This window comes from Aeromonas sp. 602658, assembly GCF_049173005.1.
Classification (GTDB): domain Bacteria; phylum Pseudomonadota; class Gammaproteobacteria; order Enterobacterales; family Aeromonadaceae; genus Aeromonas; species Aeromonas veronii_A.
Genome location: NZ_JAAKRF010000006.1, coordinates 115,040 through 159,545, shown reverse-complemented (window position 1 = coordinate 159,545; position 44,506 = coordinate 115,040). Strand labels below are relative to the sequence as shown.

Below are 44,506 nucleotides of genomic sequence, written 5' to 3'. Positions count from 1 at the left end.
CGTGAAGCTGTGGATATTTACAACGAGGAGCGGCCGCATCATGCGTTGAAATACAGAACCCCCGATGCGGTACATAGGGGGTTCTGAGTAGAGAAATGCTAGTTGAAAATGTGTAAACCTATTTCAGGACTAGACATGCGGTTTGCCTTAAAGCTTAGAAATGGTGAGCGTGACGTCGAACGGCGCACAAGACAGATGAAAAACAAAAAGCCCACTCGCAGGAGTGGGCTTTTTGTTTTGAAGCTGGAGCGGGCAGCGGGAATCGAACCCGCATCATCAGCTTGGAAGGCTGAGGTAATAGCCATTATACGATGCCCGCCTGGCATCTGAAATTTGGAGCGGGTGATGGGAATCGAACCCACGTATGCAGCTTGGGAAGCTACCGTTCTACCATTGAACTACACCCGCGTCAGGGCTCCTACTATATGCATTTTGCCGCCGAGCGCAATGGCGCCTTTGCCACTTTTTTCAATAAATCAATCTGTTCGGACAAGGATTGAACAGACGGTTGCTTTTTCAATCAAACATTTTCAACACAGATAATTTACAAGGTTGCCAAGGCCAAACGGCAAGGATAGTCTTGCGCCACTCGACGCGAGGATGGTGGTAATGGATAAAAAAACGCAAAAACGTCTCTATGGCTGGTTGCGCAAGCAATCGAGTCACGGTCGCCGCTGGATCACGATATCCATCGCTTTTGGCCTTGGCCAGGGCATTCTGATGGTGGCGCAAGCCTGGCTGCTGGCGACCCTGTTGCACGGCTTTATCATCGAAGGCTCCACGCCTGAGCAATCCATCACACTCTTTATTACCCTGCTGCTGGTGACACTTGGCAAAGCTGCGCTGGCCTATGGCCGCGAAGTGGCCAGTTTCAAGGCGGGCAGCGCGGTGCGCCAGACCATCCGCCAGCTTGTGCTCACTCGCTTAAGTCGCCTCGGCCCTGCCTATATCCAGCGCCGTCCGGCCGGTAGCTGGGCCAGCCTGTTGCTGGAACAGATTGAAAATATGCAGGATTTCTTCTCCCGCTATCTGCCGCAGATGGCCATCGCCGTCTTTATTCCGGTGGTCATTCTGGTGGCTGTATTCCCGGTCAACTGGGCGGCGGGCCTGATCCTGCTGGGCACTGCCCCCCTCATCCCCATCTTTATGATCCTAGTGGGTGTGGGCGCCGCCGATGCCAACCGCCGCAACTTTCAGGCGCTGGCCCGTCTCTCCGGCCACTTCCTCGATCGCCTGAAGGGGCTGCGTACCCTGCAACTCTTTATGCGTACCCAGGCAGAAGGTGACGCCATTCGCGACGCCTCGGAAGATTTTCGCGAGCGCACCATGGAGGTGCTGCGCCTGGCGTTTTTGAGCACCGCCGTGCTGGAGTTCTTCGCAGCCATTTCTGTGGCGCTGGTTGCCGTCTACTTTGGCTTCTCTTATATCGACCATCTGAACTTTGGTAGCTATGGGGTAAAGGTCACCCTCTTTACCGGCCTGTTCGTGCTGTTTCTCGCCCCCGAGTTCTACGCCCCGCTGCGGGAACTGGGTGCCCACTACCACGCCAAGGCGCAGGCCATTGGCGCTGCCGAGCAGCTGCTGGAATTCCTCGAAGCCGAGGTGAGCGAACCGGCCGCAGGCACGGCGCCGTTCCATGCCGACAGCCCGGTCAAGGTAGAAGCCAAAGGACTTGAAGTGCTGAGCGCCGAAGGCAAGGTGCTGGTCGGCCCCATCGACTTCACCCTGGAAGCCGGTTCACGCACCGCCCTCATCGGCGTCAGCGGTGCAGGCAAGAGCTCGCTGGTCAACGCCCTGCTCGGCTTTGCCCCCTATCGCGGTGAGCTCAAGGTCAACGGACAGGAACTCGCCACCCTCGACATGAGCCAATGGCGCCTGCAACTGGGCTGGCTCTCGCAAAACCCGCAGCTGTTCCACGCCTCCTTGCGTGACAACCTGCTGCTGGCCAAGCCAACGGCCAGCGATGCCGAGCTGGAAGATGCCCTGAAACGGGCACAGGCGTGGGAATTTGCCATGGAGAAGGGGCTCGACTATCCGGTCGGCGATCAGGCAGGCGGCCTCTCGGTTGGTCAGGCCCAACGCCTTGCCTTGGCGCGGACCCTGCTCAAATCAACCCAGCTGATGGTGCTCGATGAACCAACCGCCAGTCTGGATCGCCACTCCGAACGCGCCATCATGACCACCCTCGAGCAGGCGATGGCTGGCCAGACCCTGCTGATGATCACCCACCGCCTCGACCAGCTTACCAAGATGGACAAGATAATGGTGCTGGCCCATGGCCAGCTGGTGGAGCAAGGCAGCTTCCAACAATTGAGTCAGGCGGATGGGCCTTTTGCCCGCCTGCTCTCCCAACGTTCCGGAGGTTCTCTCGATGAGTGATCTGTTGCCGTTTCTGCGCCTCTATCGCCAACACTGGCTCAGCCTCACCATTGGTTTGCTGCTGGCGCTGGTGACCCTGGCCGCCGGCATGGGGCTGCTCTCCCTCTCCGGCTGGTTCCTCTCCGCCGCCGCCGTGGCGGGGATGACAGTTGCGACGACCCATGCCTTTAACTACATGACCCCTGCAGGCGGAGTGCGCTTCTTCTCCATCGTCCGCACAGCCGGTCGCTGGGGTGAGCGGGTCGTGAGCCACGATGCCACCTTCCGGGTACTAACCCGACTGCGGGTCTGGTTCTGGCAGAAACTCTCGCCGCTCTCCACAGGTACCCTGGCAGGTTTCCGTCAGGCGGATCTGCTCAACCGACTGGTAGCCGACATCGATGCGATGGACCACGTCTATCTGCGGCTGATCACCCCCATAGGCGCGGCCCTGCTCAGCACCGCCGGACTGGTCTTCTTCCTGTCGTTTTTCGACAGCCGTCTCGCCCTCACCCTGGGTGCCATTCTGCTGTTTGGCATGATTGCCCTGCCGCTGGTGTTCTACTTCCTCGGCCGTCGCCCCGGTCAGGCGCTGATTGCCGAAAAATCGACCTTGCGCACCCGGATGGTGGACTATCTGGATGGTCAGGCCGAGCTGCAGATGTTTGCCGCCGCCCCCAAGGCGCTGGTTGAGCTGCAACAAGCCGAACAGGCACTGCTCGTCGCGCAGGCCCGGATGGCCAAGGTGAGCGGGCTGGCCAACTTCTCGGTGCAACTGCTGAGCGGCTGGACCCTGACCCTGATGCTCTGGCTGGCCGGTCATGGGGTAGCGGGCGCTGCGCCCGACCCCATCACCGCATTGATGGTCTTTGCCACCCTGGCAAGCTTCGAGGCACTGATGCCGCTGGCGGGGGCTTTCCAGCACCTCTCCACCAGCCTCACCTCGGCACGCCGCCTGAACGAGATCCTGCAAGAGGCCAAAGCCCCCGTGTGGGGCGACGAGCAGACCCATGCCACCGTTGGTGCACTGCAGATCAATGACCTCTATTTTGGCTACCCCGGCAACCCCCAGCCGGTGCTGCGTGGCTGCACCCTGCAACTGCACGCCGGTGAGAAGCTGGCCCTGCTGGGCCAGACCGGCTGCGGCAAATCGACCCTGATGGGGCTGCTGACCCGGGAGTGGAGCCCGCAGGCTGGCAAGATCCTGCTGGGTGGCAAGCCGCTCACCGACTACAGCGAAGGTGCGCTGCGCGCCTCCATCTCGGTGGTGAGCCAGCGGGTACATCTGTTTGCCGATACCTTGCGGGGCAACCTCAAACTGGCCGCCCCGACCGCCACTGACGAGCAGCTGATTGCGGGGCTGACCCAGGTCGGGCTGGCCAATCTGCTGGAAGATGAGGCGGGCCTCGACGCCTGGCTCGGTGACGGCGGCCGCCCCCTCTCCGGTGGTGAGCGTCGCCGTATCGGCATCGCCCGCGCCCTGCTGCACGATGCGCCGCTCTGGCTGCTGGACGAACCGACAGAAGGGCTAGACAGCCAGACCGAGCGGGAGATCATGGATCTGCTGTTCAAGCTTGGGGCAGATCGCACCTTGCTGCTCATCTCCCACCGCCTGCTGGGGATGGAGCAGATGGACCGGATTGCCCTGATGGAAGAGGGACAGATCCGCCTCTGCGCCCCGCACAACGAGCTGCTGGCGGATGATTACTACCGCAGCCTCTATCAGCGACTGGCTCCGGTTTGATATCAGGCTGATGGGGGTCACACCCTGACAACAGGGCGCAAAACGGGGCTGGTCGCCGCAGGCGGCTGGCCCCTATAATGTCCCCCTCATAATTCAACAAGATGCCGACATGGAGCGCCTGCGCATTTCTACTGTCCTCATCACCGACACAAGATACGAGACGATGAAACGCCTGATCCTGATGATGCCCCTGATTGCCTCCGGCTGTGCCAACTACGCCTTCAACAGCAATCTGGATAAAGAGAACTTCGACGAATACTTCAAACCCGGTAGCGTGCGCATCTATGAACAGGATGAGCTGGCTGACCTCAACTACCTCTACCTCGGCACCATCGAGGGTGAATCCTGCCAGGCCAATGCCAACCAGCCGGTGCCCAACGCCGGTGAAGCGCGCACCCTGGCCCGCCGCCGTGCTGCCGACATGGGTGGCAACGGCGTCACCATCGACAAGTGCGCCGAGTTCAGCGACACCCCGGGCTGCCTGAAACAGGTGATCTGCTACGGGCAGGCGCTGAAAGTGGCCGAAGAGAAGTAACCCGCTGTCATGGCCCTCGCTATCGTTCGCCTTGGCAGCCCGCGCCTGCCCGATGAGGGGCTGCGGATCGGCACGGTACGCCGCCCGCCCCGCGGCGTACCCAAGAGCGAATTTGCCAGCCAGCATTGGTACGATGTCTGGTTCCCCAATCTGGCCCCCAGCAGCGAGACCATGAAGCTGGGGCAGGCAGCCGAGACACCCGCCCAATGGGCGGCGTTTGGCAAACAGTACAAGGCCGAGATGGCGCAACCTGCCGCCAGGCACGATCTGGCGCTGCTGGCCGCCCTCTCCCACACCACCAACCTGTCGGTGGGCTGTTACTGCGAGCAGGAGTCCCGCTGCCATCGCACCATTTTGAAAGAGCTGCTGGTAGCCGCGGGGGCCGCCATTCGCTAACTCGGTGAGCGACAGCGATGTGATGGGGAATCGCGTCAGCCTGTATTCGGCAACCATCAGGCATGGATAGACAGAGAGGGCATCCCGCGGGATGCCCTCTCTCGTTGTATTCACACCTGCCGCGCCACGCTCGGTAGCAGCGGCTCGATGCCCCCTCTCCTATTGCAGACTGGGTTCCAGCAACTGCTGCCGCAGCGAAGTCTCCTCGGCCTGAGTCATGGCATGTTCCGCCACCCCGGCGGCAGGCTCGATGGCCAGCCAGTGGGCAAGGTCGGCGGCGGTCTCCTCCAGCGGCCGAAAGTTCAATCCCTTAACGATGGCCGCCTCGGCGCTTATAGAGCCGTAACCGGCAAACTCCGCCTGCGCGCAGGGCAAGAGGGTGGGATAGCTCTGCCAGGGCTCGATACCGGCCGCCATCAGGGTCGACCAGGGCAACCACTCGGGCTGGATGGGGCGGGCGGGCTGCAACCGGGCGCTCAGCCGCTCCAGCCAGTCACTCAAGGTAATACCGGGTTTGAGCAGGTTGAAGATGCCCCCCAACTGCTGCTCGGCCGCACGCAACACAAACTCGGCGCAGTCGCGCACATCGAGATACTGCAAGCGATCCTCGCCACTGCCCGGCAGCAACCAGGGCCCGCCCTGCTGCACCCGCTTAATCCACCAGGCCATGCGCCCGGTAGGATCATGGGGGCCGCACAGCACGCCCGGGCGCAGGATGCAAAGCCGCTCGCCCCAGCGGGCGCGATACTCCTGCTCGCACAACACCTTGAGGGGGCCATAGTCAGTGGGCATTTCCCCTTCGGGGATAGGGTGCAACGGCGCCGACTCGTCCATTCCGGGCATTGAGAAATCGCGATAGACGCTGATGGTGGAGATAAAGATCAGCCGCGCGCAGCACCCGAGCAAAGCTGCCGAGAGGCTCGCCGCCTGCTCGGGGCGATAGCAGCAGGTATCGATGACGAGATCCCACTGCAACCCGGCCCCTTGCAGGGCGCTCAGGCTCTTGTCCCTGTCGCCGGTGAGCTGCACCAGATCGCGCCAGTCCGGATGCTGGTGCAGGCCGCGATTGAACAGAGTCACTTCATGGCCCCAATCCAGCGCCAGCGCGGTGAGGTGGCGCCCCAAAAAGCCGGTGCCACCGATAATCAGCAGTTTCATCCCTCTCCCTCCCCCTTCGGCGCATGTGCGCACATTTCATCCTGACACGCCAGTTGCCTTCACCCTACGCAACTTGGCGCGCGGGCACAGCTCCCGACTGGCCGGGATGGGACAGGGATCACGGCAGCGCCGCAGAAAAGGGCGTAGTGAGGCCGAACCTGCGTTTTGGGACCGCTTGTGCTAAATTGCCGGGGTTTTCAGTCAGGATCCGCCATGAAGTTCGAAATCGACACCCTCGGGATCATCCGCTCTCCCTACAAGGAGAAGTTCGCCATCCCCCGCCAGCCCGGTCTGGTCAAATCGGCCCGCGCCCGCCTCGAGCTGCTCCCCCCTTACGATCAGCCAGATGTGCTGCGCGGCATCGAGCAGTTCTCCCATCTGTGGCTCAGCTTCGTCTTTCACCAGACCATGGCGCAGGGCTGGCACCCGACTGTGCGCCCGCCACGCCTTGGCGGCAACGAGCGGGTCGGCGTCTTTGCCACTCGCTCCACCTTCCGCCCCAATCCGCTTGGGCTCTCGGTGGTCGAGCTGCACGGGGTCGGTCGCGAGCGTGGCAAGCTGTGGCTGGAGCTGGGAGCGGTGGATCTGCTCGATGGCACCCCCATCGTCGATATCAAACCCTACATTCCCTATGCCGACAGCCTGCCGGATGCCCGTGGTGGCTTTGCCCCCGACGCACCCACCCCGCCGCTGGCGGTGAGCTTCACTGCCGAGGCAGAACAGCAGTTGCAACCCTGGCTCAAGGCCCATCCCGAGCTGCACCAGCTGGTGAGCGAAGTGCTGGCACAAGATCCGCGCCCCGCCTACAAGAAGGGCAAGCCCGATGAGAAGGAGTACGGGGTGCGGCTGTTTGACTGCAACGTCCGTTTTCGCATCAGCGAGCCGGATTGCGTGGTGCTGGCCATCGAGCCCGCCTGAACCTTGGCGGGCCGACATCACTGATGCTATTTCACGCCTTCTTCACGTCACAAGGGGCTTAATGAGCCTGTAAATTGTGTGGCATTGATCAGACTATCCACCCGGTTGCCAGTGATACCATGCAGACAGCAGAGGGTATCTCCTCTCTGACTGAGGCCAGCCGCAGGCTGCCGGTTGATGGCAAGCATGGCAGCCTGTTGCCGCCAAAGGATCAGGCCTCGCCCCGACACGTTTGAGTGCGGGGATGCCACACGGATGTGACAGCACTTCGAAGGAACAAACCTATGCTGATGAACAGTGAACAACGTTATGGCACCCTGAATATCGGGCTGCACTGGCTGACCCTGTGGGCCATGATCGCCGTCTACGCCCTGATCGAATTTCGCGATATTTTCCCCAAAGGGGACCCTGGCCGGGATCTGATGAAGGAGTGGCACTTTATGCTGGGGCTGCTTATCTTCGCCCTGGTGTTTGTCAGACTGGCCCTGCGCTGGATGAGCCCGACGCCGCGTATCGTGCCCGAGCTCTCCCCAGTCATGCACAAGCTGGCAAAACTGGCCCACCTCGCCCTCTACGGTTTTCTTATTCTGACCCCGCTGTTTGGCTGGCTGCTGCTGAGCGCCGCGGGCAAACCCATCCCCTTCTTCGGGCTTGAGCTGCCTGCCCTGCTCTCCCCAAGTCCGGATCTCAAGGGACTGATCAAGGAAGTGCACGAGACCCTAGGCAATATCGGTTACGCCCTGATCGGCCTGCACACGGTGGCGGCCCTCTATCACCACCATATTCTCAAAGACAACACCCTCATCAATATGCTGCCGCCGCGCCGCAGCTAACAAGCAGCAGAACAAAAACAGAAGGGGCACACATTGCCCCTTCTGTTTTTTGAACGCGACAAGACCGGTGTCTCTGAAGCGGCCCACTGCTCAGGCCTCTGACAGGTCTCTACAAGCAGAACGCCTTATGATTCAGTCCCGATACAGGAGCTGCACGATAGGATTCGAATTGACTCAAAGCGACATACACTTTCTAATTGACAGTCTGGACCCCTATGACCGTTCACATCATGAAAATTCTGTTGGTCGAAGACGACAAGCTGCTCAATCACCACCTCTCCTCTCTGCTGACCGAAGCCAACAATCAGGTATACAGCACCGATCAGGCCGGAATTGCGTTGCACTATGCCGCCGACTACCCCATTGATGTGGCGATCATCGATCTCGGTCTGCCCGATATGGATGGCTTGCAGTTGATCCGCCAACTGCGCGAACGGCAGATCCCCTTCCCCATCATTGTGCTGACCGCCCGTGGCAACTGGCAGGACAAGGTCGAAGGACTGGAGGCGGGGGCTGATGACTATCTGGTCAAACCGTTCCAGAAAGATGAGTTGCTGGCCCGCCTCAATGCCTTGATGCGCCGCAGCGCCGGCTTTATCTCCCCCAGAGTGAAGGCCGGTGATTACGAGCTGGATCTCTCCCGCAAGGAGCTGACCATCGACGGTGAAGTGGCAGTGCTCACCAGCTTTGAATACCTGATTCTGGAGTACCTGATGCGCAACGCCCGTCAGGTGGTCTCCAAGCAGCAGTTACTCGACCAGCTCTACGGCGATGGAGAGGGGGATCCCAACACCATAGAGGTGATGGTGAGCCGCCTGCGCAAAAAGCTGGATCCGGAAGGGACGATTCAACCCATCTCGACCATCCGTCGTCAGGGCTACATCTTCAACCTCTCCTGTAGCTGATGCAGTTTCATCTGCCACGTCCCATCAGGATGCTCCGCAGCTCTCTGCACATCAAACTGCTGCTCAGTTCGCTGCTGGTCATCGCACTGAGCATGGGGTTCGCCGTCTATGCCCTCTACCTCGGCCATATGGAGGAGCAGAGCCAGAAGGCGAGCGCCGGCATGCAGGAGAACCTTGCCAAGATGTTCTCCTCTACCAAGCCAGTCAACAGCGAAGCCACCGAGATCGGACGCATTTCCCGCCAGGTCAGTAACAGCAATCTCGATACGCTGATCTGTCGTGCCGATGGCGAGCTGATTTGGTCGAGCCTCCATATGCCGGAGGTGATCAAGGCCAAACAGACCATCTGTCGGGACCTGATGAAGTATCTGGGGGGAATGGATCTCGACTACTTCTTCAAGAAGCACACCATCAAGAACGGCGAGAGCTACTTCGTCTACAGCCTGCGTTTTACCCGCAATCCCGGCAGCGGCACCACAGCCTACTACGTGGTGATGATTGACTCGGCCAAACGCTATCACGAAGAGTCCCGCGCCTACCTCTACCAGACGGCCAAACAGGCGTTGCTCGCCTATCTGCTGCTGGCCGGGCTGCTGCTGCTCACCACCTTCTGGAGCCTTCGCTCCCTGCGCACTATCGCCAATCAGCTCGACGATATCCGGGCAGGCAAGCGGGATGCTATCGCCCATGATTTTGAACGGGAGTTGGCCCCGCTGACCGATTCCATCAACCAGTTACTGGAGAACGAACGCCAGCAGACCCAGCGCTACCAGCATGCCCTCAACGATCTCGCTCACAGCCTGAAAACACGGCTGGCGCTGATCCAGATCACCACCCGCGAAATGAAGCTGGGGCGGGAGATCCACGACAACATCAATGAACAGATCCTCACCATGGATCAGATGATCCAGTACCAACTCAGACGAGCCGTCACCGGTCGCCAGCGCCTCGCCAGCAAGGGCACCGAGCCGGTACCGCTCATCGAGAAGCTGCTGGCCAGTCTGGCCAAGGTCTATCGCCACAAGAAGCTGCAGACCCACTTCCAGTTCGATGATGATGCCCTCTTCCACGGCGAACAGGGCGATCTGATGGAACTGATGGGCAACCTGCTCGACAACGCCTGCAAATTTGCCATCAGCGAAGTGAAGGTGACGGTACGCCGCCATCTCGATCGGTTACGCATCGAGGTAGAAGATGATGGCCCGGGCATCGATCCGGCCAAATCGGAGCAGATCTTTCAGCGTGGCGTGCGCGCTGACAGCTCGCCCGGCCAGGGCATCGGTCTGGCTGTCGTGACCGAGATCGTTCACAGCTACGGCGGCCAGATCCGGGTCGATGAATCTCCCCTCGGCGGTGCCCGCTTTACCCTGGATCTTCCCTGACACCGGATGGGCAAGGCCACGAGCCCTGCCAACCGCTCCATCGCCCTCCCCGGGGTTAAAAAATCCTGCCTGGCACCACCCAATTCAGCAATATGCTATCGAGATACTTGAGATGTGATGCATCTCGGTTAAGCTATGGCCGACTCGTTTGTTAACCATTTGATGGATCTTTAATCGCACTATGGAAAACATGTTTGAAAGATTGATGTACGCATCCCGCTGGATCATGGCCCCCATCTATCTTGGGCTCAGCCTCATACTGCTGGCACTGGGGGTGAAATTCTTTCAGGAGATCCTCCATATCCTGCCCAACATACTGGAGATGAAAGAGGTAGATCTGGTGCTGGTCACACTGTCGCTGATCGATATCACCCTGGTAGGGGGACTTATCGTGATGGTGATGTTTTCCGGCTATGAGAACTTCGTCTCGCGTCTCGATGTAGGGGATGAGAACGACAAACTGGTGTGGCTCGGCAAGCTCGATGCCGGCTCCCTGAAAAACAAGGTCGCCGCCTCCATTGTCGCCATCTCCTCCATTCACCTGCTCAAGGTGTTTATGAATGCCGAGAACCTCCCCAATGACAAGATCAAGTGGTACCTGCTGATCCACATCACCTTTGTCCTCTCGGCCTTCGCCATGGGCTACCTCGACAAGCTGACCCGCAAATAGAAGTCAGCCTGCGATAGACGCTATGCCCGATAACACGACATGGACCGGGCATAGCGGTCGCCCCGAGCAGGGGATGGATTGGCAACGGGGATAATCAAGTCACCAACATAGATGGCCGCCCGCCTTGGCCGGTATTGTGGTCGCCTTGAATGCCATGGCGGCATTCTCTACAATGACCCACTTTTTATTCATTTCGGGTTATATCGATGAGCGATACCAGTACCAAACCGGCTCTGCCGGATCACCTCTCCTGCAATCCCCGCAGCCCTCACTATGTGGCAGCCTGCTTCGAGCACCCGATCGGTATTCGCCTGAACGGCAAAGAGCGCACCGATGTCGAGGAGTACTGCATCAGTGAAGGCTGGGTGAAGATCCCCTCCCCCAAGGCGCTGGATCGCCGTGGTCAGCCCATTCTGATCAAGCTCAAGGGCACCGTCGAAGCCTATTACAGCTAATCGCAGCCACCCGCTTCGGGTAAAACAGAAGGCCACCCTCGCGGTGGCCTTCTGTTTTTCGGCATTTGTGCTGGCATCGTCGCCAGCACCAGACCATATTTCTCGCTGGGCAGCCCTTATACCCCCAGCCGATCGCGCAAGGTATACCAGGCGGCACCCGCGGCGGTGAAGGGAATACGGAACAGCCGACCGCCCGGGAAGTGGTAGTGCGGCAGCTTGGCAAAGGCATCGAAACGCTCCGCCTGACCGCTCAGCACCTCGGAGAGCAGCTTGCCCGCCAGATGGGTGCAGGTGACACCGTGGCCGCTGTAGCCCTGCATGTAGTAGATATTGGGGCCGATGCGACCAAACTGTGGCAGCCTCGACAGGGTGAGCAGGAAGTTGCCAGTCCAGGTGTACTCCACCTTGACGTCTTTAAGCTGGGGGAAGGTCTTGAGCATCTTGGGGATGATCAGCCGCTCGATATCTGCCGGATCCCGTGCGCCATAGACCACGCCGCCGCCATAGATCAGCCGGTGATCGGCGCTGGTGCGGTAGTAGTCGAGCAGGTAGTTGCAATCCTCCAGGCAGTAATTCTGCGGCAGCAGCTCGCGGGCCCGCTCCTCCCCCAGCACCTCGGTGGCGATCACCTGGGTGCCGCAAGGCATGCTCTTGCCGGCGAGCTCGGGCACCAGATTGCCGAGGTAGGCGTTACCGGCCACCACTATGTAGCGCGCCTTCACCGCTCCTTTGGCGGTCTTGACCAGAGCAGGCTGGCCCGGGGTGATGCTGGTAACGGCAGACTGCTCGAAGATCTGCCCACCCTGCATGCGGATCGCTTCAGCCTCGCCGAGAGCCAGATTGAGGGGGTGAATATGGCCGCCGCTCTTGTCGAGCAGGGCGCCGACGTAGCGATCGCTCGCCACCACTTCGCGCACGCCTCTGGCATCGAGCAGCTCCAGCTTGTCGTTGCCCCACTTCTGCCAGCGCGCCTGCTGCGCCTTGAGCTCGTGGAACTGTTTCTCGGTCTCGGCGGCAAAGACGCCCCCCTCCTGCAGATCGCACTGGATGTTGTAGCGTTTGATCCGCTCGCGGATGATCTGCCCCCCCTCAAACAGCATGGAACCGAGCAGCCTGGCCTGATCCGGCGGGCAGTTCGCTTCTATGGTGTCAATGTCGCGGCTGTAGGAGTTGACTATTTGGCCGCCGTTGCGGCCGCTGGCGCCAAAACCGACCCGGGCCGCCTCCAGTACTACCACCTTGTAGCCCTTCTCCACCAGATGCAGGGCACTGGAGAGGCCGGTATACCCCGCCCCGATGACGCAGACATCGCACTCCAGCTGCTCGGTCAGTGTCGGGTAGGGCGCGTGTTTATTGGCGCTGGCTGCGTAGTAACTGTTTACATGTTCGGTCATGATCCTGTTTCCTTACCGGTTTGGTTGGCAAACCCTATTCCAAGATTAAAAACTGGCCGGGGTATGGGCACTGACGATGCGACAGGTCTCCCCCGACGGATTGCTGAAGCTGTGGGGTTCGCCAGTGTCGATCACATAGCTGTCACCCGCCTCCAGCTGATAACTCTCTCCTGCCACGGTCAGGATCACCGACCCCTCCAGCACAGTGCCCACCTCTTCTCCCTGGTGGGTCACCTGACCACCGGTGTCGGTGCCCGGGGGGTAGGTCTCCAGCATAAAGCCGAGCTGGCGGCGGTTGTTGCCGTTGTGCACCAGCTTCATCGAGACCCCCTGACTGCCCAGCTCGATCAACTGATCACCCTTGATCACCACCTGCGGCGGGCGACTCAGCTCCTCTTCGGCAAAAAAGCGTGACAATGGCAAGCCATATACGGTGAGCAGCTTTTGCAGCGAGGCGACCGAGGGGCTCACCTTATCCTGCTCGATCATGCAGATAGCACCGTGGGTCAGGCCGCTCAGCTCGGCCGCCCTCCGCTGGGAGAGCCCCAGTTGATGACGCACCGCCGCCAGCCGCTCCCCCATGCTCGCCTGCCGTGCAGCCCCCTGACCGGAGCGGGTACTGCTGCTCTGGGTTGGCGCCCCGCTCATGGCAGGCCTCCGCCATCGATTCCCTTGTCACGTTGGTACATTGGCCACCTCCCTGTTGCCACTGGTTAAAATAGCGGACCAGCCATGGCATCACTGTTTGCTATCTTACACAGCCTGGCGTTCATTATTTTGCACACCACTTATCGTGCGACACCCTGTTCATCTGGTTAAACTGCGCTACACAGCCCAATTTCTAGCATGCGACACACCAACAATTCAAATATATTTAACACTTGAAAAACATTTGCGCTCAATTTATGGTCTCTCTGTGCTTATTATTTTATACGGCAGCAATACAGGATGAGCCGCATCATCGCCACCTTGCTGCCAGGTTTCATCATCGAGGCTTGCCATGTCCGCTACCAGTTCCAATCAAAGCTTGATCAAATCCCGTGCCTATATAGCTGGTCACTGGTGCGAGGCCGCCAGCGGCCGCACCTTCGAGGTGACCAATCCTGCCAGCGGGGCCGTCATTACCCAGGTGCCCGACATGGATGCCGAGGATACCCGCCGCGCCATCGCGGCCGCCCACGCGGCGCAACCCGCCTGGGCTGCGCTGACCGCCAAGGAGCGCAGCAACAAGCTCTACGCCTGGTTTGCCGCCATCACAGCCCATAGCGACGAGCTGGCGCGCATCATGACCTGCGAGCAGGGCAAGCCGCTGGCGGAAGCCAAGGGCGAGGTGGCCTATGGCGCCAGCTTTATCCAGTGGTTCGCCGAGGAGGGCAAGCGCGCCTACGGCCGCACCATCCCGGGTTTTAGCGGCGATCGCCGGCTGGCCACCATCAAGCAGCCGGTCGGGGTAGTCGCCGCCATCACTCCGTGGAACTTCCCCATTGCCATGATCACCCGCAAGGCGGGCCCTGCGCTGGCAGCGGGTTGCACCATCGTCATCAAACCCGCCGCAGAAACGCCGCTCTGCGCGCTGGCGCTGGCGGTGTTGGCCGAGCAGGCGGGCATCCCCGCCGGTGTCATCAATATCGTCACCAGCCATCAGGCGAGCGCGGTGGGCAACGAGCTGTGCAGTAATCCGGTGGTGCGCAAGCTCTCCTTCACCGGCTCCACCCGCATCGGCAAGCTGCTGATGCGCCAATGCGCCGACACCATGAAAAAGCTGTCGCTGGAGCTGGGCGGTAACGCCCCCTTTATCGTCTTTGACGACGCCGACCTCGACGCCGCCGTGGCCGGGGCACTCGCCTCCAAATACCGCAACGCCGGGCAAACCTGCGTCTGTGCCAACCGCATTCTGGTGCAGGCCAGTGTCTATGACGCCTTCGCCGAGAAGCTGACCGCTGCCGTCAGAGCCTTCAAGGTGGGAGATGGTATGGCGGAGGGCACCCAGATCGGCCCGCTTATCAACCCGGCTGCCGCCAGCAAGGTGGCCGAGTTGGTGCAGCAATCAGTCGCCGCCGGTGCCGAAGTGCTGCTGGGGGGCGAAGCCCACCCCGCCGGCCCCCTCTTCTACCAACCCACCATTTTGGGCAAGGTGGATAAAACCAACCCCATCCTGCAGGAGGAGATCTTCGGCCCGGTCGCCCCGCTGGTGCGCTTCGAGACGGAAGCTGAAGCCATCGCGCTGGCTAACGATACCCCTTATGGGCTCGCCGCCTACTTCTATGGCCGCGATATCGCCCGTGTCTGGCGCGTCGCCGAGCAGCTTGAATACGGCATGGTCGGCATCAACGAGGGGATCATTTCAACTGAGCTGGCTCCCTTCGGCGGCATCAAGGAGTCAGGTCTGGGCCGGGAAGGGGCCGCCGAGGGGCTGGAGGAGTATCTGGAGACCAAATATCTCTGCTTTGGCGCCATTCGCTAGGGCAGTAAAACAGAGACGACAGGCCGCCGATCTGGCCCGATGGGCTGTTCGGCGGTAATGGGCGCCAGATCGCCCACCACATTTTCAGGGAATATCCGGGGCTGCGGCCCCTCAGGGAGGAAAGATGAGTCAGTCAGAATCAAACAAGGCGTGGCAAGCACGCCGTGAAGCGGCCGTGGTCAACGGCGTCGGCACCCTGCTGCCGGTCTTTATCGACCGTGCGCAAAATGCCGAGCTGTGGGATGTGGAGGGCAACCGCTACATCGACTTTGCCTCCGGCATCGCCGTGCTCAACACCGGCCACAACCACCCGAAGGTGGTGGCGGCGGTGCGCGAGCAGCTGGAAAAATTCAGCCACACCTGCTTTCAGGTCACCCCTTACCCGGGCTATATCGAGCTTGCCGAAAAGCTCAACGCCCTGGTGCCCGGCCCGACTCCGAAACGCACCCTGTTTCTCTCCACCGGTGCCGAGGCAGTCGAGAACGCCATCAAGATCGCCCGCGCCCATACCGGTCGCAGCGGCACCATCGCTTTCAAGGGGGGCTTTCACGGCCGCACCATGATGGGGATGGCGCTCACCGGCAAGGTGGTCCCCTACAAGACCGGCTTTGGCCCCTTCCCGGGGGAGGTCTACCACATCCCCTTCCCCGCCGACTATCTGGGGGTAAGTGAAGAGGATGCCCTGCACGCCCTCGATCTCTGCTTCAGCGCCGACATCGAACCCTCCCGCGTTGCCGCCATCATCATCGAGCCGGTACAGGGAGAAGGGGGCTTCTATCCTGCCTCCGCGAGCTTTATGCAAAAGCTGCGCAGCATCTGCGATCAGCACAGCATTCTGCTCATCTGTGACGAGATCCAGAGCGGCTTCTGCCGCACCGGCAAGACCTTCGCCACCGAGTATGCCGGCATCGAGCCGGACATCATGACCCTGGCCAAGAGTCTGGCGGGGGGCTTCCCGCTCTCTGCAGTAGTCGGCAAGGCAGAGATCATGAATGCCGCCAAGCCGGGGGGCCTGGGTGGCACCTATGCCGGTTCCCCCATTGCCTGCGCCGCCGCGCTGGCGGTGTTGCAGGTGATCGAAGAGGAGCAGCTCAACCAGAAGGCCCAGGCGCAAGGTGAGCAGATCAAGGCGGGACTGGAACGCATAGCCGAGCGTTTTGACTGCATAGGTCAAATTCGTGGACCCGGAGCCATGGTGGCCATGGAACTGGTGAAACAACGTGATGCCAGCCGACCCGATCCCGACCTAACCAAACGTCTGGTGACCGAGGCGGGCAAGCGCGGTCTGATCCTGCTCTCATGCGGGGTGCGCGCAAATGTCATCCGTTTTCTCGCCCCCCTGACCGCCCCTGCGGCAGTGATTGACGAAGGGTTGCGACTCCTTGAAAAATCGCTGGAGGCCGTGCTGGACTGACCAGCAGGAAAGCAATCGCTAACCTGTGCAAAAAAATGCAGTTTCGCCCCCCTTTTTTACTTGTCAAGGGGGCCCTGCAAATGCACAATGCGCCGCCACTGCAAGGACCGGTATCACCACATCTCACCGGTCCTTTTTTGTGCAGCGAACAAACCCATAAACGAGGCCGGATAACCCCCGGAAAAGATAGCGAGATTGGCAGCAATCTCCCGACACCACATTCTGTGAGGAACAACATGGGGCATCTCTATGCTTTCCTGCCGGCTCTGACCGGCGCGCGCCACCCCGGCGCCCTTGATTCCCGGGCCTCTCTCCCGGTTTCGTTGATGGAGTGTGCCGCCCTGGCACCGCGTGAGGAACAGGCATGATGAACGCCCAACCGGTTGGTCTGAAAAAGACCCTGAAACTGTGGCAGGTCGTGGTTATGGGACTGGCGTACCTCACTCCCATGGCGGTATTCGATACCTTCGGCATCGTCACCGAAATTACCGAAGGCCATGTGCCGACCGCCTACCTCTTTGCCCTCATCGGCATGTTGTTCACAGCCCTGAGCTACGGCCATCTGGTACGCAAGTTCCCGTCGGCAGGCTCCGCCTATACCTATGCCCAGAAGGTGTTTCACCCCTATGTCGGCTTTATGGTGGGCTGGACCTCCCTGCTCGACTATATGTTCATGCCGATGATCAACATGCTGCTGGCCAAGATCTATCTGCAGGCTCTCTTCCCCGAGGTGGAGCCCTGGACCTATATTTTTGGTCTGGCGGCGGTGATGACCGCCCTTAACCTGCGCGGTATCAAGCTGGTGGCCAACTTCAACAGCCTGATCGTCATCATGCAGTTCAGTATTATCGCCGTCTTCATCGGCCTGATCGCCTGGGGCGTCCACAACGGTGAAGGGTTGGGGACCGTGGCCAGCAGCCGTCCCTTCTTCTCCGAGCAGATCAACATCTCGCCGTTGTTGATGGGTGCCTCCATCCTGTGTCTGTCGTTCCTCGGCTTTGATGCCATCAGCACCCTGTCGGAAGAGACACCGGACGCGGATCGGGTGATCCCCCGCGCCATCGTGCTGACGGCGCTGATCGGCGGTGTGCTGTTTGTCAGCACGTCCTACTTCCTGCAGCTCTACTTCCCGGACATCTCCCGCTTCAAGCAACCGGATGCAGTCCTGCCGGAGATCGCTCTCTATGTCGGTGGCAAACTGTTCCAGGCGGTGGTACTGGTCTGCACTACGGTGGCGGTGCTGGCCTCGGGACTCGCCTCTCACGCCGGGGTGTCGCGCCTGCTTTATGTAATGGGTCGTGATCGCGCTCTGCCGAGTCGCTTCTTCTCCTATGTGCATCCGAAGTGGCAGACCCCGGCATGCAATGTGCTGCTGGTCGGTCTGCTGGCCCTCTCCGCGGTATCGTTCGATCTCGAGATGGCACTGGCACTGATCAACTTTGGCGCCCTGGTGGCCTTCACCTTCGTCAATCTGGCGGTGATTGCCCACTTCTATGTGAAGCTAGGCCGCAACAAGTGTCTCAAGGATCACCTGATGTACCTGCTGCTGCCGCTCTGTGGCGCCGCCTGCATCGGGGTGTTGTGGCTCAATCTGGAACCCGCCTCCTTCGAGCTGGGGCTGATCTGGGCGGCGCTGGGTGCCATCTACCTGTTCCTGCGCCTCACCGTGTTCCGCATCCCGCTACAACCTGCTGACAAGGTGGAGATCGCCCAGTAATCGCGGCTCAACCATACCGCCATACAAAACAAGGAGCCTGCGGGCTCCTTGTTGTTTTTGCGGCGAGCTGGTTGCCAGAAACGCGGTTTCTGCAGGAAGTGTGACTGATTTCAAATAACTACCCAGCCGGACCGCTCGCCGTGCCATGGCCCGAGCCGCGTCGCCTCCTATCATTAGTCACTAATGTGAATGGATATGCAATCACTCTTTTTCCATTTCACCCCCTCCCATCCCCCGCCAGCCGATAAGATCGCTGGACTCGAGCCCGGGGGAACGCCGGCAAATATGATCAGGATCAATGTTGAGGCGCTATGCACCCTGCAGCCCCGATTTGCCGACTTTTCATACGTTACGACAGGGTTCTCTTCCCCCCCGAAAAGGGGGGAGCGGCTCGGGGACGGCTGCCGGGGGCGAGTGACCACTTACCCGCCCCCTGCGTATGCAAAAAAATGCGTTAATCCGCCCTTTTTTGCTTGTCAAGGGGGCTGACCGAATGCACAATACGCCGCCAATAAAGGACCGATGTTCACTGCGACATCGGTTTTTCTATTTTGAAGTGCAGTACAAACCCACCACAAGAGGCCGGAACATTTCCGGAAGTGATATCCGAGATTGCCAAACAATCTCCCGACGTTGAGAGGATAACAATGGGGCGTTTTAATGCTTTCCTGCCGGTACAGCCCGGTATGCGCCTCCCCGGCGCCCTTGATGTACAGGCTTGCGAATCCATCGTATCCCTGCGCTCGTTGCAAGCACGTGCTGCGGCACTGATTGAGGAGAAAGCGTAATGGCATCGCAAAACGCCAAGCTGCTCAAGACCCTTACCCTGACACAAGTGATTGTGATGGGTCTGGCCTATCTGACCCCCATGGCTGTCTTCGACACCTTCGCCATCGTCGGTGACATCACCGATGGCCGGGTCGCCACCGCCTATCTGCTGGCTCTGGGTGGCATCCTGCTCACCGCTTTCAGCTACGGTCATCTGGTACGCAAGTTCCCCTCTGCGGGCTCTGCCTATACCTATGCCCAGAAGGTGTTCAACCCCTACGTCGGTTTCATGGTCGGCTGGTCATCCCTGCTCGACTACATGTTCATGCCGATGATCAACATTCTGCTGGCCAAGATCTACCTGACCGCCATGTTCCCGGGCGTCGAGCCCTGGGTGTTCATCTTCGGTCTGGTGACCGTGATGACCTTCCTGAACCTGCGCGGCATCAATCTGGTGGCCAACTTCAACGGTCTGATCGTGGTGATCCAGCTGGCCATCATCACCCTCTTTATCGGCCTGATGGCATGGGGCATCTACCACGGTGAAGGGGCTGGCACCCTGATGAGCAGCCGTCCGTTCCACTTCGAGTCAGCACAGCTGGTACCGCTCTTTACCGGTGCCACCATCCTCTGCTTCTCGTTCCTGGGCTTTGACGGTCTGAGCTCCCTCTCCGAAGAGACCCCGAACGCCGGCAAGGTGATCCCCAAAGCGATCGTGCTGACAGCCCTTATCGGCGGCATCATCTTCGTGGTGGTCTCCTACTGCCTGCAGCTCTACTTCCCGAGCCTCGCCCGCTTCCAGCATCCGGATGCGGTACTGCCGGAGATCGCCCTCTACGTTGGCGGCACCTTCTTCCAGTCCGTAGTGCTGGTCTGCACCACGGTCGCGGTACTGGCCTCCGGCATGGCGGCTCACGCCGGTGTGTCGCGCATCCTCTACGTGATGGGGCGTGATCGCATGATCCCGGAGCGGGTGTTTGGCTACATCCACCCGAAATACCGCACCCCGGCCATCAACGTGCTGATGGTGGGCGGTCTGGCCCTCTCCGCCGTGTCGTTTGATCTGGATACCGCGCTGGCGCTGGTCAACTTCGGCGCACTGGTGGCGTTCAGCTTCGTCAACCTGTCGGTGATCGGTCAGTTCTGGGTACGCGAGAAGCGCAACAAGACCCTCAAGGATCACGTCATCTACCTGTTGATGCCGCTGCTCGGCGCCGCCACCATCGGTGCGCTGTGGATCAACCTGGAGCAGAGCTCGCTGGAGCTGGGCCTGATCTGGGCGGGCCTCGGCGCAACCTATCTGTTCCTGCGTCTGGCGGTGTTCCGTATCCCGTTCCGTCAGTACGAGGAAGCAGCTGACGCCTGATCCTTTGCGGATAACGGATAGACAGAAGGGGAGCCATGGCTCCCCTTTTTGCTGCCGGTCTGTTGCCGGTCACACGGGCTTGGGCCCGGTCTGCTTACTGCTTATCCAGTACGGCGGTCGCCGCAGCCTTGAGCGGGTCGCGAGCGATGGTCTTGGCATCCTGCTCCGCCTTGTGCAGCTGCTGGTTTGCCTTGTCCATCTTCTGCTGCATACCGTTGCCGCTCTCCTTGAGGTCGGCACGCTTCTCGCCCAGCAGGTCGGTGCGGCCTCTTTGCACCTCAGCTTTCACCTTCTCTTTCTCCTGCTTCACCAGCTTGCTGGTATCACAGTTGCCCTTGACCCCCAGAGTGGCATTCACCGCTTCGTTTTTGAGGGCCTTGTCGAGGTTGCAGTCGGTTTTCAACAGGCTGGCCTGTGCCCCTGCCGAGAGCAGCCCCAGCGACAGAGAGAGGATCCATGCACGCATCATCTTGTTTACTCCTGCTTGCCAATAAAGGGGCGCAGTGTAGCGATCACATTCCGGCTGGCAAGGCGGCAGTGCTTTCGTCCCCCCTTTTGCCACCCCAGAGCCAACCGGCTCGGTCAGCGCCTGTCGCCGCAGTTCGTCGTCATAAAAACATCATCGAAATGTCACGTTGTCATATTTCTGTCATTAACCATTGATTAAATGCGCGGGTCATCAACAACCCAAGACGGAACGACCGTCTCAAGAGGCTTTATGCAACACCATCACTCCTTGTCACAGCCGCCCGCGACCCGCGCCCTGTTCAACTGGATGAGTGTCATCGTACTGGTCTACCTGATCCTGGTTGCCGTGGGCGCCATCTCCCACGGCTTCAAAGATTTCTCCGGCGGCGCCGAGGGCGCAGCCCAGATCTTCGCCTTTGCCAACAACCCCTTTGTCGCCCTGCTGCTGGGTATTCTCGCTACCGCGCTGGTGCAATCCTCCAGCACCGTCACCTCGGTGATCGTCGGTCTGGTGGCTGGCGGCCTGCCCATCAGCATGGCCATCCCCATGGTGATGGGTGCCAACCTCGGCACCACCATCACCAACACCATCGTCTCCATGGGCCATGTGCGGGATCGCGCCGAGTTCCGCCGCGCCTTCGCCGCCGCCACCGTGCATGACTTTTTCAACCTGCTGGCGGTGTTCATCTTCCTGCCGCTGGAGCTGATGTTCGGCCTGCTGCAACACAGCGCCGAGTGGCTGGCCAACCTGCTGGTAGGCTCCGCCAACATGTCGATGAAGGGCATGGATTTCATGAAGCCGCTGACCGCACCGGCCCAGCAGCTGATTGACAGCGCCGTTGCCTTCCTGCCGGGCAAGGGTGCCGCCATCGCGACCATCATCATCGGTATCCTGCTGATCCTCGCCTGCGTCACGTATCTGGGCAAAGTGCTGCAACAGGTACTGGTTGGCCGTGCCAAAGAGGTGCTGCACAAGGCGCTGGGCCGTGGCCCGCTGACCGGCATCACCTCCGGTGCGCTGGTGACCATCATGGTGCAGTCCTCCTCCACCACCACCAGCCTGATGATCCCGCTGGCCGGCGGCGGTGTGTTCAGCACCCGTCAGCTCTACCCCTTCACCCTGGGGGCCAATATCGGGACCACCATCACCGCCCTGCTGGCTGCCACCGCCATCAGTGGAGCCGGTGCCCAGCTGGCCCTGACCATCGCGCTGGTCCACGTGCTGTTCAACCTCTTTGCCGTGGTCATCATCTATGGCAGCCCCTTCCTGCGCGACCTGCCGGTGCGCGCCGCCGAGGGGCTGGCCCGGGTGGGCAGCGAGAACAAGCTGCTGGCTCTGGGTTATGTAACGGGTCTCTTCTTCGCCCTGCCCGCCCTGATGATGGTGGCCGCCAAGTAAGCGCCGCCGCCATGACAAGGGGCGAGTCACCGACTCGCCCCTTTTTGCGTCTGCGTCTCCGAGCTTTGCCTGCCCGCTCACATCCTCCCGCCCTGTGGCTCGCCATCAGGGTCGGTGCGCGATAAGATGGCGCCCTCATTGCACTTTTTACATTTCATGGAACAGGAAAAACCGATGAAATTCATACTGATCGCGCTGCTCATCGCCGGTGTGGCCTACTACTTCTACTCCAGCAGCAACAACAAGAAGCTGGCGGCCGACAACGTGCGGATTGGCGCCGAGTTCCTCGCCAGCAACAAGGAGAAGCCGCTGGTGACCACCACCGCCTCCGGCCTGCAGTACGAAGTGCTGACCCCGGGCACCGGCACCGTTCACCCCACCGCCACCAGCAAGGTGAAGGTGCATTACGAGGGCAAGCTGCTGGACGGTACCGTCTTTGACAGCTCGGTCGCCCGTGGCGAGCCCATCGAGTTTGGCCTCAATCAGGTGATTGCAGGCTGGACCGAAGGGGTGCAGCTGATGGTGGAAGGTGAGAAGACCCGTTTCTACATCCCTGCCAACCTCGCCTACGGCGACCGCGCCGCGGGCAAAATCCCGCCGGGATCCGTCCTGATCTTTGACGTGGAGCTGTTGGGTATCCAGTAACCGCGCAGGATGCTCCAGTGGCAATATCCCACTGAGCGCCCGTACTGATCTTTGATGTGAAGCTGTTGGGTATCCAGTAAGCGCACCATCAGCAACAAGGCCAGCATTATGCTGGCCTTGTTGCTATGGGAACCTCACTCCCCCTTGGCGATCCCTTCCCGGCGCGGATCCGCTGCGCCAAACCAGCCGCCAGCGTTTCGCTCAACCCCCTGCAGGCCGGAAGTTTGTTCATTTAGCACCACCTCATGTCCCCTCGCCTTCAATCCCTCGACCACCGACATGGGGGTGCGTCCCGCTTCCAGCTCGGTGGGGCCGTTGCGGCTGCCAAAGTTGGGCAGGTTGATGGCCTGTTGCAGGTTCAGGCCCCAATCCTGGGTGCCGAGCAGGGTCTTGCCCACGTAGTTGATGATGGCGGAGCCTCCCGGCGAGCCCAGCGTCATGGTCAGCTCGCCGCTTGGCTTGTCAAACACCAGCAGGGGTGACATGGAGGAGCGGGGCCGCTTGCCCGGCTCCACCCGGTTTGCCACCGGCAGATCGGCAGCATCTACCGAGGTGAAGGAGAAATCGGTGAGCTGGTTGTTGAGCAGGTAGCCGTTGACCATCTGACGCGATCCGAAACCATCCTCGATGGAGCTGGTCATGGAGATGGCCATCCCCGCCTTGTCGACGATCGAGACATGGCTGGTAGAGGGGAGTTCCGGAGTCGCATCCTTGCCGCGTGCCAGCGCCAGTGGCGGCGTACCGGGCTTGGCAATCCCCATGGAGTGCTGACCGACAAGCTTGCCGCGCTCGGCCAGATAGCCCTTGTCCAGCAACCCCTTCACCGGCACCCTGACAAAATCGCTGTCGGCGACGTACTGGTTGCGATCGGCGAAGGCCAGACGCGCCGCTTCGCTGTAGAGGTGGATAGCCTCGCTGGAAGCAGCCAGTCCCCCCTCCTTCGTGGTGATCGGCTTGAGGGCCGCCATATCGCGGCTCTCCAGCATGCCGAAGATCTGGCCGAGCGCCAGGGTGCCGGACGAGGGAGTAGGAAAACCGCAGATCTTGCTCTGGCGATAGTCAAAGCAGAGGCCATCCCGCACTTTGGCCTGATAGCTGGCCAGATCGGTGGCCGCCAGTACCCCGGGATTGGTGGGATGTTGGCGTACCTTGGCCACCATGGCATCCGCCAGCGCCCCCCGATAGAAGGCATCCGCCCCCTCTGTGGCCAGAGTGCGCAGCACCCTGGCCAGCGCCGGGTTGGTCAGCCAGGTGCCCGCCGTTTTGGGGCTGCCATCCGCCTGATAGAAGTAGGCTCGCGCCTGCGGATCCCGTGCCAGATAGGGATCCTTGGCCAGCAATGTGGCCAGCCGTGGACTTATCACAAATCCTTGTTCTGCCAGTGTGATGGCGGGCTCGAACAGCGCAGCCCAGGGCAGCTTGCCATAACGCTGATGGGCCAGTGCCAGAGCGCGCAGGGTGCCGGGAACGCCGACCGAGCGACCCCCGACCACCCCGTCATAAAACGCCAGCGGCTTGCCATCTTGCATAAACAGCTGGTCGGTGGCGGCAGCCGGCGCCGTCTCGCGGCCATCCACCGCACTCACCTTGCGGCCATCCCACACCAGCAGCAGCGTCCCGCCACCGATCCCGGAAGATTGCGGCTCTACCAGCGTCAGCACCAGCTGCACCGCAATGGCGGCATCGACGGCACTGCCACCGGCCTTGATGATCTGGTAGCCCGCATCCACCGCCAGCGGGTTGGCGGCCGCCACCATGAAGTCATGGCCCTGCCAGCCCTGTTTGTCGGTCCAGCCACTGGCGGCTTCGGGTGCGATCAGGGTCTGGGCTGGCGGGGTGTAGTGAAAGCCGTTGTCACTGGCACAACCGGCCAGCAGGGCAAGGGCGACAGCCAGCCCCAGAGGTTTGCGCAACATGACACTCTCCTTGTCTGTTTTATGACCATGAAGAGGGACTATGTCACGATTGGCGCTGATAGCTCAAGTTATTGAACCAGATCAATATCTTACTCATCTATCAATAATGGCAATCCGCAATAGATATAAAAAAACCGCCCGAAGGCGGTTTTTACGATGGGATGGCAGAGGCCAAACAGGCGCAAGTCCGGTTAGATGGACTGCTCTTCGCCACCCAGGGCAGCAAACAGCGCCGGGATAAACTGGGACAGCTCGGAGGTCACCAGCGCGAAGTCCGCATCCAGACGGGCGGCCGGATCTTCGCTGGTGACATCGTCGTTCTGCTCGCGCAGCTCTTCGCTGAATTTCAGGCGTTTGATGGAGAGATCATCCCCCAGCACGAAGCTGACGGTCTCGCCCCAGTTGAGGGCCAGCTTGGTCACCAGCTTGTCGTTGGCCAGGTGGTTCTTGATTTCATCCGTCATCAGATCCTGCTGCTTGCAGCGGATGATGCCGCCGTGCTCCATGGCACTGCGCAGCTCGGCTTCGTCTTCCAGAGTGAAGGAGGCTGGCAGATTGCCCTCGTTCAGCCACTCGGTCATGGTGATCTCGGGCGGGTTCTTGAGGGCCACCGGCACCACCGGCAGGGAGCCGATGGATTTGCGCAGCAGCGCCAGCAGATCGTCCGCCTTCTTGGCAGAACCTGCATCCACCACCATCAAATTGTCGGCCGGATTGATCCAGGCGAAGGTCTGGCTGGTACGACTGAAGGCACGGGGCAGCAGGGTGTGGAGGATCTCCTCTTTCAGCGCTTCCTTCTCTTTCTTCTTGAGGGCGCGTCCCTGTTCGAACTCGATCGCTTCTACCTTCTCGGCCAGCATCTCCTTGACCACGGTGCCGGGGAGCATCTTCTCCTCTTTGCGGGCGCAGATGAGGATGTGGCCGGAGGCAGAGTGGGTCAGGGTTGAGCCGAATTTGCCAAGGGGCTTGACCCACCCGAAACGGGAGATGTCCTGACTGCCGCAAGGGGTGAAGGCACAGGCTTCCAGCTGGGTTTCCAGCTGATCCACGGTCAGGTCAAAGGGGCGGGTAAAGCGATAAATCTGCAGGTTTTTAAACCACATGGCGTCCTCGGTCTCTAGATTGTCCGGCGGGCATTGTACTAGAGAGGCGCTTTGTGATCAGCCAATCATTCTCGCTAAATAAAGGGCGATCGACCTCACAGGGTCTCATTTATATCACCTGAACGGCCGTCAAGTTCCCCTAGACTGCGAGTGTACAAGTTGTTACCAAGGATGGATTTATGTTGCGGCCCAGTCGCCCGGAAGATATGGAAGAGATCGTCGAAATCTGGCTGCTGGCCTCCCTGCAGGCCCACGATTTCGTCGATGCCTCCTGCTGGTGGCAGGCCCAGGAGGATCTGCGTACCCGCTATCTCGATCGTGCCGCCATCTGGGTGTTCGAGGAGCGCGGCGATCTGCTCGGCTTTATGGCGCTGGTGGACAACTATCTCGCCGCCCTCTTTGTGCGTCCCGACCGTCAGGGTCGCGGTGTCGGCCACGCCCTGCTGCAGGAGGCCAAGCGTCAGGGGGCGTCGCTCTACGCCCGGGTCTTCGTCGAGAACGATCAGGCGGTACGTTTCTATCGTCGCCACGGTTTCGTCATCAAGGGTGAAGAGTCCGATCCTCTCACCGGTCACCCCCAGTACAAGATGTGCTGCGAACCCGCATGAACTGATGACAGACCGCTGTTTTACTTGAAAAAAGCACGGGGCATCCTCATCTTGTCTCCATCGGGTGCCATAGGCACCGTCCCTGCAACCGGGCTGCTTTCCAATGAAAATCCTCCATACCGCCGACTGGCATCTTGGCCATCAACTCCATGGTCATGACCGCCGTTTTGAACACGATGCCTTCCTCGACTGGCTAAGCGACACCCTGAAGGCGCGCGAGATCGACGCCCTGTTGGTAGCGGGCGATCTGTTTGATACCGCCAATCCCCCCGCCACCGCCTGGCAACAACTCTACCGTTTTCTGGCGCGGCTGCGCGCCGAGATGCCCCACCTCAACATGGTGCTGATCGGCGGCAACCACGACTCTCCCTCCAAGCTCGATGCCCCCCACGAGCTGCTGCGCGCCTTTGATCTGCATCTGGTGGGCAGCATCAGCCGCGACAGTGAGGGCAAGCTCGAGACCGACCGCCTGCTGGTACCGCTGCAAGACCGGGAGGGCAAGATCGCCGCCTGGTGCGCCGCCGTGCCGTTCCTGCGCAGCAGCGATCTGCGGGTAGAGTCGTTGGAAGAAGGACAAGACAGGCTGATCGAAGGGGTTCGACAGGTCTACGCCGAGGTGCTGGCCGAAGGGCGCGCTCGCTGCGGGGAGGCGCTGCCACTGATTGCCATGGGCCACGCCTATCTGGCGGCGGGCCAGCTCTCGGAGCTGTCGGAGCGGCGGGTGCTTGGCGGCAACCAGCACGCCTTGCCTGCCGACCTGTTTGCCGCGGCTGATTACACGGCGCTCGGTCACCTCCATCTGGCCCAGAGCCCGGCCGAGGGGGTGCACTACAGCGGTTCGCCGCTGCCGCTCTCGCTTGCCGAAGCCAACTACAACCATCAGGTGCTGGAAGTGACCTTTGCGGAGGGGAAACTGGCCGGGCTGGAGCGGATCCCGGTGCCCCGCGCGGTGGAGATGATCCGCCTGCCCCAGAGCACCCTCGACGACGCGCTGAACGCCATCGCATCGCTCGAGCTGCCTGATTGTCCACAAGAGGCACAACCCTTCCTCGAAGTGCGGCTGCTGCTGCCCAAGCCCGAGGCCCGCATCCGCGAGCGGATTCTGGCCGCCATTGCAGACAAACCGGTGCGGTTGGCCCGCATCAGCACCCAGTATCAGGGCTCGGGCGAAGGGCTGGCCGATGGTCGCGAGCGGCGCAGGCTCGATGAGCTCTCCCCCACCGAGGTGTTTCGCCTCTGCTATCAGCGCCAGTTTGAAGGGGAGCCCGAGGCTGGGTTGGTCGCCTCGTTTGAAGAGATCCTGGAGCAGGTGAAGGAGTCAAACCAATGAAAATCTTGTCTCTGTCAGGTGAGAATCTGGCCAGCCTGACCGGCCCCTTCACCATCGACTTTACCAGGGGAGCGCTCGGCGCCGCCGGTCTGTTTGCCATCACCGGCAATACCGGCGCGGGCAAGAGCACATTGCTCGACGCCATTTGTCTGGCCCTCTACGACGAAATGCCGCGCTTTATCGCCAATCGCAAGAACGTGGCCGAAGTGGGCCGCATGGATGATGAGGAGAAACTCAAGGCCAACGACGTGCGCGGCATCCTCAGTCGCGGCCACGCCAGCGGCTTTGCCGAGGTGCAGTTTCGTGGCTGCGATGGTCGCATCTGGCTAGCCCGCTGGGCGGTGCGCCGGGCGCGAAACCGCTCGGAGGGGCGCTTTCAGGCGCAGGAGCGCACCCTGACCGATGTGGAGTCAGGGCAGGTTTTCTCCGGCAGCAAGCGGGAGCTGCAGGATCGCATCGACGAGCTGGTGGGTCTCTCCTGGGAGCAGTTCCGCCGCGCGGTGATCCTGCCGCAGGGGGAATTTGCCGCCTTCCTCAAATCGGATGCCAACGAGCGCTCCGCCCTGCTCGAACGGATGACCGGTACCGAACTCTACTCTGCCATCTCCATCCAGACCTATGAACGGGCGCGGGAAGAGCAGCAGAAGCTGGCCACCATCGCCCAGCGCCTCGGCGACGTGGCGCTGATGGATGAAGCGACCCGCGAACAGTGGGTAAGCCAGCAGGTAAGCCTCTCCACCACCCTCAAGCACGAGCAGCAACAGCAGCAGCTGATGCAGGACTTGCGCGACCTCAATAGCCGCATTGCCGCCCAGCTGCAGGGCTGCGCCGAGGGACAGGCGGCGCTCGATGCCGCCCTGCAGGCCCACGGCGCCGCGGCCCCCGAGCGCGAGGAATTCGCTCGTGCCGAACAGGCCCAGGTGGCCCGAGCCGATCACGACGAGCTGGCCCGCCTCACCCTTGAGGTACAGCAGCAGGAGAAGGTGATCGCCGAGCTGGGGCCTGAGCTGGCCAAACTCGAGGAGCAGACCCAGCAGAGCGCGCTGACCGAACAGCAGTTGCTGGCGGAGAAGATCGCCGCCGAGCGGGAATGGGGTGCCCTGCAACCCGAACTCAAGCGGGCGCAGGAGCTCGATACCCGCATCCGGGAAAAAGTGCAGCAGTTGCAGAAGATCCAGCAGGAGGGGGCACAGGAGCGAGAAGTGCAACTCACGCTGGAGCAGGGCTGGCGCGAGCAGAGCCGACAGGTAGAACTGCTCAAGCAGCAGCACCAGCAGTGGGGCCTTTGGCTCGAAGAGCACAAAGAGCTGGCACCGGTGGCCCGCCAGTGGCAGCCCCTGCTCACCGCCATGCAGGATTGGGCCGAGGATGCCGACAAGCTGCAACAGCTGCTCACCCTGCGGGATCACAAGCTGCGCGCCCTGCAGCAGTTGCAGCGCCAGCTGGAGCAAGGCCAGCAGGAGCGAGACTACTGGCAACATGAACAAGCTCGGCTGCAACAGCAACAGAACGAGCTGCAGGAGCAACAGTGGGAGAGCCGCCTCGCCAAGGCGCAGGAGCAGTGGCAGCAGCAAACCGAACAGCTGGGCCAGCTGCGCCAGCTGCTGGAGCTTGCCGATTATGGCCGCAACCACGGCGAACAGCATGGCCGCTTGCAGCAGGAGATTGCCCAGCTGGAGCAGGCGCTGGGCAAGCTCGCCACCCTAAGCGAAGAGCTGGCCCCCGCCCGCGAGCGGCTCGCCCTGCAGCGGGATGAAGCGCGCCATGCGCTGGAGCAGTCCCGCGCCATCGCCAGCTTCGAGCAGTATCGCCATATCCTGAGCGATGGCGAACCTTGCCCGCTGTGCGGTTCTGGGGAGCACCCCTACAGCCAGAGCCAGCCACAGGTGGCCGGCATTCTTGGTCAACTGGCGGAACGGACCCGCAGTCTGGAGCTGGAGTGGGAGCGGCTCAACCATCAATACATTCAGTGCGAGAGCGAGCGTCAGGAGCTGGCCCGCCAGCTGGCGGTGCGTCAGCAACATCTGCCGGAGCTGGAAGCCCGCGCCGAGCAGCTGACCCAGCGCTGGCAACAGCTGGGGGGCGATACCCTGCTTGGCCATCCGCTGCCGCTGCGCCAAAGCCCCATTGAGTGGAACGAGCTGATGAGCACCCTGCTTGGCCGTGGCCAAGCGCTGGAACAGGGGTTGGCCCAAAGCCAGCAGCAGCTGCGTCAGGCCCAGCTTGGCCAACAACAGCTGCAGGGAGTGCGTCAGCAACTTAGCCAGTTGGCTGCCCAGCACCAGCAGTTTGACCAGCAGTGGCAGGAGGCCGATCGCCAGCGCATCGCGCTGGAAGGAGAAGTGAAGGGGATGGGCGAGCAGGAGGCGACCCTGCGCCAGCGCCTCGAACAGGGGGGCAACCGCCTCGATGAGCAGATGGCTGGCCAACCGTGGCGCCAGTGGCTCGGCAGCCAGCAGTGGCACGAGTGGCAGCGAGCCTGCGAAGCCTGGCTGCACGGCCAGAGCGAGTGGGAGCGGCTGGCCAGCGAGATCGCCAGCCTCACCCCGGCACTAAGTGCGCAGGAGGCACGCCTGCAGACCCAGCGCGAGCTACTGCACAAACTCGAGCGGGACTACAAGGAGCATGAGCAGCAGCGGCAGGGGCTGCTCACCAGCCGCGCCGCCTGTCTGAATGGCGAGGAGATCCCGCTGGTCGAGAGCCGCTGGCAACAGCGGCTGCAACAACTCGCCAGCGAACTGGAGATGATGCAAAGCGGCGCCCGCGCTCTGCGGGAGCGGCAAACCGAGATCAAGACCCGCCTCACCCATGTGGAGCAGGAAAAGCAGACCAGCAGCCGCCGCAAGCGGGAGGTGCTGGGGCGCTGGGCCGCCCACGCCAGCACCCTCGGTATTGCCGAGTACGACCTGCGCCGCCTGCTGGCCATCAGCCCCGATGAGCTCAAGGCACGCCGCACAGCCCTGCAAGGGCTGGAAGATGCCCTTGGCGAGGCGCGTACCCGTCTTGCCGAGCGGCAACGGGCGCTGGCGCTGGAGGAGAGCAAACGGGATCGCTATCGGGAGCACCATCCCGAGCTGGCCGCCCTGCCGGATGCAGAGCTGAGCGAGCAGCTGGCGGCGCTCGATACCCGCTGCCGCGCCCTTGAAGAGCAGCTGTTCGAGTGCAAGAGCAAGCTGGCACAGGCCGAAGCCGCCGCTCTCAAGGCGGGCAGCCTGCAACAGGAGCTGGCCGCCCAGCAGGCAGTAGCCGACCACTGGCAGCAGCTGTGCGATCTGATCGGGCAGGCCAACGGCGCCAAGTTCCGCACCTTCGCCCAGAGCCTCACCCTCGAGCGTCTGCTGCTGGAGGCCAACGCCCAGCTCGCCGAGCTCTCGCCCCGCTACCGACTGGAGCGGGTGCCCGGCACCGATCTGGCGCTGCAGGTGGTGGATCTCGATATGGGGGACGAGGTGCGCTCGGTGGACTCTCTCTCCGGCGGCGAGAGTTTTCTGGTGTCGCTGGCGCTGGCGCTGGCCCTCTCCAGCCTCTCGTCACGCCAGACCCAGGTCGAGTCGCTGTTTATTGACGAAGGGTTCGGCACCCTCGATCCGGACAGTCTGGATCTGGCGCTCGCCAGCCTCGACTCCCTGCAGGCCGCCGGTCGCCAGATCGGGGTCATCTCCCACGTCCAGACGCTGGTAGAACGGATTGGCGTGCAGATCAGAGTCGAAGCCCTCGGCGGCGGCGAGAGCCGGGTAGTGGTCCCCTGAGTAGCATCAGCTCAATCACCAGTACCATCGGCTAAATCACTACGCCGAAAATAACAAGACCCCGCCAATTGGCGGGGTCTTGTTGAGAGGCTATCAGCCGAAGCGGTAGGCGCCCATATAGAGGCTGCCGCCATCCCAGCTCTCGTGCAGCCGAGCGGGCGCCACACCATCAGCGGCCCCCAACGCCACAAAGAGTGGGCGCAGATGATCGTCGTGGGGATGGGACTCCACCGCGCCTGGAGCCAGCCGACGATAGTCGAGCAGCGCCAGCCGATCCTCGTCGGCCATCTTCTGCTCCAGCCAGTCGACAAACAGGCTGGCCCACTCCGGCACTGGCGAGCCTTCCGGTGCCAGCGCCCGCAGGTTGTGGGTGATGGCGCCGGAGGCGAGGATGCCAATTCCCTGACTGCGCAGTGCCCCCAACACCTCTCCCAACTGCCACAACTGGGCCGGGGTGAAGCTCGCGGGAATGGAGACCTGCACCAGCGGGATCTCGCTGTTTGGGTCGATCAGGGAGAGCGGCGACCAGACCCCGTGATCCAGCTCGCGCCGCACCGGGGTGGCGGTCAGTCCGGCCAGTGCCAGCTGGTCGCTCACCCCTTGTTGCAGCCACTCGGGGCTGCTGGCAGGCCAGCGCATCCGGTAGAGGGGCTCGGGAAAGCCGTAAAAGTCGTACATCAGCTCCGGTTTGGGCTCGACGTTGATCTGCAGCTCGCGGCTGAACCAGTGGGCGGAGATGACCACCAGCCCCTTGAGCTCACCCAGACGCAGGGTTCGCAGAAAGCGGGTGGCGGGTTGCTCACGCAGCACCAGATCCGGTGCGCCGTGAGAGATAAACCAGACGGGGGCGAGGGACATAAAGCAGACTCCAACAAAGTATCAGGGGGCGATACCGGAGGGGATATCGCTGTTGGAATCGATTATCCCCCTGCCATTAAAGGTGAACAATCCAGCAAGATAGATAAGAACTATCAACCAATGGTTGATAATTTCACGCCTTCACGACCGGTAAGCAGCAATAGATATCAAGGCTGCGGCGCTTCCGGCTGCAGTCGGGCTGCACGAAGCGCCATCCGGGTCGCTGCACTGTGATCCTGCCACTCTCGCCACGCCAATCCCTCGGCGGCCGCCTCCCCTTTCACTGGGAAGGAGAAAATCGCCAGCAGTCGCGCATTATCAGGCCAGTAGCGGGCTGGCAGCATCTGAACCAGCAGCAGGGCGGCGCCCAGCAAGAGCAGCGCCCATCTGGTTTCATGGCTGTTTTTCATCCCGGCCTCCTTCACCCGTGCGCCAATGAACTAACATTTTTGCGCAAGCCGGTGACAAGACGGTGACAGCGGACGGGTGGTCATTTTACAACATCTGAACCTCAACCCGGCCAAACAACCACAGATGGCAACATTTGTATCCCTTCAGCCCGAACCTGTGGCCGTATGCTCTAAAATGTGACTCACAGGAAAACGTTATCCCTGAAAAGAAAACGTTATCTGGTCAAAACGTTGTTTCTGGATCATAAAAAGATTCCAAAAACTGGTGTATATTGCTCGGCGGAAATTCCTTAACCATGAAGATTGACATGAAAAAGACCAAAATTGTCTGCACCATCGGTCCGAAGACCGAATCCAAAGAAATGCTGGCCAAAATGCTGGACGCCGGCATGAACGTCATGCGCCTGAACTTCTCCCACGGTGACTACGCCGAGCACGGCAGCCGCATCAGCAACCTGCGCGCTGTAATGGCCGAGACCGGCAAGCACGCAGCTATCCTGCTGGACACCAAGGGTCCGGAAATCCGTACCATGAAGCTGGAAGGCGGCAACGACGTCGCGCTGGTCGCTGGCCAGACTTTCACCTTCACCACCGACCAGACCGTGGTTGGCAACAAAGACAAAGTGGCCGTGACCTATGCAGGTTTCGCCAACGATCTGCGCGTCGGCAACCGCATCCTGGTTGATGACGGCCTGATCGGTCTGGACGTTATCGAAATCACCGAGCGCGAAGTTATCTGTAAAGTGCTGAACAACGGTGACCTGGGCGAGAACAAAGGCGTTAACCTGCCGGGCGTCTCCATCAAGCTGCCGGCCCTGGCCGAGAAAGACAAGCGCGACCTGATCTTCGGTTGCGAGCAAGGCGTTGATTTCGTTGCTGCTTCTTTCATCCGTAAGAAAGAAGACGTTCTGGAAATCCGTGAGCACCTGAAAGCCCACGGCGGCGAGAACATCCAGATCATCTCCAAGATCGAAAACCAGGAAGGTCTGGACAACTTCGACGAGATCCTGGCTGTTTCCGACGGCATCATGGTTGCTCGTGGCGACATGGGTGTAGAGATCCCGGTTGAAGAGGTTATCTTCGCCCAGAAGATGATCATCGCCAAGTGCAACAAAGCCCGCAAAGTGGTTATCACTGCCACCCAGATGCTGGACTCCATGATCAAGAACCCGCGTCCGACCCGCGCCGAAGCTGGTGACGTGGCCAACGCCATCCTGGACGGTACCGACGCAGTGATGCTGTCCGGTGAATCCGCCAAGGGTAAGTACCCGCTGGAAGCCGTGACCATCATGGCCACCATCTGCGAGCGTACCGATGCCGTGATGCCGTCCAACCTGTCTGCTGCCAACGACAGCAACAAGCTGCGCATCACCGAAGCCGTATGTAAAGGCGCCGTAGAGACCTCCGAGAAGCTGGACGCCCCGCTGATCGTGGTCGCTACCGAAGGCGGCAAGTCTGCCAAGGCCATTCGCAAGTACTTCCCGAAAGCCTGGATCCTGGCTATCACCACCAACAAGAAAACTGCTGCCCAGCTGGTTCTGACCAAGGGTGTGGTTGCTCACGTGGTTGACAGCATCGCCTCTACCGACGATTTCTATCGCATCGGTAAAGAAGCCGCGCTGGAAATCGGCATGGGTCTGAAAGGTGACGTAGTTGTGATGGTCTCCGGTGCTCTGGTACCGAGCGGCACCACCAACACCGCTTCTGTTCACGTTCTTTAATCAGAGCTGAACGAGTTGAAAACGGCGCCTGCGGGCGCCGTTTTTTTTGTCCCTCCCCCCTGCTTACCTGACAAGCCCGGTGTTAGAATCCACGCGAATTTAATCTATGCGGGAAATCTCCCGAATATCGCGTAATAACCCGGAAGTTATATGCCCTCAATACGTTTTAAAAGAGTCTCGGCCACACTGTTGCCGCTGCTCTGTCTCCTCGCCAGCCTCTGCGTCCCGCAAGCCATGGCGCAAGATGTCCCCTCTCGCAACGCAGTTCAGCGAGCGCTGGATGGTCTGGGTAAATCAGAAACCCTGACCGTCAGTCAGCAAGCGGATCAGAAGTTGCTGACCGAAACCCTCGGTCTGCTCGACAGCATCGACAAGGAAGAGGCGAAGGCCAAGACCCAGGCCCAGCGGATCCGCAACCTGCCCACCGAACTCAGAGAGATCAGTGCCAAGCTCGATGCCCTGACCAAGGGCAAGAGTGCCGAGCAGATCAAGAGCGAATACGCCAGCATGAGTCTGGCAGAGCTCGACAGCCGTCAGCCGGAAGTGCTGGCCAACATGCAGGCGGCCCAGGAGGCCCTCGGCGCCATCGGCAGCCAGCTCACCAGCTTGCAGACCCTGCCGGAGCGCGCCCAGGCCAGCATGAGCCGCGCCTACCAGCGCAGTCAGGAGATCCGTACCCGCCTCAACGCCGGTGAAAGCGTCTCCAGCGCCGAGAAGATGAAGCTCGGTGCCGAGCTGGCCCTGCTCGACCTGCAACTGGCCCACCTGCAAAAGGAGCTGGATAACCGTACCAGCATGCAAGATCTGGCGATCAAGCAGCGCGACTACCAGAGTGCCCGTCTCGCCAGCGAAGAGCAGAAACTGCAGCTGTTGCAGGATCAGAGCAGCGCCAAGCGCCTCGGCGACACCGAAAAAACCGCCGAGCAGACCGGTGAACTGGTGGCGACCGAAGACAGCCCGCTGGTGCAAAAAGAGCAGGAGCTCAACCACCAGCTCAGCCAGCAGCTGATCGGTGCCACCACCAGCCTCAACTCGCTGGTCCAGAAAAACCTGCAAGCCAAGAGCTGGCTGGAGCGCGGCATCCAGACCGAGCGCAACCTCAATGAACAGGTGCAGATGCTCAAGGGCAATCTGCTGCTGTCACGCATCCTCTATCAGCTCTACCAGCAGCTGGAAGCGGCGCCCACCATCGCCGTCAAAAACCTGGAAGAGCAGATCGCCGATCTGCATCTGGCCCAGTTTGAACTGAGCCAGCAGCGTGACCAGCTGTTCCAGAAGAACCTCTATCTAGACAATCTGATCGCCGGCAGCAAGGATCCGGTCAGCGAGGAGGACAAGGAGAACCTTGCCAAGCTGCTCGATACCCGCATCAATCTGCTCGATCAGCTCAACCGCCAACTCGACAGCCAGCTTACCAACGCCATCAGCCTGCAGCTGACCCAGCAGCAGCTGGCGCGGGTCTATGCCTCTATCGAATTTACCCTGCAACAACACATCTTCTGGGTAAGCAGCAACAAGCCCATCGACAGCAAGTGGTTTATCAGCTGGCCCGCCCAGGCCTACAAACAGGCCTCCGACTGGGTATTGAAACCGGACTGGAAACGCTGGCGCGAAGAGCTGCTGGGGATCTCCCTGCTTGCCTTCCCGCTGCTGCTGATCGGCGGCCTGCTGGTCTGGAAACGTCCGGCGCTGGTTGAGCGCGAGAAGAAGATCACCAAGGACCTTGGCCGTTTCCGTCAGGACAGCCAGTGGCACACCCCGCGCGCCCTGCTCTATACCGTGCTGCAACGCCTGCCGGGCAGCATGTTCATTCTGGCTGGCGGTCTGCTGCTCACCTACTGCGGTCTGCTCAGTCCCAAGCTGATGTTCCAGATCACCCTGAACCTTGCCCTCGGCTATCTGGTATTCAGCGTCTATCTGGCGGTGATGCGCCCGGGCGGCATCGCCGAAACCCACTTCCGGATCCCGAAAGCGGAGCTGCAGGCCAAGCGCAACAGCATGCGCTACATCTGGTTACCACTGCTGCCGCTCATCATGCTCGCAACCAAGGCGGTGGTTGAACCCTCCACCCTGGGCAACGACGTGATCGGCCAGGCCATGACCCTGACCCTGCTGGGGCTGGCCGCCTATCTGGTGTTCCCCATCTCCCGCGCCCGCATCAAGGGCGAGGCGAGCATGCAGAAGTCGCTGATCGCCATCGCCCTGGCGCTGGCGCCGGTGGCGCTGATCGTGCTGGCTGTGCTCGGTTACTACTACACCGCGCTGAAGCTGACCGGTCGCCTGATCGAATCCTTCTACCTCATCATCATCTGGAGCCTGGTCTACCGCACCGCCCTGCGTGGTCTGGAGCTGGCTGCCCGTCGTCTGGCCTACCGCCGAGCGGTGGCCAAGCGTGAGCACAAATCTTCGGAAGATGCGGAAGGTGGCGAGTCCATCGAAGAGCAGCCCATGGACCTGGAGGATGTCAGCCAGCAATCCCTGCGTCTGACCCGTACCGTGCTGATGCTGATCTTCGGTGTCGCCTTCTACTGGCTCTGGTCCGATCTGGTCGCGGTCTTCTCCTACCTCGACAGCATGGTGCTGTGGCACCGCAGTGAAGGCACCGGCGCCAACGCCGTGCTGTTCCCCATCAGCCTGAGTGACGTGCTGATCGGCTTCCTGCTGCTCGGCGGTGCCTGGTCACTGGCGCGCAACCTGCCGGGCTTGCTGGAGGTGCTGGTGCTCTCCAAGCTCAACCTGGCTCAGGGGACCGCCTACGCCATCACTACCATGCTCAACTACGTGCTGATCGGCTTTGGCTCCCTCACCGCTCTCTCCATGATGGGCGTACAGTGGGACAAGCTGCAGTGGGTAGCGGGTGGTCTGTCAGTCGGTATCGGTTTCGGCATGAAGGAAATTCTTTCCAACTTCGTCTCCGGCATCATCATCCTGTTCGAGCGTCCGGTGCGGATCGGTGACACCGTCACCATCGGCTCCTTCTCCGGTACCGTCTCGCGGATCCGCATTCGCGCCACCACCCTGACCGACTTCGACCGCAAAGAGGTGATCATCCCCAACCAGCAGCTGATGACAGAACGGCTCATCAACTGGTCGCTGAGTGACACCGTCACCCGGGTGATCGTACGGGTGGGCGTGGCGTATGGCTCGGATCTCGAGCTGACCCGCACCCTGCTCAAGCAGGCGGCCGACGAAAACAGCCGCGTGCTGAAAGACCCAGCCCCCATCGTCTACTTCCTCACCTTTGGCGCCAGCACGCTGGATCACGAGCTGCGCTTCTTCGTGAGCGAACTGGGTGATCGCAACCCGGCGGTAGACGAGTTGAACCGCAAGATCGACCAGCTGTTCCGCGAGAACGGCATCGAGATCGCCTTCAACCAGATGGATGTCTACATCAAAAACATGTCTGATGGTTCAGAACAGGCTGTAGAAGTATCAAAACCTGAAAAATCTGACACTTAGAGCCATCTTTAACTAAGCAATACCATCAGATACTAAAAAATGTGTGACCCCAAGTGTGACCCTAATTAGAATGGGGTCACACTTTTTTTTGCTTACGAAAAACTTTAGGGTCACACAGGGGACATTATGGCGCCAAGAAAGCAGGCTGAAATCACCTTCAAGGCACTCATGCGGGAAGGTGAACAGGGAGCGCGTTTTGATAACCGGTCAGTGTGTGACAACCTCGCACTCTGCTGGCCAGCCAACTATAAGCGCCCGTTCTGGCGGCTGCGGTATCGCTTCGGCGGCAAGCAACGCAAGATGCTGATCGGTCATGTCGATAACATGGCGCTCAAACAAGCCATGGACGAGTCGAAGCGGTTGATGGCCATGGTCACCCTTGGTACCGATGTAGCCAGCGAGAAACAGGAGCGCAAGCGCGAATCCATCGCTCGGCATACAGCCATCGCAAACCGCGTCACGGTGGCTTCCCTGGCTGATGAGTTCCTTTCCAGACAGGTCGAAGGGCGCCGCAAAGATGCTCACGTGATTCGACAGCGATTCGAGAAGGACATCATCGCCGGTCTGGGCAAGCTGGGGCCAGAGGATGTCAAACCAAGGCATATTGATGCACTCCTGCAATCTATTCTCGACCGTGGTAGCCCGACCATGGCCAACAACATCCTTGGCTGGCTCAAGCGACTGTTCGACTACGCCATCAAACGGCATATCGTAGAGAGCAACCCAGCCTCCGCCTTTACCCTGGCTGATGCCGGTGGCCAACTGAAAAGCCGGGAATTTTATCTGACCAGGGAAAAGCTTGCGGAGGTGCTGGGGGCGATCCCTACCTGCAGGGGGTTTAGCCGTAGTTGCGATCTGGCCTTTCGCCTGCTGCTACTACTGGGTGGCCGAAAGATGGAGCTGCTTTCTGCCACCTGGGACGAGTTCGACTTGCAGCAGCAGACCTGGACACTGCAGCCAGAACGGGCCAAGACCGGCCGTGGCATCGTGATCCCTTTACCAGAGCAAGCCATCATCTGGCTTAAAGAGGCCAAGTATCTTGGGTGTGGCAGTGACTACGTGTTCCCCGCCATCTCCAGGCAGACCAAGCCACATATGGGGCAAACCACCCTGAATGCCGCCATCCAGAAACTACGGGCCAAGGTTGATGGGATCGAGCAACTGAACGTGCACGCTCTGCGCCATACCGCCAGAACTCACCTGGCCGCGCTCGGGGTGCAGCAGGAGGTAGCAGAACTGATCCTGAACCACACCCTCAAGTCACAGGGCATTGTGGCGGTCTACAACCATCACGACTTCTTTGACGAGCGCAAAGCAGCACTTACAAAATGGGCTGACCTAATCACATCCCTCTTAGATCATCAGTAAATAAACCTTTATATTCATAAACTTAATCAACAAGCATGCCAGCACAGCGCCACGATCAATTCCAATCTGGCATGCTAAATTGAATTTAGATTCCAAAAATTCATAAAAAAAATTTCACCCAGATGCCCCGACTAAAAAAAATCATATAGCGCCATATTGAGCCATATTGCTCTATTGACACGTTTTAAAATTCAATTTTATTGACTTTTTTTGCATGAAAAACAAGGCAAAACAGCAATGTCACGTCTTGGCTTATATTGGTTATCTTGGTCTCAGGCAGTAATATCTGCCTCAAGCAATACGATTGCCGCTACTGCTAAAACTATTTAAAGGGCCTGCTTATGCCAGAGCAAAACATTCGCTTGTTGCGGATAAAGGATGTTATTTCAAAGGTTGGGCTATCAAAGCCTACTATTTATTTAAGAATGAAAGAAGGTACATTCCCTCGCCCTGTTTCTATTGGTCCAAAATCGGTGGCATGGGTGGAGCATGAAATTAATGATTGGCTGACAGCCAAAATATCGGAGCGAACAACAAGAAGTAATCATTAAGGGGGGGATATGTGCGCGTAGTTTGTAACCAGTGCCAAAGCCTTGGCCGAGTGACAAAATCCAATCACCTTTCCGAGAACGTCACCGACCTGTATTGCGAATGCACCGTGTGCTGCCATGCTTGGGTTTCAACCCTTGCATACAAGCATACTCTTAGGCCATCCACTGATAAGGCCAGCACCGTCGTCATTGACCTTATCAATGCATTGTCGCCCAGTGCACGGCAAAGCATTCTGGACGAAATAAACAAGAGTAATAAATAAAACGCAGAAAATCAGTTTCGCTTTAGACCACTAATTAAATAAAGAGTGAATATGACCTCATCAACTTTAAAAACAGGATGGGTGTGCATCGGCACATCTGGAAAAACTGTAGACGGCAGAGAGATAAAGCCGGAATGGTTAACTCAGATGGCTGAATCATACGACCCAGAATATTACACCGCTTGTTTGTGGCCAGACCATAAACGAGTTACGCCACTCGGACATGTCGAGGCATTAAAAACACAGCAGGAGGGCAACGTTATTAAGCTATTTGCCATCCTGAATCCCTCTCTTGCATTAATCGAACTGAATAAAACTGGCCGTTATGCATTCTGCTCTATTGAGCCGAAAGAGAATTTCGCAGGGAAAGGCCTTTGGTACCTAGGGGCACTCGGGGTCACCGATGAGCCAGCGAGTACCGGTACTACCCACATGAAATTCAGTAATAGCCAGATCGTTATTGGGCAATCCCAACTTTGGGCAAACACCACAGGGAACAGCGACATGAATAAGAACAAACCGACCCTCTCAGAGCTCTTAGCCAACGTGAGTATGAGCTTTGCTCCTGGCAAGCAATCCACCTTCGGCAACCTTGACCCAAGCGCCAGCGGGGCCTTGCGTTCAGCCATCGTGCAAGCGACGCCCTTCCTTGAGTTGTTGACGTTCCTGGACGTGAGCGATCCACATTCACCACTGTTCGACCCTATCAAGTCGGGACTACGCACAGGTCGCAAGGAACGCAGTCGTTTCTTGGTGCCAGCAAACCCCAGTACCCGCAACCCCACGTTCAAAGATGTGGACAGCAGTGTGATCTGGACGTGGCGACAGCTGAGCCAAATGTTGGAGGGGATGACTCAGGAACAGGCTAACCAAGTGCTTGAATCATTGGCACTGGCTGCATTTGGTGATGACCTTCTGCGAGTCGGTTTTCATGGCAAATACGCTGCCGCAAGCACCGACCCTGTAGCTAACCCAAATGGTGAAGATGTGATGCCAGGGTGGCATGCCTTGGCCAAGGCCGCTGACGAGGATGGTCTGCGAGTGCTGCGTGATGCCGTGACCTTCGACACCCGGAACGGTGGCAATTATGCCGACCTCGATACGATGGCCTATGAGCTGGTCGCCAAACTGCCCGAAGGATACCGCAACGATCCGCGCTTGCGCGTACTGGTCGGTGGTGACCTGCTGCGTGCACACAAGCAAGCCTATCTGCAACCAGGGCAAGTCCGCAGCAAAGAGCAACAACTGAAAATTGCCGACATGCCGGTACTGTCACACCAGCATATGACCGGCACCTTGCTGGCCGTCACCTTTGCCGAAAATCTGCAAATCATCAGCGTAAACAACACCCATCGTCTTAGCGCTGACAGCCTTGATGACCTGGCCAGTTGGGGCGTTCGTTACTACCGGGCACAGTCCTATGCGCTGGGTGACGACACCGCATATGCCGCCTTCGACAACATCACTATCACCACCCATCAGGAGTAACCCATGAAGCAAACAACAAAGCGCCAGGGAGCCAAGGAAGTAACCGCCAGCTATCTGGATCAACGGATTGACCAGTTCCGTGCTGAGCACGACAAGATGATGGCGATTGATAACGAACTTCAGGCACTGCGTGAGCAGCGCAAGAACCTGACAGAGCGCATCCAGCAGGCCACTGATCGCCGGGAAGCTCTTCGCCAAGAGCGGGTTAACCAGTTGGTTCACGGTGAACCGGATCTTGAGTCATCTGATGAGTATCGTGAACTGGGTGAACTGATCGAAGCGGCGCAGGCAGCCATCAGCCAATCGGAGCTGCAGGAAAAACAGCTGATCCTGCCGCTGGATGATGCTCATAAGGCGGTCTCAATGAGCAGAGCATTCGTCGTCGGCAGCTATGCCAAGGAACTCGAGGACGAATTACCGGCCATCATCAAGGCACTCAAGCCAAAACTGGCAGACTTGGCGGCTATCACCCATGCCAAGGCGTGCACCACGGACCGGCAGGCCGCGCTGGGTTGGGCACGTGCCGAATTGCTCAAAGCACTGGATCAGGCCATGGTAAATCACCAAGTATCGGCGGAGGAGAATCAATCCGCCGCCTATCAGGCACTGACCATGCCGACTATTCCACGCTCTTCTGACCTGCTGACACAGTGTGACAGCCCGGGCAAACGCCAACGCTTGATGAAGGAACTGAATGCCTAAGAAAAATGGGAGCCTGCCAGGGCTCCCATTCGTTGCGTTCATCCCTCATCACCACACCCTATTCCAGCGCGAGATTGAACAATATGCAGTCTATCAAAGACCAAGATCCGCCCAAAGCACTGTTAACCAGACGCATAAGCTTGCTTGAGACTGATCGAGACGGTAAGATCTTTCCTGTTACCACCTTAAGCAAGTGGTTACATAGCTGGCGGATTAAGCACCCGCAAGCAGAGATCACACAGAGACAATCAGCCCTCATTTCCCGAAACTTCGGCCACTGCGCCGGGGATCTATCCAGTTTCGGGGCATGGGTCGGGAGCCAAAGAAAACGCCCCGGCTGCGCCTTTTCTGTGTGGCGCTGCTTTGCGGCTACCCGATCCGCCTCTGTTAAATACACAGAGGTTTTACCCCATGATTTATACCTTCTTGATCACCCCGAGCGTCTGCCGCCTGGCAGACCTGCGCCGTATCCGCACCATTTCCGCATTTGGCCAGAACGAAGCCCAAGCGCGCGCCGCACTGGCCGGTTTGCCACTGGTGTTTATGTCCCGCACTCCGCGCAAAGGGGGTGCAGTATGAACTCCCACATCAAAACCAAACTGGCCCATGTCGATGCTCTGACCAGCGCGTTACACCACACCTGCTTTCGCAATGTTGAGCTGCTGGATAGCCAGTTGCTGATCGATCTGCTGAACCCACTGGCCGACCTGCTCGATCAGCTCGAAGAGATGTGCGCAGGCACCGAACTGGCCGCGATGACCCAGCGCAACAGCAGATACCTTGCCGCCATGCTCAAAGTGATAGCCGGTAACCAGTCCATGGTAGAACCCTGCATGATGGCCGACCTGCTTATCCCTATCCTGACCAGCCTGGATGCCGTAGAGGTGCAGATTCGTCAGGTCAACGTCATGGGCTCGGGAGCCAGACAGGAGCTGCACTCATGATCTATTTGGCATGGACAAAGTGCCCTGCGCCCACTGATGCCGAGCGCGAGGATTCCCCCTCCATCGAGAGCGGCATTCTGAGAGTCTTGGCCAGCAATAAGGGGCTCGGCTTTCTGAGTGTGTTTGACAGCGATAACGAACGGGCAAAGTTCATTGAGCAAATGCAAGGCAACTCAATCGCGGTAACACCTGATCAAGCCCGCCAGTTGATGGGGTTAGGTAAACAGGATTTCAAAACCCTGGTTGTTTTTCTGCAAGGGGGTGATCAGTGAGTCAGTCGATGACATTGGTTTCTGATGTGGCTGCCGCAGCTTGTGGCCGCTGGCCAGCGCTGTTGGCTGAGGTGGGGATTGATATCCCGGGCAGAGGTAAACACGGCCCCTGCCCTGCCTGTGGTGGCAAAGACCGCTTTCGGATGGATGACAAGGAGGGGCGTGGCACCTTCATCTGCAGTCAGTGTGGGGCTGGTGATGGGCTTGATCTGGTGGCGAAGACCATCAGGAAGCCGCTCAAAGAGGCGGCCGAGTTGCTCGCCCCCCTGGTTGGTTTGTCTGGTGAAGGGCTAGACCCTGCTGAGCGGGAACGAATTCACCGGCTGTTACAGGACAAAGCCGAGCAAGAGCGCAAGCGAGTCGAACAACAGCGCAAGAAGGCAGCCCGCCGTGCTGCAGACATCATGCAAGACTGTCAGCAAGGGGTCAGCCCCTACCTTGAAGGAAAAGGGCTGCAGGGTGTTCAGGTCAACGTATCCCAGCACGTGATCGCTGTGGGGGAGATGACCTTTGCACCTGGTTCCTTGGTGGTGCCGCTTTATGCCGACTTTGGTGGACAGCTGGTGAACGTTCAGCTGATCGACGACCAGGGCAGCAAAAGCTATCTGGCGGGCGGGCAAAAGGCCGGGGCATGCCACCGGATCCCGGGCAATGCTCTGGTGGCAATATGCGAAGGCTACGCCACCGGCTTGAGCATTCATCAGGCAACCGGAGCAACCGTCTACTGTGCCATGGATGCGGGTAATCTGCTGGCCGTCGCCAACATGGTTCGGGG

The 44,506-nt window shown here is 60.0% G+C and carries 40 protein-coding genes and 2 tRNA genes (1 of these 42 only partly in view); 32 read left to right on the top strand and 10 right to left on the bottom strand.

What is annotated here, in order from left to right; all coding sequences use genetic code 11:
* Positions 1-87 (top strand): integrase core domain-containing protein (locus G5253_RS07895; protein WP_244774704.1); only part of this gene is annotated, 87 nt, incomplete at its 5' end.
* Positions 88-244: 157 nt separating this feature from the next.
* Here the strand turns inward: G5253_RS07895 and G5253_RS07890 are convergent.
* A tRNA-Gly gene (locus G5253_RS07890) sits at positions 245-319 on the bottom strand.
* Between the two features lie 15 nt (positions 320-334).
* Positions 335-408: transfer RNA gene (locus tag G5253_RS07885), tRNA-Gly, on the bottom strand.
* Positions 409-609: 201 nt separating this feature from the next.
* Between G5253_RS07885 and cydD the strand changes: the two genes are divergently transcribed.
* The 4 genes from cydD (at position 610) to G5253_RS07865 (ending at position 5,033) form a co-directional block, all read left to right on the top strand.
* A complete protein-coding gene (gene cydD / locus G5253_RS07880) occupies positions 610-2,379 on the top strand; it encodes a heme ABC transporter permease/ATP-binding protein CydD (RefSeq protein ID WP_337073884.1) in 1,770 nt (589 codons plus the stop codon).
* Positions 2,372-4,102 (top strand): heme ABC transporter ATP-binding protein/permease CydC, encoded by a 1,731-nt coding sequence (cydC, locus tag G5253_RS07875; RefSeq protein WP_421203112.1) that lies wholly within the window; start codon positions 2,372-2,374, stop codon positions 4,100-4,102. The genes cydD and cydC overlap by 8 nt, the downstream gene beginning before the upstream one ends.
* Positions 4,103-4,265: 163 nt before the next feature.
* Entirely contained in the window at positions 4,266-4,637 is a 372-nt protein-coding gene (rcsF, locus tag G5253_RS07870; protein ID WP_421203110.1) for an Rcs stress response system protein RcsF, read from the top strand.
* A 9-nt stretch (positions 4,638-4,646) separates the two neighbouring features.
* Positions 4,647-5,033 carry a DUF488 domain-containing protein gene (locus tag G5253_RS07865; protein ID WP_005338205.1) on the top strand — a complete coding sequence of 129 codons (387 nt, stop codon included), beginning with the start codon at positions 4,647-4,649 and terminating at the stop codon, positions 5,031-5,033.
* A gap of 159 nt (positions 5,034-5,192) precedes the next feature.
* Here the strand turns inward: G5253_RS07865 and G5253_RS07860 are convergent, their stop codons facing one another.
* The gene (locus tag G5253_RS07860; protein WP_421203108.1) at positions 5,193-6,191 is read right to left on the bottom strand and encodes an NAD-dependent epimerase/dehydratase family protein; all 999 of its coding nucleotides are present in this window, start codon (positions 6,189-6,191) and stop codon (positions 5,193-5,195) included.
* 213 nt (positions 6,192-6,404) lie between these two features.
* On the opposite strand from G5253_RS07860, the gene tsaA reads away from it, so the two are divergent.
* The 6 genes from tsaA (at position 6,405) to G5253_RS07830 (ending at position 11,354) form a co-directional block, all read left to right on the top strand.
* A complete protein-coding gene (tsaA, locus tag G5253_RS07855; RefSeq protein WP_149153319.1) occupies positions 6,405-7,109 on the top strand; it encodes a tRNA (N6-threonylcarbamoyladenosine(37)-N6)-methyltransferase TrmO in 705 nt (234 codons plus the stop codon).
* Positions 7,110-7,393: 284 nt separating this feature from the next.
* The gene (locus G5253_RS07850; protein ID WP_236352638.1) at positions 7,394-7,942 is read left to right on the top strand and encodes a cytochrome b; all 549 of its coding nucleotides are present in this window, start codon (positions 7,394-7,396) and stop codon (positions 7,940-7,942) included.
* Between the two features lie 230 nt (positions 7,943-8,172).
* Positions 8,173-8,847: a response regulator gene (locus G5253_RS07845; protein ID WP_216953181.1), complete on the top strand. Its 675-nt coding sequence runs from the start codon at positions 8,173-8,175 to the stop codon at positions 8,845-8,847.
* Complete coding sequence (locus G5253_RS07840) at positions 8,847-10,229, top strand: ATP-binding protein (protein WP_216953180.1); 1,383 nt, start codon at positions 8,847-8,849, stop codon at positions 10,227-10,229. The genes G5253_RS07845 and G5253_RS07840 overlap by 1 nt, the downstream gene beginning before the upstream one ends.
* 181 nt (positions 10,230-10,410) lie before the next feature.
* Positions 10,411-10,899: a TIGR00645 family protein gene (locus tag G5253_RS07835; RefSeq protein WP_216978340.1), complete on the top strand. Its 489-nt coding sequence runs from the start codon at positions 10,411-10,413 to the stop codon at positions 10,897-10,899.
* A gap of 206 nt (positions 10,900-11,105) precedes the next feature.
* Positions 11,106-11,354: a DUF3297 family protein gene (locus G5253_RS07830; protein ID WP_005347440.1), complete on the top strand. Its 249-nt coding sequence runs from the start codon at positions 11,106-11,108 to the stop codon at positions 11,352-11,354.
* Positions 11,355-11,470: 116 nt separating this feature from the next.
* Here G5253_RS07830 and G5253_RS07825 read toward each other — a convergent pair whose 3' ends face one another.
* Positions 11,471-12,748, bottom strand: a complete 1,278-nt coding sequence (locus G5253_RS07825; RefSeq protein WP_421203105.1) for an NAD(P)/FAD-dependent oxidoreductase — start codon at positions 12,746-12,748, stop codon at positions 11,471-11,473.
* Positions 12,749-12,793: 45 nt separating this feature from the next.
* Complete coding sequence (gene puuR / locus G5253_RS07820; protein ID WP_337072501.1) at positions 12,794-13,330, bottom strand: HTH-type transcriptional regulator PuuR; 537 nt, start codon at positions 13,328-13,330, stop codon at positions 12,794-12,796.
* Positions 13,331-13,748: 418 nt separating this feature from the next.
* Between puuR and G5253_RS07815 the strand changes: the two genes are divergently transcribed.
* From G5253_RS07815 to G5253_RS07795, 5 genes are all read left to right on the top strand, one after another.
* Positions 13,749-15,212, top strand: coding sequence for an NAD-dependent succinate-semialdehyde dehydrogenase (locus G5253_RS07815; protein WP_421203103.1), 1,464 nt, complete (start codon positions 13,749-13,751; stop codon positions 15,210-15,212).
* Between the two features lie 124 nt (positions 15,213-15,336).
* Positions 15,337-16,626, top strand: coding sequence for a 4-aminobutyrate--2-oxoglutarate transaminase (gene gabT, locus G5253_RS07810; protein WP_421203101.1), 1,290 nt, complete (start codon positions 15,337-15,339; stop codon positions 16,624-16,626).
* 367 nt (positions 16,627-16,993) lie between these two features.
* Positions 16,994-18,343 carry an APC family permease gene (locus G5253_RS07805; RefSeq protein ID WP_227343014.1) on the top strand — a complete coding sequence of 450 codons (1,350 nt, stop codon included), beginning with the start codon at positions 16,994-16,996 and terminating at the stop codon, positions 18,341-18,343.
* 647 nt (positions 18,344-18,990) lie between these two features.
* Positions 18,991-19,131: a hypothetical protein gene (locus tag G5253_RS07800; RefSeq protein WP_005338239.1), complete on the top strand. Its 141-nt coding sequence runs from the start codon at positions 18,991-18,993 to the stop codon at positions 19,129-19,131.
* The gene (locus G5253_RS07795) at positions 19,131-20,477 is read left to right on the top strand and encodes an APC family permease (protein ID WP_021230506.1); all 1,347 of its coding nucleotides are present in this window, start codon (positions 19,131-19,133) and stop codon (positions 20,475-20,477) included. Before G5253_RS07800 ends, G5253_RS07795 begins: the two co-directional genes overlap by 1 nt.
* Before the next feature lie 94 nt (positions 20,478-20,571).
* Here G5253_RS07795 and G5253_RS07790 read toward each other — a convergent pair whose 3' ends face one another.
* Positions 20,572-20,946 carry a hypothetical protein gene (locus G5253_RS07790; RefSeq protein ID WP_139436115.1) on the bottom strand — a complete coding sequence of 125 codons (375 nt, stop codon included), beginning with the start codon at positions 20,944-20,946 and terminating at the stop codon, positions 20,572-20,574.
* A gap of 249 nt (positions 20,947-21,195) precedes the next feature.
* Here G5253_RS07790 and G5253_RS07785 point away from each other — a divergent pair, with 249 nt between their 5' ends.
* Both G5253_RS07785 and G5253_RS07780 read left to right on the top strand, forming a co-directional pair.
* Positions 21,196-22,344 carry a Na/Pi cotransporter family protein gene (locus G5253_RS07785; protein ID WP_421203099.1) on the top strand — a complete coding sequence of 383 codons (1,149 nt, stop codon included), beginning with the start codon at positions 21,196-21,198 and terminating at the stop codon, positions 22,342-22,344.
* A gap of 174 nt (positions 22,345-22,518) precedes the next feature.
* Entirely contained in the window at positions 22,519-22,989 is a 471-nt protein-coding gene (locus G5253_RS07780) for an FKBP-type peptidyl-prolyl cis-trans isomerase (protein WP_005347462.1), read from the top strand.
* Between the two features lie 134 nt (positions 22,990-23,123).
* Here G5253_RS07780 and ggt read toward each other — a convergent pair whose 3' ends face one another.
* Positions 23,124-24,905, bottom strand: coding sequence for a gamma-glutamyltransferase (ggt, locus tag G5253_RS07775; RefSeq protein ID WP_421203098.1), 1,782 nt, complete (start codon positions 24,903-24,905; stop codon positions 23,124-23,126).
* 191 nt (positions 24,906-25,096) lie between these two features.
* Complete coding sequence (gene rdgC, locus G5253_RS07770) at positions 25,097-26,008, bottom strand: recombination-associated protein RdgC (protein ID WP_005350107.1); 912 nt, start codon at positions 26,006-26,008, stop codon at positions 25,097-25,099.
* Between the two features lie 179 nt (positions 26,009-26,187).
* On the opposite strand from rdgC, the gene G5253_RS07765 reads away from it, so the two are divergent.
* The 3 genes from G5253_RS07765 (at position 26,188) to G5253_RS07755 (ending at position 31,695) form a co-directional block, all read left to right on the top strand.
* Positions 26,188-26,616, top strand: a complete 429-nt coding sequence (locus G5253_RS07765) for a GNAT family N-acetyltransferase (RefSeq protein ID WP_216978334.1) — start codon at positions 26,188-26,190, stop codon at positions 26,614-26,616.
* A 103-nt stretch (positions 26,617-26,719) separates the two neighbouring features.
* Entirely contained in the window at positions 26,720-27,946 is a 1,227-nt protein-coding gene (locus G5253_RS07760) for an exonuclease SbcCD subunit D C-terminal domain-containing protein (RefSeq protein ID WP_421203096.1), read from the top strand.
* The gene (locus G5253_RS07755; RefSeq protein WP_421203095.1) at positions 27,943-31,695 is read left to right on the top strand and encodes an AAA family ATPase; all 3,753 of its coding nucleotides are present in this window, start codon (positions 27,943-27,945) and stop codon (positions 31,693-31,695) included. Before G5253_RS07760 ends, G5253_RS07755 begins: the two co-directional genes overlap by 4 nt.
* A gap of 93 nt (positions 31,696-31,788) precedes the next feature.
* On the opposite strand, the gene G5253_RS07750 is transcribed toward G5253_RS07755, so the two are convergent.
* On the bottom strand, positions 31,789-32,553 hold the full coding sequence (locus tag G5253_RS07750; RefSeq protein ID WP_421203093.1) for a DODA-type extradiol aromatic ring-opening family dioxygenase: 765 nt from the start codon (positions 32,551-32,553) through the stop codon (positions 31,789-31,791).
* 167 nt (positions 32,554-32,720) lie between these two features.
* Positions 32,721-32,963, bottom strand: coding sequence for a hypothetical protein (locus tag G5253_RS07745; RefSeq protein WP_421203092.1), 243 nt, complete (start codon positions 32,961-32,963; stop codon positions 32,721-32,723).
* A gap of 308 nt (positions 32,964-33,271) precedes the next feature.
* On the opposite strand from G5253_RS07745, the gene pykF reads away from it, so the two are divergent.
* The 11 genes from pykF to G5253_RS07690 form a co-directional block, all read left to right on the top strand.
* Positions 33,272-34,684 (top strand): pyruvate kinase PykF, encoded by a 1,413-nt coding sequence (pykF, locus tag G5253_RS07740; protein WP_031227651.1) that lies wholly within the window; start codon positions 33,272-33,274, stop codon positions 34,682-34,684.
* Between the two features lie 150 nt (positions 34,685-34,834).
* Positions 34,835-38,143: a mechanosensitive channel MscK gene (mscK, locus tag G5253_RS07735; RefSeq protein ID WP_213389911.1), complete on the top strand. Its 3,309-nt coding sequence runs from the start codon at positions 34,835-34,837 to the stop codon at positions 38,141-38,143.
* 126 nt (positions 38,144-38,269) lie between these two features.
* Positions 38,270-39,511, top strand: a complete 1,242-nt coding sequence (locus tag G5253_RS07730) for a tyrosine-type recombinase/integrase (RefSeq protein ID WP_118854138.1) — start codon at positions 38,270-38,272, stop codon at positions 39,509-39,511.
* A 341-nt stretch (positions 39,512-39,852) separates the two neighbouring features.
* A complete protein-coding gene (locus G5253_RS07725; RefSeq protein WP_081318831.1) occupies positions 39,853-40,062 on the top strand; it encodes a helix-turn-helix transcriptional regulator in 210 nt (69 codons plus the stop codon).
* Between the two features lie 11 nt (positions 40,063-40,073).
* Positions 40,074-40,325: an ogr/Delta-like zinc finger family protein gene (locus tag G5253_RS07720; RefSeq protein ID WP_082044138.1), complete on the top strand. Its 252-nt coding sequence runs from the start codon at positions 40,074-40,076 to the stop codon at positions 40,323-40,325.
* 51 nt (positions 40,326-40,376) lie between these two features.
* Positions 40,377-41,813 carry a GPO family capsid scaffolding protein gene (locus G5253_RS07715; protein ID WP_118854139.1) on the top strand — a complete coding sequence of 479 codons (1,437 nt, stop codon included), beginning with the start codon at positions 40,377-40,379 and terminating at the stop codon, positions 41,811-41,813.
* Positions 41,814-41,816: 3 nt separating this feature from the next.
* A complete protein-coding gene (locus tag G5253_RS07710) occupies positions 41,817-42,515 on the top strand; it encodes a hypothetical protein (RefSeq protein WP_118854140.1) in 699 nt (232 codons plus the stop codon).
* Between the two features lie 411 nt (positions 42,516-42,926).
* Positions 42,927-43,094: a hypothetical protein gene (locus G5253_RS07705; protein WP_156152989.1), complete on the top strand. Its 168-nt coding sequence runs from the start codon at positions 42,927-42,929 to the stop codon at positions 43,092-43,094.
* The gene (locus tag G5253_RS07700) at positions 43,091-43,459 is read left to right on the top strand and encodes a hypothetical protein (protein ID WP_118854141.1); all 369 of its coding nucleotides are present in this window, start codon (positions 43,091-43,093) and stop codon (positions 43,457-43,459) included. Before G5253_RS07705 ends, G5253_RS07700 begins: the two co-directional genes overlap by 4 nt.
* The gene (locus G5253_RS07695; RefSeq protein ID WP_118854142.1) at positions 43,456-43,731 is read left to right on the top strand and encodes a hypothetical protein; all 276 of its coding nucleotides are present in this window, start codon (positions 43,456-43,458) and stop codon (positions 43,729-43,731) included. Before G5253_RS07700 ends, G5253_RS07695 begins: the two co-directional genes overlap by 4 nt.
* A 143-nt stretch (positions 43,732-43,874) precedes the next feature.
* Positions 43,875-44,506, top strand: partial view of a toprim domain-containing protein gene (locus G5253_RS07690; RefSeq protein WP_205422048.1) — the beginning only. The gene runs 1,678 nt beyond the window's last position; only the first 632 of its 2,310 coding nucleotides appear in the window; it begins with the start codon at positions 43,875-43,877; its stop codon lies beyond the right edge, outside the window.

Excerpts from the sequence above, each read along its gene's own strand:
- G5253_RS07830 (WP_005347440.1), top strand. The coding sequence starts at position 11,106 with ATGAGCGATACCAGTACCAAACCGGCTCTGCCGGATCACCTCTCCTGC.
- G5253_RS07760 (WP_421203096.1), top strand. The coding sequence starts at position 26,720 with ATGAAAATCCTCCATACCGCCGACTGGCATCTTGGCCATCAACTCCAT.
- pykF (WP_031227651.1), top strand. The coding sequence starts at position 33,272 with ATGAAAAAGACCAAAATTGTCTGCACCATCGGTCCGAAGACCGAATCC.
- G5253_RS07750 (WP_421203093.1), bottom strand. The coding sequence starts at position 32,553 with ATGTCCCTCGCCCCCGTCTGGTTTATCTCTCACGGCGCACCGGATCTG.
- G5253_RS07710 (WP_118854140.1), top strand. The coding sequence starts at position 41,817 with ATGAAGCAAACAACAAAGCGCCAGGGAGCCAAGGAAGTAACCGCCAGC.
- G5253_RS07805 (WP_227343014.1), top strand. The coding sequence starts at position 16,994 with ATGAACGCCCAACCGGTTGGTCTGAAAAAGACCCTGAAACTGTGGCAG.
- G5253_RS07800 (WP_005338239.1), top strand. The coding sequence starts at position 18,991 with ATGGGGCGTTTTAATGCTTTCCTGCCGGTACAGCCCGGTATGCGCCTC.
- G5253_RS07730 (WP_118854138.1), top strand. The coding sequence starts at position 38,270 with ATGGCGCCAAGAAAGCAGGCTGAAATCACCTTCAAGGCACTCATGCGG.
- G5253_RS07815 (WP_421203103.1), top strand. The coding sequence starts at position 13,749 with ATGTCCGCTACCAGTTCCAATCAAAGCTTGATCAAATCCCGTGCCTAT.
- cydD (WP_337073884.1), top strand. The coding sequence starts at position 610 with ATGGATAAAAAAACGCAAAAACGTCTCTATGGCTGGTTGCGCAAGCAA.
- rcsF (WP_421203110.1), top strand. The coding sequence starts at position 4,266 with ATGAAACGCCTGATCCTGATGATGCCCCTGATTGCCTCCGGCTGTGCC.
- G5253_RS07860 (WP_421203108.1), bottom strand. The coding sequence starts at position 6,191 with ATGAAACTGCTGATTATCGGTGGCACCGGCTTTTTGGGGCGCCACCTC.
- G5253_RS07795 (WP_021230506.1), top strand. The coding sequence starts at position 19,131 with ATGGCATCGCAAAACGCCAAGCTGCTCAAGACCCTTACCCTGACACAA.
- G5253_RS07755 (WP_421203095.1), top strand. The coding sequence starts at position 27,943 with ATGAAAATCTTGTCTCTGTCAGGTGAGAATCTGGCCAGCCTGACCGGC.
- G5253_RS07840 (WP_216953180.1), top strand. The coding sequence starts at position 8,847 with ATGCAGTTTCATCTGCCACGTCCCATCAGGATGCTCCGCAGCTCTCTG.
- G5253_RS07725 (WP_081318831.1), top strand. The coding sequence starts at position 39,853 with ATGCCAGAGCAAAACATTCGCTTGTTGCGGATAAAGGATGTTATTTCA.
- tsaA (WP_149153319.1), top strand. The coding sequence starts at position 6,405 with ATGAAGTTCGAAATCGACACCCTCGGGATCATCCGCTCTCCCTACAAG.
- G5253_RS07785 (WP_421203099.1), top strand. The coding sequence starts at position 21,196 with ATGCAACACCATCACTCCTTGTCACAGCCGCCCGCGACCCGCGCCCTG.
- G5253_RS07780 (WP_005347462.1), top strand. The coding sequence starts at position 22,519 with ATGAAATTCATACTGATCGCGCTGCTCATCGCCGGTGTGGCCTACTAC.
- mscK (WP_213389911.1), top strand. The coding sequence starts at position 34,835 with ATGCCCTCAATACGTTTTAAAAGAGTCTCGGCCACACTGTTGCCGCTG.
- ggt (WP_421203098.1), bottom strand. The coding sequence starts at position 24,905 with ATGTTGCGCAAACCTCTGGGGCTGGCTGTCGCCCTTGCCCTGCTGGCC.
- G5253_RS07745 (WP_421203092.1), bottom strand. The coding sequence starts at position 32,963 with ATGAAAAACAGCCATGAAACCAGATGGGCGCTGCTCTTGCTGGGCGCC.
- G5253_RS07850 (WP_236352638.1), top strand. The coding sequence starts at position 7,394 with ATGCTGATGAACAGTGAACAACGTTATGGCACCCTGAATATCGGGCTG.
- G5253_RS07835 (WP_216978340.1), top strand. The coding sequence starts at position 10,411 with ATGGAAAACATGTTTGAAAGATTGATGTACGCATCCCGCTGGATCATG.
- G5253_RS07715 (WP_118854139.1), top strand. The coding sequence starts at position 40,377 with ATGACCTCATCAACTTTAAAAACAGGATGGGTGTGCATCGGCACATCT.
- G5253_RS07695 (WP_118854142.1), top strand. The coding sequence starts at position 43,456 with ATGATCTATTTGGCATGGACAAAGTGCCCTGCGCCCACTGATGCCGAG.
- G5253_RS07825 (WP_421203105.1), bottom strand. The coding sequence starts at position 12,748 with ATGACCGAACATGTAAACAGTTACTACGCAGCCAGCGCCAATAAACAC.
- G5253_RS07765 (WP_216978334.1), top strand. The coding sequence starts at position 26,188 with ATGTTGCGGCCCAGTCGCCCGGAAGATATGGAAGAGATCGTCGAAATC.
- G5253_RS07865 (WP_005338205.1), top strand. The coding sequence starts at position 4,647 with ATGGCCCTCGCTATCGTTCGCCTTGGCAGCCCGCGCCTGCCCGATGAG.
- G5253_RS07705 (WP_156152989.1), top strand. The coding sequence starts at position 42,927 with ATGATTTATACCTTCTTGATCACCCCGAGCGTCTGCCGCCTGGCAGAC.
- cydC (WP_421203112.1), top strand. The coding sequence starts at position 2,372 with ATGAGTGATCTGTTGCCGTTTCTGCGCCTCTATCGCCAACACTGGCTC.
- gabT (WP_421203101.1), top strand. The coding sequence starts at position 15,337 with ATGAGTCAGTCAGAATCAAACAAGGCGTGGCAAGCACGCCGTGAAGCG.
- rdgC (WP_005350107.1), bottom strand. The coding sequence starts at position 26,008 with ATGTGGTTTAAAAACCTGCAGATTTATCGCTTTACCCGCCCCTTTGAC.
- G5253_RS07845 (WP_216953181.1), top strand. The coding sequence starts at position 8,173 with ATGAAAATTCTGTTGGTCGAAGACGACAAGCTGCTCAATCACCACCTC.
- G5253_RS07790 (WP_139436115.1), bottom strand. The coding sequence starts at position 20,946 with ATGATGCGTGCATGGATCCTCTCTCTGTCGCTGGGGCTGCTCTCGGCA.
- G5253_RS07700 (WP_118854141.1), top strand. The coding sequence starts at position 43,091 with ATGAACTCCCACATCAAAACCAAACTGGCCCATGTCGATGCTCTGACC.
- puuR (WP_337072501.1), bottom strand. The coding sequence starts at position 13,330 with ATGGGGGAGCGGCTGGCGGCGGTGCGTCATCAACTGGGGCTCTCCCAG.